The organism is Streptomyces sp. NPDC048566 (assembly GCF_043199735.1).
Lineage (GTDB): Bacteria > Actinomycetota > Actinomycetes > Streptomycetales > Streptomycetaceae > Streptomyces.
On the sequence record NZ_JBICWL010000029.1, the window covers coordinates 35,420 to 78,066 of the forward strand.

The 42,647-nt window shown below is 74.2% G+C and carries 34 protein-coding genes and 1 pseudogene; 16 read left to right on the plus strand and 19 right to left on the minus strand.

Features of this window, described 5'->3' with window-relative positions; all coding sequences use genetic code 11:
* A partial coding sequence (locus ACGFS9_RS28835; protein WP_393257154.1) for an AAA family ATPase occupies positions 1 to 2,431 on the plus strand: 2,431 nt, incomplete at its 5' end.
* 120 nt (positions 2,432 to 2,551) lie between these two features.
* On the opposite strand, the gene ACGFS9_RS28840 is transcribed toward ACGFS9_RS28835, so the two are convergent.
* Entirely contained in the window at positions 2,552 to 3,547 is a 996-nt protein-coding gene (locus ACGFS9_RS28840; protein WP_393257155.1) for a DUF3048 domain-containing protein, read from the minus strand.
* 169 nt (positions 3,548 to 3,716) lie between these two features.
* Positions 3,717 to 4,787, minus strand: coding sequence for an ATP-dependent DNA ligase (locus ACGFS9_RS28845; protein ID WP_393257156.1), 1,071 nt, complete (start codon positions 4,785 to 4,787; stop codon positions 3,717 to 3,719).
* Positions 4,788 to 4,861: 74 nt separating this feature from the next.
* On the opposite strand from ACGFS9_RS28845, the gene ligD reads away from it, so the two are divergent.
* On the plus strand, positions 4,862 to 5,878 hold the full coding sequence (gene ligD / locus ACGFS9_RS28850) for a non-homologous end-joining DNA ligase (protein WP_393257157.1): 1,017 nt from the start codon (positions 4,862 to 4,864) through the stop codon (positions 5,876 to 5,878).
* A gap of 189 nt (positions 5,879 to 6,067) precedes the next feature.
* Positions 6,068 to 7,105 carry a LacI family DNA-binding transcriptional regulator gene (locus ACGFS9_RS28855; RefSeq protein ID WP_393257158.1) on the plus strand — a complete coding sequence of 346 codons (1,038 nt, stop codon included), beginning with the start codon at positions 6,068 to 6,070 and terminating at the stop codon, positions 7,103 to 7,105.
* A 204-nt stretch (positions 7,106 to 7,309) separates the two neighbouring features.
* Here the strand turns inward: ACGFS9_RS28855 and ACGFS9_RS28860 are convergent, their stop codons facing one another.
* Positions 7,310 to 8,104: a VOC family protein gene (locus tag ACGFS9_RS28860; RefSeq protein WP_393257159.1), complete on the minus strand. Its 795-nt coding sequence runs from the start codon at positions 8,102 to 8,104 to the stop codon at positions 7,310 to 7,312.
* 260 nt (positions 8,105 to 8,364) lie between these two features.
* On the opposite strand from ACGFS9_RS28860, the gene ACGFS9_RS28865 reads away from it, so the two are divergent.
* On the plus strand, positions 8,365 to 8,610 hold the full coding sequence (locus ACGFS9_RS28865) for a WhiB family transcriptional regulator (RefSeq protein ID WP_393257160.1): 246 nt from the start codon (positions 8,365 to 8,367) through the stop codon (positions 8,608 to 8,610).
* Positions 8,611 to 9,049: 439 nt separating this feature from the next.
* On the opposite strand, the gene ACGFS9_RS28870 is transcribed toward ACGFS9_RS28865, so the two are convergent.
* The 3 genes from ACGFS9_RS28870 to ACGFS9_RS28880 all read right to left on the minus strand — a co-directional run bounded on the left by ACGFS9_RS28870 (position 9,050) and on the right by ACGFS9_RS28880 (position 12,794).
* Positions 9,050 to 10,027, minus strand: coding sequence for an acyl-ACP desaturase (locus ACGFS9_RS28870; RefSeq protein ID WP_393257161.1), 978 nt, complete (start codon positions 10,025 to 10,027; stop codon positions 9,050 to 9,052).
* Between the two features lie 229 nt (positions 10,028 to 10,256).
* Positions 10,257 to 11,033 (minus strand): dimethylargininase, encoded by a 777-nt coding sequence (ddaH, locus tag ACGFS9_RS28875; protein ID WP_393257162.1) that lies wholly within the window; start codon positions 11,031 to 11,033, stop codon positions 10,257 to 10,259.
* A gap of 126 nt (positions 11,034 to 11,159) precedes the next feature.
* Positions 11,160 to 12,794, minus strand: a complete 1,635-nt coding sequence (locus ACGFS9_RS28880) for an ABC-F family ATP-binding cassette domain-containing protein (protein ID WP_393257163.1) — start codon at positions 12,792 to 12,794, stop codon at positions 11,160 to 11,162.
* Positions 12,795 to 13,097: 303 nt separating this feature from the next.
* Here ACGFS9_RS28880 and ACGFS9_RS28885 point away from each other — a divergent pair, with 303 nt between their 5' ends.
* Positions 13,098 to 13,778: a GPP34 family phosphoprotein gene (locus ACGFS9_RS28885; RefSeq protein ID WP_393257164.1), complete on the plus strand. Its 681-nt coding sequence runs from the start codon at positions 13,098 to 13,100 to the stop codon at positions 13,776 to 13,778.
* An 88-nt stretch (positions 13,779 to 13,866) separates the two neighbouring features.
* On the opposite strand, the gene ACGFS9_RS28890 is transcribed toward ACGFS9_RS28885, so the two are convergent.
* Together ACGFS9_RS28890 and ACGFS9_RS28895 are read right to left on the minus strand one after the other, a co-directional pair.
* Positions 13,867 to 14,283: an SsgA family sporulation/cell division regulator gene (locus ACGFS9_RS28890; RefSeq protein WP_393257165.1), complete on the minus strand. Its 417-nt coding sequence runs from the start codon at positions 14,281 to 14,283 to the stop codon at positions 13,867 to 13,869.
* Positions 14,284 to 14,682: 399 nt separating this feature from the next.
* Complete coding sequence (locus ACGFS9_RS28895; protein WP_393257166.1) at positions 14,683 to 14,979, minus strand: YciI family protein; 297 nt, start codon at positions 14,977 to 14,979, stop codon at positions 14,683 to 14,685.
* A gap of 109 nt (positions 14,980 to 15,088) precedes the next feature.
* On the opposite strand from ACGFS9_RS28895, the pseudogene ACGFS9_RS28900 reads away from it, so the two are divergent.
* Positions 15,089 to 15,777 (plus strand): annotated as a pseudogene (locus ACGFS9_RS28900) (endonuclease V).
* A gap of 132 nt (positions 15,778 to 15,909) precedes the next feature.
* On the opposite strand, the gene ACGFS9_RS28905 reads toward ACGFS9_RS28900, so the two are convergent.
* Positions 15,910 to 17,106: a saccharopine dehydrogenase family protein gene (locus tag ACGFS9_RS28905; RefSeq protein ID WP_393257167.1), complete on the minus strand. Its 1,197-nt coding sequence runs from the start codon at positions 17,104 to 17,106 to the stop codon at positions 15,910 to 15,912.
* Positions 17,107 to 17,510: 404 nt separating this feature from the next.
* Here ACGFS9_RS28905 and ACGFS9_RS28910 point away from each other — a divergent pair, with 404 nt between their 5' ends.
* The 4 genes from ACGFS9_RS28910 (at position 17,511) to ACGFS9_RS28925 (ending at position 23,468) form a co-directional block, all read left to right on the plus strand.
* Positions 17,511 to 18,647 (plus strand): CaiB/BaiF CoA transferase family protein, encoded by a 1,137-nt coding sequence (locus ACGFS9_RS28910; protein WP_393257168.1) that lies wholly within the window; start codon positions 17,511 to 17,513, stop codon positions 18,645 to 18,647.
* 211 nt (positions 18,648 to 18,858) lie between these two features.
* On the plus strand, positions 18,859 to 20,001 hold the full coding sequence (locus ACGFS9_RS28915; RefSeq protein WP_393257169.1) for an acyl-CoA dehydrogenase family protein: 1,143 nt from the start codon (positions 18,859 to 18,861) through the stop codon (positions 19,999 to 20,001).
* A gap of 21 nt (positions 20,002 to 20,022) precedes the next feature.
* Positions 20,023 to 21,237, plus strand: coding sequence for an acetyl-CoA C-acetyltransferase (locus ACGFS9_RS28920; protein ID WP_393257170.1), 1,215 nt, complete (start codon positions 20,023 to 20,025; stop codon positions 21,235 to 21,237).
* A gap of 38 nt (positions 21,238 to 21,275) precedes the next feature.
* Positions 21,276 to 23,468 (plus strand): 3-hydroxyacyl-CoA dehydrogenase NAD-binding domain-containing protein, encoded by a 2,193-nt coding sequence (locus tag ACGFS9_RS28925; RefSeq protein ID WP_393257171.1) that lies wholly within the window; start codon positions 21,276 to 21,278, stop codon positions 23,466 to 23,468.
* Positions 23,469 to 23,630: 162 nt separating this feature from the next.
* Here ACGFS9_RS28925 and ACGFS9_RS28930 read toward each other — a convergent pair whose 3' ends face one another.
* A complete protein-coding gene (locus tag ACGFS9_RS28930) occupies positions 23,631 to 24,320 on the minus strand; it encodes a MerR family transcriptional regulator (RefSeq protein ID WP_393257172.1) in 690 nt (229 codons plus the stop codon).
* A 472-nt stretch (positions 24,321 to 24,792) separates the two neighbouring features.
* Here ACGFS9_RS28930 and ACGFS9_RS28935 point away from each other — a divergent pair, with 472 nt between their 5' ends.
* The gene (locus tag ACGFS9_RS28935; RefSeq protein WP_393257173.1) at positions 24,793 to 26,259 is read left to right on the plus strand and encodes an amino acid permease; all 1,467 of its coding nucleotides are present in this window, start codon (positions 24,793 to 24,795) and stop codon (positions 26,257 to 26,259) included.
* 155 nt (positions 26,260 to 26,414) lie between these two features.
* Positions 26,415 to 27,335 (plus strand): PfkB family carbohydrate kinase, encoded by a 921-nt coding sequence (locus ACGFS9_RS28940; RefSeq protein WP_393257174.1) that lies wholly within the window; start codon positions 26,415 to 26,417, stop codon positions 27,333 to 27,335.
* A 37-nt stretch (positions 27,336 to 27,372) separates the two neighbouring features.
* Here the strand turns inward: ACGFS9_RS28940 and ACGFS9_RS28945 are convergent, their stop codons facing one another.
* Positions 27,373 to 28,890 carry a M1 family metallopeptidase gene (locus tag ACGFS9_RS28945; protein WP_393257175.1) on the minus strand — a complete coding sequence of 506 codons (1,518 nt, stop codon included), beginning with the start codon at positions 28,888 to 28,890 and terminating at the stop codon, positions 27,373 to 27,375.
* Positions 28,891 to 29,102: 212 nt separating this feature from the next.
* Positions 29,103 to 30,065, minus strand: a complete 963-nt coding sequence (locus tag ACGFS9_RS28950) for an FAD-dependent oxidoreductase (protein WP_393257176.1) — start codon at positions 30,063 to 30,065, stop codon at positions 29,103 to 29,105.
* A 148-nt stretch (positions 30,066 to 30,213) separates the two neighbouring features.
* On the opposite strand from ACGFS9_RS28950, the gene ACGFS9_RS28955 reads away from it, so the two are divergent.
* On the plus strand, positions 30,214 to 31,854 hold the full coding sequence (locus tag ACGFS9_RS28955) for an ABC-F family ATP-binding cassette domain-containing protein (protein ID WP_393257177.1): 1,641 nt from the start codon (positions 30,214 to 30,216) through the stop codon (positions 31,852 to 31,854).
* A gap of 81 nt (positions 31,855 to 31,935) precedes the next feature.
* On the opposite strand, the gene ACGFS9_RS28960 is transcribed toward ACGFS9_RS28955, so the two are convergent.
* The 4 genes from ACGFS9_RS28960 to ACGFS9_RS28975 all read right to left on the minus strand — a co-directional run bounded on the left by ACGFS9_RS28960 (position 31,936) and on the right by ACGFS9_RS28975 (position 36,296).
* Positions 31,936 to 34,305, minus strand: a complete 2,370-nt coding sequence (locus ACGFS9_RS28960; protein WP_393257178.1) for a Tex family protein — start codon at positions 34,303 to 34,305, stop codon at positions 31,936 to 31,938.
* Between the two features lie 126 nt (positions 34,306 to 34,431).
* Positions 34,432 to 34,563 (minus strand): LPFR motif small protein, encoded by a 132-nt coding sequence (locus ACGFS9_RS28965; protein WP_393257179.1) that lies wholly within the window; start codon positions 34,561 to 34,563, stop codon positions 34,432 to 34,434.
* 53 nt (positions 34,564 to 34,616) lie between these two features.
* Positions 34,617 to 35,483: a hypothetical protein gene (locus tag ACGFS9_RS28970; protein WP_393257180.1), complete on the minus strand. Its 867-nt coding sequence runs from the start codon at positions 35,481 to 35,483 to the stop codon at positions 34,617 to 34,619.
* A 69-nt stretch (positions 35,484 to 35,552) separates the two neighbouring features.
* Positions 35,553 to 36,296, minus strand: a complete 744-nt coding sequence (locus ACGFS9_RS28975) for an enoyl-CoA hydratase/isomerase family protein (protein ID WP_393257181.1) — start codon at positions 36,294 to 36,296, stop codon at positions 35,553 to 35,555.
* 377 nt (positions 36,297 to 36,673) lie between these two features.
* Here ACGFS9_RS28975 and ACGFS9_RS28980 point away from each other — a divergent pair, with 377 nt between their 5' ends.
* Positions 36,674 to 37,177, plus strand: coding sequence for an ATP-binding protein (locus ACGFS9_RS28980; RefSeq protein ID WP_393257187.1), 504 nt, complete (start codon positions 36,674 to 36,676; stop codon positions 37,175 to 37,177).
* A 9-nt stretch (positions 37,178 to 37,186) separates the two neighbouring features.
* On the opposite strand, the gene idi is transcribed toward ACGFS9_RS28980, so the two are convergent.
* From idi to galE, 3 genes are all read right to left on the minus strand, one after another.
* The gene (gene idi / locus ACGFS9_RS28985; RefSeq protein WP_393257182.1) at positions 37,187 to 37,780 is read right to left on the minus strand and encodes an isopentenyl-diphosphate Delta-isomerase; all 594 of its coding nucleotides are present in this window, start codon (positions 37,778 to 37,780) and stop codon (positions 37,187 to 37,189) included.
* 153 nt (positions 37,781 to 37,933) lie between these two features.
* Positions 37,934 to 38,872 (minus strand): cation diffusion facilitator family transporter, encoded by a 939-nt coding sequence (locus ACGFS9_RS28990; RefSeq protein WP_393257183.1) that lies wholly within the window; start codon positions 38,870 to 38,872, stop codon positions 37,934 to 37,936.
* A gap of 170 nt (positions 38,873 to 39,042) precedes the next feature.
* Positions 39,043 to 40,023, minus strand: a complete 981-nt coding sequence (gene galE / locus ACGFS9_RS28995) for a UDP-glucose 4-epimerase GalE (RefSeq protein WP_393257184.1) — start codon at positions 40,021 to 40,023, stop codon at positions 39,043 to 39,045.
* A 319-nt stretch (positions 40,024 to 40,342) separates the two neighbouring features.
* Between galE and ACGFS9_RS29000 the strand changes: the two genes are divergently transcribed.
* Both ACGFS9_RS29000 and ACGFS9_RS29005 read left to right on the plus strand, forming a co-directional pair.
* Positions 40,343 to 42,139, plus strand: coding sequence for a DUF5941 domain-containing protein (locus ACGFS9_RS29000; RefSeq protein ID WP_393257188.1), 1,797 nt, complete (start codon positions 40,343 to 40,345; stop codon positions 42,137 to 42,139).
* A partial coding sequence (locus tag ACGFS9_RS29005; RefSeq protein WP_393257185.1) for a sugar phosphate nucleotidyltransferase occupies positions 42,136 to 42,647 on the plus strand: 512 nt, incomplete at its 3' end. The genes ACGFS9_RS29000 and ACGFS9_RS29005, both read left to right, overlap by 4 nt.

Here is a 42,647-nt window from a genome sequence, read left to right on the forward strand (position 1 = left end):
CACGTCCGTCCCCTTCAACGTCGTACGCCAGTTGCTGCAGCCGGCTCTTGTCTCGCTGCTGCCCGAGGAGGCGCGCGAGTACCTCGGCGACTGGTACGACATCGCGGGCCCCGCCCTCGGCATAGCCGAACCGGGCGACCGGCAGCCCGACCCGCAGGGCGTCTGCGACGGCCTGGTGGCCGCCGTGCGGCGGCTCGCCAAGCGCGACTGGCCGCTCGTGCTGCTCGTCGACGACGCGCACTGGGCCGACCAGGAGACCCTGCGCTGGCTCGCCGCGTTCGTCGAGCGGCTGGACGACCTGTCCGTCCTCCTCGTGGTCGCCCGCCGCCCCGGCGGACTCACCGGCGAGAGCGCGCGCCTGCTCGACGCCGTCACCGCCGCCGCCGTCCCGATCCCCACGCTGAGCGCGCTCACGCCGGGCGCCACCGAGGGCCTGACCCGCGCGACACTCGGCGAGCACGCCGACGCGCCCTTCTGCCGCGAGGTCTGGGCCGTCACCGGCGGCAACCCGTACGAGACGGTCGAACTGCTCGCCAAGGTCCAGGACAGCGACCTCGAACCGGGGGAGGGGTCGGCCGCCGAACTGCGCGACCTGAACCGCTCGGCGCGCGGCCGCGGCCTGGTGGCCCGGCTGGAGGGCCTCGGTATCGACGCCACCCGCTTCGCCTGGGCCGCCGCGATCCTCGGCACCGGCATCTCCCTCGACCTCACCGCCCAACTCGCCGGAATGCCCGACGAGGACGCCCGGCGCTGTGCCGAACTTCTGCACGCCGCACGTATTCTGACGCCCACTCAGGCGATCAACGGCCACCGCCCCGACGGTGAGCTGGAGTTCGTGCACCCGCTGATCGCCACCGCCGTCTACCGCTCGATCCCGGACGCCCTGCGCACCGCGATGCACGGCCAGGCGGCCTGGGCGGTCACCGAGTCGGGACGCGGCGCCGCGGCGGCCTCCCGGCACCTGCTCGAAGTACATCCGGACGACGACCCCGAACTCGTCGAGCAGATGCGCGAGGCGGCCCGCGAGCACCTCGCCGTCGGCGCCCCGGACGCCGCGCGCCGCTGTCTGGAACGGGCCCTGCGGGAACCGCCGCTGCCCGAGGTGCACGCCCTCGTGCTCTACGAACTGGGCTGCGCCACGCTGCTGACCGCCCCCTCCACCACCATCGCGCACCTGCGCGCGGCGCTGGAGCGGCCCGGTCTGGAGGACGCCGTCCGGGTCGACGCGGTCTTCCGGCTCTCCCAGGCCCTGCTGCACAACAACCAGCTCGACGAGGCCGTCCGCACGGTCGACGCCGAGGTGGACCGGCTCGCGGCCGGCCCCGCCCGGATGCGCCTCCAGGCCGTGCACTACATGTGGGAGGGCATCCACGCCGGCGAGGAGCGCTCCGGGCACTCCCGCGGCCTCGCCGAACTCGCCGCCACCTGCACCGGTCGCGACAACTCCGAGCGCGCCGTGCTGATACTGCGCGGGTTCGACGCGATGACGCGCGGGGAGAACGCCGAGGAGGTCGTGGAACTGTGCGACCGGGCCCTGGTCAACGGCCGCCTCGCTCCCGGACTCGGCTGGACCGACACCGAGTGGGGCGTCGAACTGCTGCTCATGCTGGGCAGCGCGTACGCCTACGCCGACCGGCTCGACCGCGCCGAGAGCCTGTTCAGCGAGGCCCTGCGCGCCTACGTGAAGGCGGGCTGGAGCGGCGGCCACCTGTCCCTGGCCAACGCCTACCTCGGTCTCGCCCACCGCCGCCGGGGCCGCCTCGCCGACGCCGAGCAGTACCAGCGCGAGTCGCTGCGCCTGGCCGAGCGCGTCGGGCGCGGTCTGCCGCTGTACTGGTCCGCGACCTGCGGGCTCATCGACACCCTGCTGGCCCGGGGCCACGTCCAGCAGGCCGCGGAGATCGCCGAGCGCCACGGCTTCGCCCCTCCCTACCCCTCCACGATCGTGCTCCCCGACACCCGCTCCGTCCGCGGCCGGCTGCTGATCGCCCTCGGCCGCACCAAGGAGGGCGTCAACGAGCTGGAGGCGGCGGAGAAGGCGGCCACCGGGCGCGGCCATCACAACACCGTGCTGGCACCCTGGGCGGTCGACCTCGCCGCCGCGCTCGCCGCGGAGGACCCGGCGAGGGCCGCGGCCCTCGCCACCGAGGCGCGCCGCCAGGCCGAGCGGTTCGGCACCGACACGGCGATCGGCGAGGCGCTCCGCTGCGCGGCGGGGCTGGAGACCGGCCAGCGTGCCGTCCGGCTGGCCGCGCAGGCGGTCACCTACCTGGAGTCCTCGCCGTGCCAGTACGAGCACGCGGCGGCCCGCATCGAGTACGGCATCGCCTCCCGTTCCATGCCGGAGCTGAACAGGGGCCTGACCCTCGCCCGCACCTGTGGAGCCGACGGGCTGGTGGCGAAGGCGGAACGGGCACTGGCCGGCCTGTAGCCCGCCGGCTCCCCGCCCCTGCGGCGGGCAGCCGCCCCGCCCGCCCGGCGGGGCGGAGGTGCGGGCGGCGGGGCCGCGCGCCCCACCCCGCCCGCCGCCCGAGCGGCCCGCCGGCGGTGCTCAGGAGCCGGTGAGGACGACCCACACCTGCCCGCGGGCGAAGTTCATCGGCGCGCCGTCCGGTGTGGTGAACCGCGTGCCGCCCGCGGCCCCGGACCGCGACCAGTCGGCGTCGAAGGCGCGGCCGTCGCGCAGGACCGTCGCCGTGCCCCGGCCCACCGACTCCGTGTACGGCGAGTTGTTGCCGAGGACGTCGTGGTACTTCGAGGCGCGCACGGTGACGTGCTGGACGACGACCGTCGCCGGCGCCAGCGGCCGTCCCTCCGCGGTGACGGCGGGCGTGCCGTCCATGTCCACCGTCCAGCGCGATCGTTCGGCGGACCAGGTGAAGGTGAAGCGGGCGGAGGGGAAGCGCACGGTGCGGGAGGTCTCCGCGGTGCCGCCGGCGGGCGCCGCGCCGAACCGGAATCCGGTGCTCAACGCCGCCCGGCCCGGCGCGTCCCCGACGAGCCGCGCCGGACGCAGGTAGAGGTTGTGCGGCGCGGCCTTGTCGCCGCCCCGGTACCAGGCGTCCGGCACCTTCCCCGGGGACTGCGCGTGCAGCGGGGCCTTGTCGATCAGCGGCAGCAGCCTGTGCTGGGCGCCGGAGAACGCCAGCGTCGGTTCGTCGAACTGCCCCAGCAGCTCCAGATCCGACTCGCGGGCGCTGCGGACGGGACCGACGGCCTTCGGGAAGGAGGTCGCGAACACCGCCATCAGCCGGCTCAGACCGCCCTCGACCTGCTCCGCGTACACCACGTCGGCCGCGTCGAGGCCGGTCTGCGGGCGGGCCGCGGCCACGTTGTCGATCTTCACGGCGAGTACCGAGCCCTCGCCCGGCTCCGCGCTCGCGGTGTCGCTGCGCGACGTGCCCGGCACCCGGGCCCGGCCGTCGTCGGCCGGCCGGCCGCCGGTGCCGCCACCCGCCGTGCAGCCCGTCGTCACGGAGCCCGCCACCACGGCGGCCAGCAGCGCCGCCGTCCACGCGCCGCGCCGCGTGCGCACTCTCTCCCGCATGCCCACCGTGCCACCTGTCCCGTGCCATCGATTGTGCGTTCATCGGTTCATCGGTCGCCCTACCCGATCCTTTCCGGTCCCGCGCGTCGACTGGGCCGATCGGCTCAGCGAGAGGTCGGGGAAGGGTGAACCCGGGCCGCGGAAGCCGCCGTTCCACCCCCGCGGGGCGTCACCCCCGCGGCCCGAGGATCTCCGCCAGGTCGTAGCTCACCGGCTCCTCCAGTTGCCCGTACGTGCAACCGGGCGCCGTCCGGTCCGGGCGCCACCGGCGGAACCGGGCGGTGTGCCGGAAGCGCGTCCCGTTCTCCATGTGGTCGTACGCCACCTCCGCCACCCGTTCGGGCCTGACGGGCACCCAGGACAGGTCCTTCTTCGCCGACCACCGGCTCGGTGCTCCCGGCAGCCGGGCCGAGGCGTGCGCGGACTCCTGTGCCCAGGCCGCCCACGGATGCTCCGAGGCGTCCTCCAGACGCAGCGGCTCCAGCTCCTCCACCAGTTCGGCGCGCCGCTTCATGGTGAACGCGGCACTCACCCCCACGTGCTGGAGCGTGCCCCGGTCGTCGTACAGCCCGAGCAGCAGCGACCCGACGACCGGCCCGCTCTTGTGGAAGCGGTAGCCGGCCACCACGACGTCGGCCGTCCGCTCGTGCTTGATCTTGAACATCGCCCGCTCGTCCCGCAGGTAGGGCAGCGTGAGCGGTTTGGCGACCACGCCGTCGAGCCCCGCGCCCTCGTAGGCCTCGAACCAGCGCTCGGCCACCGCGCGGTCCGTCGTCGCCGGCGCCAGGTGCACCGGCGCGCTCACCCCCGACAGGGCCACCTCCAGCCGTGCGCGCCGCTCGCTCAGCGGTACGTCGAGAAGCGAGGCGTCGCCGAGCGCCAGCAGGTCGAAGGCGACGAAGGAGGCCGGGGTGCGCTCGGCGAGGGTGCGCACCCGCGAGTCGGCCGGATGGATGCGCTCGGTGAGCGCGTCGAAGTCCAGCCGGCCGTCCCGGGCGATCACGATCTCGCCGTCCAGCACGCAGCGTTCCGGCACGCGTTCCACGAGGGCCGCGACCAGCTCGGGGAAGTACCTGGTCAGCGGCTTTCCGGTGCGGCTGCCCAGCTCCAGTTCGGCGCCGTCCCGGAACACCAGGGCCCGGAACCCGTCCCACTTGGCCTCGTAGTGCATGCCCGGCGGGATCTTCGCCACGGACTTGGCGAGCATCGGCTTCACGGGCGGCATCACCGGCAGGTCCATGCTCCGATTCTCCTCGCGACCGGGGGCATCCGCCCGGTGTGCGGGGCCCGGGCACTGCGCCTACCGTGGCTCGCATGGGCGACGCGGTGGAACTCGAGGCAGCCGGCAGGACCGTACGCCTGTCCAGCCCCGGCAAGGTGTTCTTCCCGGAGCGCGGCTTCACCAAGCTGGATCTGGCCCGCTACTACCTGGCGGTCGGCGACGGCATCCTGCGCGCCCTGCGCGACCGCCCCACCACCCTGGAGCGCTACCCCGACGGCGTGGCCGGCGAGTCCTTCTTCCAGAAGCGCGCGCCCAAGAACATGCCCGACTGGATTCCCACCGCGCACATCACCTTCCCCAGCGGCCGCAGCGCCGACGAGATGTGCCCCACCGAGCCCGCCGCGGTGCTGTGGGCGGCGCAGTTCGGCACGCTCACCTTCCACCCGTGGCCGGTGCGCCGCGGCGACGTGGACCGGCCGGACGAACTGCGCATCGACCTCGACCCGCAGCCCGGCACCGACTACACCGACGCCGTGCGCGCCGCCCACGAACTGCGCGAGGTGCTGCACGAGTACGGCGGCCTGCGCGGCTGGCCCAAGACCTCCGGGGGGCGCGGCCTGCACGTCTTCGTGCCGATCCGCCCGAGCTGGACCTTCACCCAGGTGCGCCGCGCCGCCATCGCCGTCGGACGCGAACTCGAACGCCGGATGCCCGACCGCGTCACCACCGCCTGGTGGAAGGAGGAGCGCGGCGAGAAGATCTTCGTGGACTACAACCAGACCGCGCGGGACCGCACCATCGCCTCCGCCTACTCCGTCCGCCCCCGGCCGCACGCGCCCGTCTCGGCGCCGCTGCGCTGGGAGGAGGTGGACGACGCCCGGCCGCGGGACTTCGACCTCGCGACGATGCCGGCCCGCTTCGCCGAACTCGGCGACGTGCACGCCGACATGGACGACCACGCCTTCTCGCTGGAGGCCCTGCTGGAGCTGGCCAGCCGCGACGAGCACGACCACGGCCTCGGCGACCTCCCGTACCCGCCCGAGTACCCGAAGATGCCGGGCGAGCCCAAGCGGGTCCAGCCGAGCCGGGCCCGGCACGAGGACGCCTGACGGCGAGCGACCCGCCTCCGGCGCCGCACGTCCGCGCACCCGCCCGCCGGGCACCGGCCTCCGCGCGGCCGGCCCCCGCCCGCCGCGCCGCAGCGTGCCCGCTCGCGTCGGCGCCGACGATGATCGTAACGGCACGCCCCCCGCGACGGCGCGGCTATCCTGACCGCATCCGCCGAGGAGGTGCCCCGCATGACCGAGACCGTGTCACGCCCCACGCTGGAGGCCGTGGCCGCGCGGGCCGGGGTCTCCCGGGCCACCGTGTCCCGGGTCGTGAACGGCGGGGACGGGGTGCGCGAGCCGCTCGCGGAGCGGGTCCGCCGAGCCGTCGAGGAACTCGGCTACGTGCCGAACCAGGCCGCGCGCAGCCTGGTCACCCGGCGCCACGACGCGGTCGCCGTGGTGATCGCCGAGCCGGAGACCCGGGTCTTCGCCGACCCCTTCTTCGCCCACCAACTGCGGGGCATCAGCAAGGAGCTGACGGCCCACGACTCGCAGCTCGTGCTGCTGCTCACCGAGGGGCGCGACGACCACGCGCGCGTGGCCCGCTACCTCGCCGGGGGACACGTCGACGGGGCGCTCGTCTTCTCGCTGCACCTCGACGACCCGCTGCCCGGGCTGATCCGGGGCGCCGGCGTGCCCACCGTGTTCGGCGGGCGCCCCGGCTGGGGCGAGGACGTCCGCGAGTCGGTGTTCGTCGACAGCGACAACCGGGGCGGCGCCCGCAAGGCCGTGCGCCATCTGCTCGGTCTCGGACGCACCCGCGTCGCGCACATCACCGGCGCTCTCGACCAGACCTCGGCCGTCGACCGCCTCGACGGCTTCCGGGACGTCGTGGGCGAGGTCGACCCGGACCTCGTGGCGCAGGGGGACTTCACCCCCGCGGGCGGTGAACGGGCGATGCGCGAACTGCTGGAGCGACGGCCGGACGTGGACGCCGTTTTCGCGGCGAACGACCTGTCCGCCCTCGGCGTGCTGCGCGTCCTGCGCGAGGCGGGACGCCGGGTCCCCGAGGACGTCGCCGTGATCGGCTTCGACGACATGCTGCCGATCGCCGAGCAGACCGACCCGCCGCTCACGACGATCCGTCAGGACATAGAGGAGATGGGCCGGTTGATGGCCCGGCTGCTGATCCGCGGCCTGGAGGGAGGCACGGTGACGGCCCCGACCGGCACCGAACGCTCCGGCGTCGTCCTGCCGACCACCGTGGTGGTACGCGGCTCGGCCTAGGCGTGTCGCCCTGTGCGGGCCGGGCTGGCGCCGACCGCTCGGGCGTTGCCCGGGTCCGATCCGGCCGACCGGCCCGGAAGCCCCCGAGCCGCTCTCCGGTGTCACTCCCCGGCGTCTTTCGCGTCCGGTCCCGACCGTCCCCAGCCCGCGGGACGCGCGCCCCCGGCCCCGTCCGGCCCTCCGCCGGGGCGACGCCGAACGCGGTCAGCCCTGACCCTGCGCGCTCCTGATCACCGCGAAGCGGGCCCCGTACGGATCGGTGAGCCTGGCCGCGCGGCCGACGCCCTCGATGTCCGTCGCGGGCATCCGGACCGTCCCGCCGAGTTCCTCGGCCTTCGCCACCACCGCGTCCGTGTCGGCCACCTCGATGTACGGCAGCCAGCGCGCACCGGAGGCGGCCTCGACGGGATCGTCGGCGAGCGGGACCAGCCCGCCGAACATCGCCTCCGCCTCCGTACCCGCGGGGTTGACGCACGTGTACGTGCCGCCGGGGAAGGAGACCGCGGAGGTCTCCCAGCCGAAAACGGCGTCGTAGAAGGCGGCGGCCGCCGCGATGTCCGGGGTGTACAGCTCGACCCAGCACAGCGAGCCGGGGTCCGAGGCGAGGCCGAGGCCCCGGGTCCGGCCCGGCTGCCAGACGCCGAAGGGCACGCCCGCCCGGTCCGCGAGCATCGCCATGCGGCCCTCGCCCATCACGTCCACGGGCGGTACCAGCACGGCGCCCCGGTTCCGCTCGGCCGCCTCGGCGGTGGACTGCGCGTCCGCGCTCTGGAAGTACACGTTCCAGGACGGGGGGCCGCCCTGGCCCGGCGTGGTCTGCAGGGCGCCGGCGACGGTCTTGCCGTCGATCTGGAAGAAGCCGTAACCGCCGGCGTCGGGCCCGGCCGACCGGAAGTGCCAGCCGAACAGGCCCTGGTAGAAGGACACGGCGCCGTCGAGGTCGGACGTGCCGACGTCCAGCCAGTTCGGCGAGCCCTGGACGAAACGGGTGGTGAGCATGATGGCCCTCCTTCGAGGGGTCCCGTTGCCTGTGCCGCCGAGTCTTCCACCGCCCGCCGGCAACCGCCGCCGGGACGCGCGGGGGCGGTCCGCTTCCCGCGGGCGCGACACGGCCGCGCGGTTTCGGCGCCTCCCCGCGCGCGCCGCCGTGCGCCGGACGCCCGCGCGGGGCCATCATCGAGGCCGCGGCGGACGCTTGGAGACGCCGCGTTGATCGCGCGTTGATCGAACGTTTTTCGCGGCGCGGCACGATCCTGGGCATGCCCTTGGAAACGATCACTCCGTCCGACATCGCCTGGCAGCAGCAGGCGCTGTGCGCGCAGACGGGGGCGGACTTCTTCTTTCCCGAGCCCGGCAGTTCGGTGCGCGAGGCGAAGCGCATCTGCGGGATGTGCGACATGCGGTCCGCGTGCCTCGACTACGCGCTGAGCAACGACGAACGCTTCGGCGTCTGGGGAGGGCTCTCCGAGAAGGAGCGCCTCGGTCTGCGGCGGGCCCGCGAATGAGCGGCGCCGGGCCGCCCCCCGCGTCCCGGACGCTTCCGGCCGCACGGGCCGAGCGGCGCGGCGGCCGTCGGGTCGCCGGGCGGGCCCGGTGCCGCCGTCGCCGGGTCCCGGCGGGCGTGCGAACCGTGATGCTGCCGGCGGCCCGGGCCCGAACGGCGGGAACCCCCGCCGCACCGCCCCGGTGAGGGGGGTGGGGGACGGGGGTCCGACTGCATCGCCGGCGGGCCGGTGAGGGTCCCGCTTCCGGGCGGGACGCCCGGGAACCGGGGGCGGGGGCTGGTGCCCTGGCCGGAAGGGTTCACCGGCTCGCGACGACCGCCACGGCACCTCGCCGCGTCGTCGCATCACCCGAGTACATCCCGTACGCGGGAGACGCTCCGCCGTGCGCCGCACCGCACCGGACGCCGCGAGCCGTCCGGCGAACCTTGCCGGTCACCGCCTAGGCGCCCGCGCGGGCCGTCATACGGGCCTTGCGGGCGGCGAGCCGCTCGTCGAACTTCGACGCCTCGGCGTCGAGGCCGCCCATGAAGAGGCCGAGCTCCTCCTGGGCCCGCAGGCCCTCGGGGCCGAGGCCGTCGATGTCGAGCACCTTCAGGTGGCGCAGCACCGGCTGGAGCACGTCGTCGTGGTGGATGCGCATGTTGTAGACCTCGCCGATGGCCATCTGCGCGGCCATGCGCTCGAAGCCCGGCATGCCGTGGCCGGGCATCCGGAAGTTGACGACGACGTCGCGCACGGCCTGCATGGTCAGGTCCGGGGCGAGCTCGAACGCCGCCTTCAGCAGGTTGCGGTAGAAGACCATGTGCAGGTTCTCGTCGGTGGCGATGCGTGCCAGCATCCGGTCGCAGACCGGGTCGCCCGACTGGTGGCCGGTGTTGCGGTGCGAGATCCGGGTCGCGAGCTCCTGGAACGCGACGTACGCCACCGAGTGCAGCATCGAGTGGCGGTTGTCGGACTCGAAGCCCTCGCTCATGTGCTGCATCCGGAACGCTTCGAGCTTGTCCGGGTCCACGGCGCGCGAGGCGAGCAGGTAGTCGCGCATCACGATGCCGTGCCGGCCCTCCTCCGCGGTCCAGCGGTGCACCCAGGTGCCCCAGGCGCCGTCCCGGCCGAAGAGGGACGCGATCTCGTGGTGGTAGCTCGGGAGGTTGTCCTCGGTCAGCAGGTTGACGACCAGCGCGATGCGGCCGATCTCGGTGACCTTGGACTGCTCCTTGTCCCACGCCTCGCCGTCCTCGAAGAAGCCGGGGAAGTTGCGGGCGTCGCCGAAGGGCACGTACTCGTGCGGCATCCAGTCCTTGGCCACCTTCAGGTGGCGGTTGAGCTCCGTCTCGACCACTTCCTCCAGCGCGTACAGCAGGCGCGCATCGGTCCAGGCGGCTGACGGACTGCCGAGGTGGGGGGAGGTGATCGTCACGGGTGCTCCAGAAGGGGGACGGGGACTACAGCGAGCGGAGAAGCCAACCTACGGCATCGTAGGCTACGTATCCGTAGGTTACGTTGCCGTAGGTTAAGGGCTCCGTAAAGACCCCTGATCAGCAGGGATTTCGACCCGACCGCTCACTCTGCGGAGCGCCCCGGGCGCACTCCGGAGGCGGCCCGCAGGCGCAGGTCGCGGGGGCCGGACGGGGGAGGCGGCCACCCGTTCAGGCGTACAGGTCCCGCAGGCGGACCGAGAGGCATGTCACACAGCCCTCCAGCTTCTCGAACTCGCCGATGTCCACCAGGACCGGTTCGTAGCCGAGGTCCGCGAGGAGATCCGCGGTCCTCGGCGCGCTCCGCGCCATCAGCAGCCGTCCGCCGCCCAGCAGGACCACGTGCGCCCCGGACTCCTCGGGAACCGGCAGGAAGCGCGGGAAGAGGGCCGGGGAGCCGACCAGGGGTTCGTGGCCGATCACCGTTCCGTCGGGCAGCGCGGTCACCGCCGACTTCAGGTGCAGCACCGTGTCGATCGGGACCGCCACGACGCGGGCGCCCAGCGGTTCGAAGACGGCGCGCAGCTGCCGGACGCCGGACGCGTCGGTGCGCCCGCCGCGGCCCACGTAGAGCGTGTCGCCGACCTTCAGGACGTCGCCCCCGTCGAGCGTGCCGGGTTCCCGGACGCGGTTGACCGAGCAGCCGAGCGCCGTCACGGCGGCCTCCACCCCGGCGCTCTCGGCGCGGCGGGAGGAGGCGCCGGAACGGGTGATCAGGGCGACGTTGCGGAAGACCACGACCGCGTCCTCGACGAACACCGCGTCGGGGCAGTCGTCGGCCGGGGCGACCTCCACGGTGTCCCAGGCGTGCGCGCGCAGGGTCGCGACGTACGCCTCCCACTGCTCGGCCGCCCGCTCGGCGTCGACCGGCGCACGCTCGATGTGGGTGACCAGCCCCTCGGCGACGCGCGGGCCGGGACGGCGTACGAGGGCGATGCGGCTGGGCACGGGCGGATCTCCGATTCTGCGGGGGCGTCGGCCTGCGGCGTCCGGCCCGGCCGGGGCGCGCCGAGACCCCCGCCTCGGGCGTCGGGTGGCGCCTTCTGTGACGCTAGGCCGCCCGCGCCCCGCGCACTAGAAGGGATACCCGACAGTTTCCGGGGCGATTTCTTTCACTTCTCCTCCTTCCAGCAGCAGCCGCCGCGTGATGCCGACCGACTCCAGGAACGGCAGGTCGTGGCAGGCGACGATCAGGGCCCCCTCGTAGGACTCCAGGGCGGTGGTGAGGTGGCGGACGCTCGCCAGGTCCAGGTTGTTGGTCGGTTCGTCGAGCAGCAGCAGCTGCGGGGCCGGCTCGGCGAGCAGCAGGGCCGCCAGGGCCGCCCGGAAGCGCTCGCCGCCGGAGAGCGTCGCCGCGCACCGGTCCGCGGCGGCCCCCTTGAACAGGAAGCGGGCGAGCCGCGCCCGGACCTGGTTGTCGGTGGCCGCCGGCGCGTACCGGGCGACGTTCTCGGCGACGGTCAGGCCGTCGTCGAGGATGTCCAGGCGTTGCGGCAGGAACCGCAGGGGCACGGGGGCGTCGGCGTGACCGGACACCGGTGCCAGCTCCCCCGCGATCGTGCGCAGCAGGGTCGTCTTGCCCGCCCCGTTGCGCCCGACCAGCGCGATCCGCTCGGGTCCGCGCAGGTCGAGGATGCCGTTCAGCCGCGGGCCGTGGAGCGGTTCCAGCCGGTCGAGGGTGAGGACGGTGCGCCCGGCCGGTACCGCCGTGCGGGGCAGGTCGACGCGGATCTCGTCGTCGTCCCGTACGGCCTCGACCGCCGCGTCCAGACGCTCCTTCGCCTCGCCGAGCCGCTCCTCGTGCAGGATGCGGTGCCGGCCCGCGGACTCCTGCGCCGAGCGCTTGCGCGCCCCCATGACGATCTTCGGTTCGCGCTTCTGGTCGTTCATCCGCTGCCCGTACCGCTGCCGCCGGGCCAACTTGACCCGGGCGTCGATCAGTTCGCGCTTCTGCCGCTTCACGTCGGACTCCGCGGCCCGCACCATGCGCTCGGCGGCCTCCTGCTCGCACGCCAGGGCCTCCTGGTACGCCGAGAAGTTGCCGCCGTACCAGGTGACCTCGCCCGCGTGCAGATCGGCGATCCGGTCGACCCGGTCGAGCAGTTCACGGTCGTGGCTGACCACGATCAGCACGCCGGACCACGCCTCCACCGCCGCGTACAGCCGCCGCCGGGCGTACACGTCGAGGTTGTTGGTGGGCTCGTCGAGCAGGAGCACGTCGGGGCGGCGCAGCAGCAGGGCCGCGAGCCGCAGCAGCACCGACTCGCCTCCGGACAACTCGCCGATGGTGCGGTCCAGGCCGATGTGTCCGAGACCGAGTTCACCGAGGGTCGCCCGGGCCCGCTCCTCGACGTCCCAGTCGTCGCCGACGGCGTCGAAGTGCTCCTCGGCGGCGTCGCCGCTCTCGATCGCGTGCAGCGCCGCCCGCCGGGCGGCGATCCCGAGCGCCTCGTCGACCCGCAGGGACGTGTCGAGGGTGACGTTCTGCGGCAGACGGCCGATCTCGCCCGCGACCCGGACGGTGCCGCGCGCGGGGGTCAGCTCGCCGGCGATCAGCTTCAACAGGGTCGACTTGCCGGACCCGTTGACGCCGACCAGCCCGGTCCTGCCGGGCCCGAAGGCGATGCCGAGGCCGTCGAAGACGCCGGTGCCGTCGGGCCACGCGAACGACAGGGAGGTACAGGAGACGGAGGTGGGGAAGGTTGACATGAGAGCCTCGCGGTTGCCGGAAACGGTCGGGGGTACGCGTTCGGGGCACCGCGAGGCGACGGCGATCAGGTTCGCAGGAGGGCGGGAGGAAGGCCCTGTGCCGAAGGACGGCTCGAACGCCGAGGTCGCACGCTGCGCACGCGCCCGCCGGACGAGACCGGCTGCACGTGACGCGGTGTCCCAGACCTCAGACGAGCAACGTCCTTCTCCATTCGACGGCGGCAGAAGCGCTGCCCACCGTAGGAACGGCCCCGGGGGCTGTCAAAGGAATTAGGCGGCCCCCACGACACCCAAGGAGATCCCGTGCCGCACGGCCCGCTCTCGCTGCCCGCCCGGCTCTACCTCCTGGCCTGGGACACCTCGAAACCCAAGGTCACCGGGGCGACCCACCTGCACCACCTGGTACGCGCCGGTGCGCTCACCGAACTCGCCCAGCGCGGGCTGCTCGTCGACGACGACGGCATCGTCACCCCGGTGGACCCCGACTCCCGGACCGGGGACCTGGTCCTCGACGGGCTGCTCGAACTCGTCACGGAGTCCCGCCCCCGCACCTGGAAGGCGTGGGTCACCCTGCGCGCCCGCGTCACCCTGGACGCCCTGTGCGCCCAGCTCGCCGCCGAGGGGTATCTGCGGGCGGAGAAGCGGCGGGTCCTCGGCCTCTTCCCCTCCGTGGACTACACGCTGGACCGGCTGCCGGTCGTGGACGCGCTGCGCGCCGAGGCGCGGGCGGTGCTGGAGGGTCCCGTGCCGGTCGCCGAGGTCGGCGACCGCGAGGCGGCGCTCGTCGCCCTGGCCACGGCGGCCGAGCTGCGCACCCTCGCCTCCGCCCGGGAGCGCAGGCTGCACCGCGACCGCATCGACGGACTCGCCGAGCGCGGCGGCGCGGCGGCCCCCGCACTGAAGAAGGTCATCCAGGAGGTCCGGACGGCCGTCGTCGCCGCGACCACCACCGCCGCCACGACGGCGGCCACCACCGGAAGCTGAGCTGAGCTGAGCTGAGCGGCGCGGCGCGGCGCTGCCGTGCCGCGACCGCGTGCCGCCCGGGAGCCGGCGGCCGCGGTCGTCCGGCGGATCAGCGGGTGCGGCGCAGGAGTTCCGCGAGATCGCCGTCCAGGTCCACCTGGAGGTGCTCCAGACCGACCGGGACCAGCTCGGTCGTCCGGCCCAGGAAGTCCCGTACCTCCCCGGACCGCACATGCACCACGGCGGTGCCCTCGGGGGCGCGGAACTCCAGCACGGTGCGGTCGTAGCCGTAGGGCCGCACCCGCACGTCGCCGGACCCGACCGCGTCGTCGAGGCCGTCCACCAGCAGGTCGCGGGCGAAGGTCCAGCAGACCTCCACGCCTTCGAGGGTGGCCGGCGCGGGGAAGGTCATGCGGACGGCGAACGGGTCGGCCCGGTCGTAGCGGAGGGTCGCGGGAATGCTCGGCATCCGCGGCGCGGCGGCGACGAGGCGTGCCTCGACGGGATGCTCGATGACGGTGGACAACGCCTGTGCTCCCTTGTGACGACGGGACGGACTCCGGGGTGGATGACGTCGGTCATCGAAAGAGACGGAGAAACGGCACGGCGCGTGCACCCGTGAACCGAGTGACCTCGGTCACCGGGGTCCCGCGCCGGGGAGATCCACTCTCCCCGACCGCGCCCGTATCCGTCCCTCCGTGTCCGCGGGACACCCCGGAGGACACCCGGACGGGCCCCCGGGGTTCCCGGCGGGGGCCGGGGAAGCGGATCGAGGCGATGGACCCCCTCCACCCGCGATGAGGGCGATGAGGGCCGTGCGGGTCGTGGGAGGAGGAGGCGCACGGTCCGTTCGGTCACGCGGGGGCCGGCCCCCCGACCGCGGACGGGCCCGGCGGACGGCGAGCTCCGTGCGCGGGCGGGCGGTTCAGCCGAGCGGCTCGCGGTAGCGCTCCAGGCCGGGCGCCGTCTTCGTCGCCGCGAACTCCGTCACCCGGTACGCGCACACGCCCGCCTCGACGAACGGGTCGCGCGCGGTGATCTCCTCGATCCCCGCCCGGCTCCCGGCGACGGCCAGGATCACTCCGCCGTCGCGGGGGGTCTTGCGGCCCGAGGCGAGGAAGGTGCCGGCCGCGTACTGCTCGTCCAGCCAGGCGACATGGGCCGGGAGGACGGCGTCGACGTCGGCGAGCGGGGCGGTGTAGGTCAGTTCCAGAACGAACATGAGCGCGAGCCTACCGGCCGCCCCGGGAGCGTCCCCGGGGCGGCTGCCGATCTGCCGTGCGGGCCGGGGAGCCCGGCGGTCGCGCGGGTGTTCTAGGCTCCCACCCATCATGAGGAGCGTGCGGATCGCGGCGGCCCCGCCCGTCACCGAGGACCGGGCCCGTGCCGAACAGGAGGCGCTGCGGGGCCGGGTCGTGCTCGACGAGCCCGGCCCGCCGCCCGGCACCGGCCGGGTCACGGGCGTCGACGTCGCCTACGACGACGAGCGGAACGTCGTCGCCGCGGCGGCCGTGGTGCTCGACGCCACCACCTCGACGTCGTGGCCGAGGCCGTGGCGACCGGACCGGTCTCCTTCCCCTACGTGCCCGGACTCCTCGCGTTCCGCGAGGTCCCGGCCGTCCTCGCCGCCCTGGAGGCGCTGCCCTGCCCGCCCGGCCTGGTGGTCTGCGACGGCTACGGCCGCGCCCACCCGCGCCGCTTCGGCCTGGCCTGCCACCTGGGCGTCCTCACCGGGCTCCCGACCATCGGCGTCGCGAAGAACCCGTTCGGCTTCGCGTACGAGGAACCGGGCCGGAGCCGGGGCAGTGCCGCGCCGCTCCTCGCCGGCGAGGAGGAGGTGGGCCGCGCCCTGCGCACCCGGGACGGCGTGAAGCCGGTGTTCGTCTCCGTCGGCCACCGGGTGGACCTCGACCACGCCTGCGCCCACACGCTGGCGCTCACCCCGGCCTACCGCCTGCCGGAGTCCACCCGGCGGGCGGACGCGCTGTGCCGCCGGGCCCTGAAGGAGACGACGGCCTGACCCGCCGGGCCCGGCAGCCCGGGACACCGGGCGCGCGCCGGCCGGACCGACCGGCGGGCGCCGAGCGTGCCCTCCCGAGCGTCCGGGTGACGACGTCTCGCCGTCACCCGGACGTCCCGGGCGCCGTTCTTCCTACCGGGACCCCGACGACGGTGCCGGGCGGACCGCCGCGACCCGGAAGGTGATGCCCGCCGCGCGCAGCCGCCCGATCAGCGCGTCGCCCATCGCCGCCGCGGGCGTGACCTGGCCGGAGGTCTCCGGCAGATCGTCCAGCGCCAGCGCCAGAGCCCCCTCGGCGAGCATCTTGGCCGTCTCGTCGTAGCCGGGGTCGCCGCCCGCGACCTCGGTGAACACCCGCCGGCCGCCGCCCTCGCCCACGAAGCGCACGGAGAACCAGCTCTTCGCGCGCCGCTCGGCGCTCGGCCCCTCGCCGGGCCGGATGCGGTCCGACAGCCAGCGGCGCGCGGGCGGCAGTTGGGCCGCGGCGAAGAGGGCGGTCACCCCGGCGACCCCGCCGAGGGCCACGGGCAGCCGCCGCACCGCCGCGTAGTGGCGGTACCGGAAGTCCGGCCCGTAGCGCTCCAGGGCCCGGGCCGAGCGCTGTACCACCTGGGCGTCGATGGTGGGCAGCGGCAGCGCCCAGGCGCCGACCTCGCCGGCGAACCGCGGCGCGCCCAGCGGCGCCGCGGCCCGGCGCCCCATCAGCCGCGGCTCGTGGTGCCGCCGGTCCCGGGCCGCCGCGAGCATCTGCGGGCCCCGGGCGAACTGGTTGAGCGCGGAGCCGAAGGTGCCGCCGGAGAACATGGCCCGCGAGCGGACGTAGCCGTCGACCCGCAGCGGCACCCCCTCCGGAAGCTCTCCCACGGTGAAGTAGGCGCCCAGGTCGTGCGGGACCGAGTCGAAGCCGCAGGCGTGCACGAGCCGGGCGCCCGTCTCCCGTGCGCGGGCGTCGTGCCGCACGTACATCAGGTCCACGAACTCCGGCTCGCCGGTGAGGTCCAGATAGTCGGTTCCGGCGTCCGCGCAGGCGGCGACCAGTCCCTCCCCGTAGGTCACGTAGGGGCCCACGGTGGTGGCCACCACCCGTGCGCTCCGGGCGAGTTCGCGGACCGAGTCCGGGTCCGTCACGTCGGCCAGGAGCACGCCGGGCGCGCCGCCGAGCCGTTCGCGCAGCCGCTCCAGTCTCTGCGCGTCGCGTCCGGCGATCGCCCATCGCAGCCCGTCGGGCGCGTGGGCGGCGAGGTATTCCGCGGTCAGCTCCCCGACGAAGCCGGTCGCTCCGAAGAGCACGACGTCGTACGCGCGGTCCGTCCCGTTCAGCCTGCTCATGACACCTTCCCCAGTGTGGGCTGCGCCCGGCCGTGCGGTTGCCCCACGGCGTGCGCGAAGCGCCGTTGCCGGTGGCCGAGGCTAGCGTGAGGGGGCAGGTGCCGGACGACGAGGTCGCACGAACGGGCCGGAGGCAGCCGTGACCGTGCCGGGAAACACGCCGAAAGGGTGGCACAAGGTGCGTCCGCGCGGGCGCACCCGGGCCGGAACGCGACCCGGCCGGCGGCCGGCCGGCCCGGACGGCGGCGCCCGCCGGTGCCGGCGGACGCCCGGCGGCGGCGACGGACGTCCGCCGGCCGCCGGACATTCGGCTAAGCGCTTGCTCGCCAGGGGCTTGCCCGGAGTGGAACACGTTCTTAACATCACTGATGTCACATCAGTGGTGTCACAGTGCTGGGGGCTCGATGGCAGGAGCAGGAACGCCGGGACACGGCCCGCTCGCCGGGGTGCGTGTCGTGGAGCTCGCGGGCATCGGCCCCGGCCCGTTCGCCGCCATGCTCCTGGCCGACCTGGGCGCCGACGTCGTCCGGGTGGACCGCCCCGGCGGCCCCGGGCTCGCGATCGACCCCGCCCACGACGTCACCAACCGCAACAAGCGGTCCGTGATCGTCGACCTCAAGGCGCAGGACGGCCCCTCGCGCGTCCTCGACCTGGCCGAACGGGCCGACATCCTGATCGAGGGCTACCGCCCCGGCGTCGCCGAGCGCCTCGGCGTCGGCCCCGGCGCCTGCCACGCCCGCAACCCCGCGCTCGTCTACGGCCGGATGACCGGCTGGGGCCAGGACGGTCCGCTCGCCGACCGCGCCGGGCACGACATCGCCTACATCGCCCTCACCGGCGCCCTCGGCATGACCGGCCGGCCCGGCGAGCCGCCCGCCGCGCCCGCCAACCTCCTCGGCGACTACGCGGGCGGCTCGCTCTACCTCGTCGTCGGCGTCCTCGCCGCCCTCCACCACGCGCGGGGGACCGGCACCGGCCAGGTGGTGGACGCGGCCATCGTCGACGGCACCGCCCACCTGTCCGCGATGATCCACGGCATGATGGCCGCCGGCGGATGGCAGGACCGGCGCGGCGCCAACCTCCTTGACGGCGGCTGCCCGTACTACGGCACCTACGAGACCGCCGACGGCGGGTACATGGCGGTGGGCCCCCTGGAGAGCCGCTTCTACGACACCTTCGTCGACCTCCTCGGCGTCCCCGAACTCCGCCCCGCCCACCGGGACCTCGCCCGCTGGCCGGAGCTGCGCGAGCGGGTCGCCGCACGCTTCAAGGCCCGTACCCGCGACGCGTGGACGGCCGTGTTCGACGGCACCGACGCGTGCGTCGCGCCGGTCCTGTCCCTGCGGGAGGCGCCCGCCCACCCGCACCTCGCCGCCCGCGGCACCTTCGTGGACCACGGCGGCATCACCCAGCCGGCCCCCGCGCCGCGCTTCTCGGCCACCCCCACCTCCGTGCGCGGCGGACCCGCCCTGCCGGGGGCCGGGGCACAGGACGTGGCCCGCGACTGGGACCTGCCCCGGCCGGCCGAGGGCGCGCCCTGATGCCCCCCTCGCCCCCGCCGGTTCGCGCCCGCGGCCCGCGGCCGGCAGGCCCCGACACCGGCGCGCGCCCCGTCCGCGAGCGGGCCGCCGCGCCGCGGCGGCACGGGGCCGGCGGCGCCCGGTGCCACCGGTCTCCCCCCGGACACCCGACCCGTCCCGGCACCCCCTTCGACCGCCGTCCCCGCACGCACCCCAGGAAGGCCCCTCCCGCATGAAGCGGCAGATCTTCACCGCCGAGCACGACGCGTTCCGCGAGACCGTCCGCACCTTCCTCGCCAAGGAGGTGCTGCCCCACTACGCGCAGTGGGAGAAGGACGGGATCGTCTCGCGCGAGGCGTGGCTGGCGGCCGGCCGGCAGGGCCTGCTCGGACTCGCCGTGCCCGAGGAGTACGGCGGCGGCGGGAACACCGACTTCCGCTACAGCGCCGTCCTCGCCGAGGAGTTCACCCGCGCCGGAGCCGCCGGTCTCGCCCTCGGTCTGCACAACGACATCATCGGCCCCTACCTGACCGGCCTCGCCACCGAGGAGCAGAAGCGGCGCTGGCTGCCCGGCTTCTGCGACGGCTCCCTCGTCACGGCGATCGCCATGACCGAGCCGGGCGCCGGGTCCGACCTCCAGGGCATCACCACCCACGCCGAGGACCGCGGCGACCACTTCCTGCTCAACGGCTCGAAGACCTTCATCTCCAACGGCATCCTCGCCGACCTGGTGGTCGTCGTCGCGCGGACGACGCCCGAGGGCGGGGCGCACGGCCTGTCGCTGCTCGTCGTGGAGCGCGGCGCCGAGGGCTTCGAGCGCGGCCGGAACCTCGACAAGATCGGCCAGAAGTCCCAGGACACCGCCGAGTTGTTCTTCCACGACGTCCGGGTGCCGAAGGAGAACCTCCTCGGCGAGCGCGACGGCGCCTTCGTCCACCTGATGACGAACCTCGCCCAGGAGCGCATGGGCATCGCCGTCGCCGCCATCGCGGGCGCCGAGCACCTGCTGGAGATCACGACGCGGTACGTGAAGGAGCGCGAGGCGTTCGGCAGGCCGCTCGCGGGGCTCCAGCACGTTCGCTTCGAGATCGCCGAGATGGCCACCGAGTGCGCCGTCACCCGCACCTTCCTCGACCGCTGCATCGTCGACCACTCCGACGGCGCACTCGACGCGGTGCACGCCTCGATGGCCAAGTGGTGGGCCACCGAACTGCAGAAGCGGGTCGCCGACCGCTGCCTGCAACTGCACGGCGGCTACGGCTACATGACGGAGTACCCGGTCGCCCGCGCCTTCACCGACGGACGCATCCAGACCATCTACGGCGGGACGACCGAGATCATGAAGGAGATCATCGGCCGTTCCCTGCTCGGCTAACCCTCCCCGAAAGGCTTACCAGTGAGCACCGAAGCGTACCTGTACGACGCGATCCGCACCCCGCGCGGCCGCGGCAAGCAGAACGGCGCCCTGCACGGCACCAAGCCCGTCGACCTGGTCGTCGGGCTCATCCACGAGGTGCAGCGGCGCTTCCCGGGCCTGGACCCGGCCGCCATCGACGACATCGTGCTCGGCGTCGTCGGCCCGGTCGGCGACCAGGGCTCCGACATCGCCCGCATCGCCGCGATCGCCGCCGGGCTGCCCGACACGGTCGCCGGCGTCCAGGAGAACCGCTTCTGCGCCTCGGGCCTGGAGGCCGTCAACCTGGCCGCGATGAAGGTCCGCTCCGGCTGGGAGGACCTGGTCCTCGCGGGCGGCGTGGAGTCGATGTCCCGGGTGCCGATGGCCTCGGACGGCGGCGCCTGGTTCGCCGACCCGATGACCAACCTGGACACCAACTTCGTCCCGCAGGGCATCGGCGCCGACCTCATCGCCACCATCGAGGGCTTCTCCCGCCGCGACGTGGACGAGTACGCCGCCCTCTCCCAGGAACGTGCCGCCGCGGCCGTCAAGGACGGCCGCTTCGAGCGCTCGGTCGTCCCCGTCCTGGACCGCAGCGGACTCACCGTCCTCGACCACGACGAGTTCCCGCGCCCGGGGACCACCGCCGACTCCCTCGCCCGGCTGAAGCCGTCGTTCGCCGACATCGGCGAACTGGGCGGCTTCGACGCCGTGGCGCTCCAGAAGTACCACTGGGTCGAGGCCATCGACCACGTCCACCACGCCGGGAACTCCTCCGGCATCGTCGACGGCGCCTCCCTCGTCGCCATCGGCTCCCGCGAGGCCGGCGAGCGGGGCGGCCTCACCCCGCGGGCCCGGATCGTCTCCGCCGCCGTCTCCGGCTCCGAGCCGACCATCATGCTCACGGGGCCCGCGCCCGCCACCCGCAAGGCGCTCGCCAAGGCGGGCCTGACCATCGACGACATCGACCTCGTCGAGATCAACGAGGCGTTCGCCGCCGTCGTCCTGCGCTTCGTGAAGGACATGGGCCTGTCCCTGGACAAGGTCAACGTCAACGGCGGCGCCATCGCGCTCGGCCACCCGCTCGGCGCCACCGGCGCGATGATCCTCGGCACCCTCGTCGACGAGCTGGAGCGCCAGGACAAGCGGTACGGCCTCGCCACCCTGTGCGTGGGCGGCGGCATGGGCATCGCCACCGTCGTCGAGCGCGTCTGACCTTCCCAACGGATCACGGATCTACGGAGCATCCCCTGATGAGCACTGAGCCCACCACCATCCGCTGGGAACAGGACGAGACCGGCGTCGTCACCCTCGTCCTCGACGACCCCGACCAGTCCGCCAACACCATGAACCGGGCCTTCAAGGACTCGATCGCGGCGGTCGCCGAACGCGCCGAGGCCGAGAAGGACTCCATCCGCGGCATCATCTACACCTCCGCCAAGAAGACCTTCTTCGCCGGCGGCGACCTCAGGGACCTCGTCCAGGCCGGCCCCGGGGACGCGCGCGAGGTCTTCGAGGGCGGCGCCGCCGTCAAGTCCGCGCTGCGCCGCATCGAGACGCTCGGCAAGCCCGTCGTGGCGGCCCTCAACGGAGCGGCCCTCGGCGGCGGTTACGAGATCGCCCTGGCCTCCCACCACCGGATCGCCCTCGACGCCCCCGGTTCCAGGATCGGTCTGCCCGAGGTCACCCTCGGGCTGCTGCCCGGAGGCGGCGGCGTCACCCGCACCGTCCGCCTCATGGGCATCGCCGACGCCCTGCTGAAGGTGCTGCTCCAGGGCACCCGGTACACGCCGCGGCGCGCCCTGGAGAACGGCCTCGTCCACGAAGTGGCCGCCACCCGCGAGGAGATGCTCGCCCGCGCGCACGCCTTCATCGACGCCCACCCCGAGTCGCGGCAGCCCTGGGACGAGCCGGGCCACCGCATCCCCGGCGGCACCCCCGCCAACCCGAAGTTCGCCGCGAACCTGCCGGCCTTCCCGGCGAACCTGCGCAAGCAGCTCGGCGGAGCGCCCTACCCGGCCCCGCGCAACATCCTCGCCGCGGCCGTCGAGGGCTCCCAGGTGGACTTCGAGACGGCCCAGGTCATCGAGGGCCGCTACTTCACCGAACTGGTCACCGGCCAGACCTCGAAGAACATGATCCAGGCGTTCTTCTTCGACCTCCAGGCCGTCAACTCCGGCGCCAACCGGCCCCGGGGCGTCGAACCGCGACCGGTCCGCAAGGCCGCGGTGCTCGGCGCCGGGATGATGGGCGCGGGCATCGCCTACGCGTGCGCCCGCGCGGGCATCGACGTCGTCCTGAAGGACGTGACGATCGAGGCGGCGGCCAAGGGCCGGGCGTACTCGGAGAAGCTGTGCGACAAGGCCGTCTCCCGGGGCCGCACCACCCGGGAGAAGGCCGACGCGCTGCTCGCCCGGATCACCCCCACCGCCGACCCGCACGACCTCGCGGGCTGCGACGCGGTGATCGAGGCCGTCTTCGAGGACACCTCGCTCAAGCACAAGGTGTTCCAGGAGATCCAGGGCATCGTCGAACCGGACGCCCTGCTCTGCTCCAACACCTCCACCCTGCCGATCACCGCGCTCGCCGAGGGCGTCGAGCGGCAGGAGGACTTCATCGGGCTGCACTTCTTCTCGCCCGTCGACAAGATGCCCCTCGTCGAGATCATCAGGGGGGAGCGCACCGGCGACGCGGCGCTGGCCCGCGCCTTCGACCTCGTCCGGCAGATCGACAAGACGCCGATCGTGGTCAACGACGCGCGCGGCTTCTTCACCTCCCGCGTCATCGGGCAGTTCATCAACGAGGGCGTCGCGATGGTCGGCGAGGGCATCGAGCCCGCCTCGGTCGAGCAGGCCGCCGCCCAGGCCGGCTACCCCGCGAAGGTGCTCTCCCTGATGGACGAGCTGACGCTGACCCTGCCGCGCAAGATCCGCAAGGAGTCGCAGCGGGCCGTCGAGGAGGCGGGCGGCACCTGGCAGGCCCACCCTGCGGAGGCCGTCGTCGACCGCATGGTCGAGGAGTTCGGGCGCACCGGGCGCAGCGGCGGCGCCGGCTTCTACGAGTACGGGCAGGACGGCGCCCGCGGCAGGCTGTGGCCGGGGCTGCGCGAGCACTTCACGACGGCGGGACACACCATCCCGTTCGAGGACATGAAGGAGCGGATGCTCTTCGCCGAGGCGCTGGACACCGTCCGGCTGCTGGAGGAGGGCGTCCTGACGTCGGTCGCCGACGCCAACATCGGCTCCCTCCTCGGCATCGGCTTCCCCGGCTGGACCGGCGGGGTGCTCCAGTACGTCAACGGCTACGAGGGCGCCGCGGGCACCGGCCCGGCCGGCTTCGTGGCCCGCGCGCGGGAACTGGCCGAGCGCTACGGCGACCGGTTCACCCCGCCCGCGCTGCTCGTCGAGAAGGCGGAGAAGGGCGAGCGGTTCACCGACGCGGCCTGATCCCGCGCGGGCTCACCGGGTGGGGCGTGGCCCGCGTCGCGGGCCACGCCCCACCCCGGGCCGCGGGGGAGACGCCCGGGGCGGGGTCCGTACCGGCCACCCGCCCCGGGTGTGCGCCGGGTCCGCGGGAGCCCTCGGCGCGGGCCGCGGCCGGACCGGCGGTCAGGGCTCCTTGAGCCACTCGCGCAGTTCCTCCTTCAGCGACCGCTGGAAGGTGGTGAGCAGGGCCTGCACCACCAGCGGCTGCATGTGCGCCGACAGCGACTTCACGGCCGCCACGGACTCGCGCTCGCCGACCGCCTCCCTCAGCAAGGCGGACAACTCGTGCGCCGCCGCCCGCGAATGCTCCAGCAGGACGGTCCGCGCGGCGAGGATCGTCTCGTGCGCGAGCGGCACGTCCAGGAGTTCCACGCCGAGCCGCAGCAGCCCCGGGTCCAGCCGCAGCCGCCCGTCCGCCCGCTCGACGACGCCCAGGGCGGCGAGCCGGTCCAGGTCCTCCTCGCCCAGGGCGCGCCCGGCCCGCCGCTCCAGTTCCTCGCGGCCGACCTCCTCCGTGGCGGCGGGCGCCCAGGAGGCCACCACGGCGCGGTGGATGGCCAGATCGTGCGCGCTGAGACCGGGCGGCAGCTGCGTGAGGTGCCGCTCGATCGCGGCCAGCGTCATGCCGCGCCGCTGCAACTCCTCGATGAGCGCGAGCCGCGCGAGGTGCTCCCTGCTGTACCGTCCGACCCGCCGGGGCCCGATCTCCGGGGGCGGGAGCAGCCCCCGGGCGCTGTAGAAGCGGACCGTGACGCCCGCCCGCGCGGCCAGTTCGTCGACCGTGAGCGCCGGCTCCCCGGTGTCCGTCGTCATCGCAGGTCCTCGCCTCTCGCCTGGTGCCGCGCGCCGGCGGACCGGTGATCGCGCGGTGCAACAGTATTGCTGTCCCACCGGTGGGGTGAAAGCGCCCGCCCCGCCCCGCCGACGGGGCGCGGCCCGCGCGGAGCCGGGGAGACCGCGTCCGCGGTCGCCCTCCGCAGGCCGCGGGGCCGGCGCCGATCCGGGAAGGCACCCGCGCGAGCGAGCGGGTGACACCGGGCCGGTCCGCGCCCTCGCCGGCCGCCACCGGCCGGCGCGGACGCCCGCACACCGCGCACGTCGTGCGCACGGTGTGGGCGTTCGGTGAGAGATGCCTGGTGTGACACGTGACACCGCATAAGAGGTGATCGTCCCGGGAAGGCGGCGACGTGGTCCGCACGTCCCTCCGGGGCGGGCGCGGGCCGGGCACATCCGGAAAACCCGCGCACCCCGTGCGCCGGGCGCACCAGAAGGTAGATCCACACCCGTGAGCAAGGACGCCGTAGACACGGCCGGGGCCGCCTCCCGCACCGAAGCGGCCCCGTCGCCCGCCGACGCGGGCGACGCCGGTTACAGCAAGGGCCTCAAGGCCCGCCACGTCAACATGATCGCCATCGGCGGCGCGATCGGCACGGGGCTCTTCCTCGGCGCCGGAGGCCGCCTGCGCGACGCGGGCCCCGCGCTCGCCCTCGCCTACCTGGTCTGCGGCGCCTTCGCGTTCCTCGTGGTCCGCGCCCTCGGCGAACTCGTCCTCTACCGGCCCTCCTCCGGGTCGTTCGTCTCCTACGCGCGGGAGTTCCTCGGCGAGAAGGGCGCCTACGTCGCCGGCTGGATGTACTTCCTGAACTGGTCGACGACCGGCATCGCCGACATCACCGCGATCGCGCTCTACACCCATTACTGGAGCCTGTTCACCGACATCCCGCAGTGGGTGCTGGCCCTGGCGGCGCTCGCCGTGGTGCTCGCCGTGAACCTGATCTCGGTGAAGATCTTCGGCGAGATGGAGTTCTGGTTCTCCGTCGTCAAGGTCGCCACCCTCGTCGGCTTCATGCTGATCGGCGTGTTCCTGCTCGCCACCCGGCACGAGGTCGGCGGCCACGTCCCCGGCCCGGGACTCGTCACGGACCACGGAGGGCTCCTGCCGCACGGGGTGATGCCGGTGGTCCTCGTGATGCAGGGCGTGATCTTCGCGTACGCCGCGCTCGAACTGGTCGGTGTCGCCGCCGGCGAGACCGAGGAGCCGGAGAAGGTCGTCCCGCGCGCGGTGAACTCGATCATGTGGCGCGTGGGCCTCTTCTACGTCGGCTCCGTGGTGCTGCTGGCACTGCTGCTGCCCGGCTCGGTGTACTCGGCCGACCAGAGCCCCTTCGTCACCGTCCTGTCGAAGATCGGCCTGCCCGCGGCCGGTGACGTCATGAACCTCGTCGTCCTCACCGCCGCCATGTCGTCGCTGAACTCCGGCCTCTACTCCACCGGCCGCATCCTGCGCTCGATGGCCATGGCGGGATCGGCGCCCCGGTTCACCGCCCGGATGAACCGCAGCCAGGTCCCCTACGGCGGCATCCTGCTCACCTGCGCGGTGTGCGTGCTCGGAGTCGTCCTGAACTACCTGGTGCCGAGCCGGGCCTTCGAGATCGTCCTGAACGTGGCGTCCCTCGGCATCATCAGCACCTGGGTGATCATCATGGTCTGTCATCTGGTGTTCGTCCGCCGCGCGAAGGAGGGCCTGGTGACCCGCCCGTCGTTCCGGCTGCGCGGCAGCCCGGTGACCGAGATCGTCACCATCGCCTTCCTGCTGGCCGTCCTCGGCCTGATGGGCAACGACCCCGACGTGGGCCGCAAGACCCTCCTGCTCGTTCCGCTGATCGCCGTGCTGCTCGTCGCGGGCTGGTTCGGGGTCCGCCGCCGGGTCGCCAAGGCCCGCGACGAGGAGCTGACCGACCTCACCCGCTAGACCGCGGTTCGGGGCCGCCCGGTGCGGACCGGGCGGCCCCGGCGACCGGCTCCTCCACCGAAGCCCCCCGCAAGGAGTTGCTGCGCCTTGCGCAACTCCTTGCGGCGGCGGCGCGGGCCTGCTTGACTCGCTGCCCGCATCCGACCGGGAGGGTCATGAGCCGCGACATCGACGTCCTCGTCCTCGGCGGGGCGGGCGTGGACACCATCGTGTACGTGCCCGAACTGCCCCTTCGGCACGCCGACAGCCTGATGGTGCGCCCCGGGATCGAGACGCGGGCCGGACAGACCGGCGACTTCGTCGCCCTCGGCCTGCACGCGCTGGGCCTGCGCACCCACCACCTCGACCTGGTCGGCGACGACCCGGAGGGCGATCTCGTCCGGGCCCTGCACCGCGACCGGGGCATCCCGCTCACGGCGGTCCCGCAGCCCGCCGGCACCAAGCGCGCCGTCAACCTCGTCGGCCCCGACGGGCGCCGCCTGTCCCTCTACGACGACACCCGCTCCCGGGACGCCGACCGGCTCCCGGACGAGACCGTCCGCGAGCTGGCCGGGCGGAGCCGGCACGCCCACGTCTCCATCACCCACCCCTGCGCCCACGCCCTGCCGGCCCTCCGGGACGCCGGGGTCACCGTGTCGACCGACCTGCACGACTGGGACGGCGAGAACCCCTACCACGAGCCGTTCGCGTACGCCGCGGACATCGTCTTCGTCTCCACCGCGGCCCTCGCCGATCCCGAGCGGACCATGCGGCACGTCAGGGAGCGGGGCCGGGCCGAGGCGGTCGTCGCCACGGCCGGAGCCGAGGGCGCGTACCTGCTGGCCGGGGACGAGCTGGTGCACGTGCCCGCGGCGGTGCCCCCGGCGCCCGTCGTCGACTCCAACGGGGCCGGGGACGCGTTCGCCGCCGCGTTCCTCTACGGCCGGCTGTCCGGAGAGCCCCTCCACCGCTGCGCCCGCTACGGCACGGTGGCCGGCGCCCACGCGTGCACGGTGCCGTCGACCCGTGTCGAGCCGGTCGGCCCGGACCGGCTGCGCTCCGTGACCGCCGAGCCGGAGCACCGGGCGGGGGCGTGAGAGCCCCGCCCCGTGCCCGGGCCCGGCCGGGGCGCCCTCAGCGGGAGCGAGCCGTGCCCGCGTGGACCGAGTCGGTCGCCGCGATCCGCCCCCACGACGCGGGCCGTCGCACCGAAGCCTCGCCCGCCCCGGCGGACCGGGCGAGGCCGGCGCTCCGCGCCGCCGGCGCCGCGGGCTTCGACGGCTGGAAGAGCCAGGTGTCGAACAGCGCGCCGAGGGACCGTCCGGACACCCGCTCGGCGAACGTCCGGAAGTCGCCGACCGAGGCGTTCTCGTACGCGTGCTCCTTCGGCCACCCCTTCAGCACGGCGAAGAAGGCGTCGTCGCCGATCGCGTTGCGCAGCGCCTGCACCGCCAGCGCGCCCCGGTCGTACACGGCCGCGTCGAACTGGTTCTCCGGCCCGGGGTCGCCCGGCGCCACCGTCCAGAACGCGTCGCCCGCCGGATGGGAGGCGTACGTGTAGTCCGCCAGCTCCTGCGCGGTGCCCTCCCCTTCGTGCTCCGACCAGAGCCACTGCGCGTACCGCGCGAAGCCCTCGTTGATCCAGATGTCCTTCCAGCCCTTGAGGGACACGTCGTCGCCGTACCACTGGTGCGCCAGCTCGTGCACCACCACGGAGGTGTTGGAGCCGTTGGCGAACTGCCGCGGGCTGTAGTACACCCGCGTCTGCGTCTCCAGCGCGTACCCCGTCGTGGTGGCGGGGACGTAGCCGCCCGCGGAGGCGAACGGATACGGCCCGAAGTAGCCGCTCAGCCAGTCGACCAGCTCGCCGGTGCGCTCCACACCGGCGCGGGCCGCCCCGGCGTTGTCGCCGAGGTCCTTGCTGTAGGCGTTGAGGACCGGCACGCCGCCCTCGGACGTGCCGGTCGTGATGTCGAACCTGCCGACCGCGAGCGTGGTGAGGTAGGTGGCCTGCGGCTTGTTCGACCGCCAGGTGTAGCGGGTCCAGCCCAGCCGTGAACTCGTCGACTGGAGCGTGCCGTTGGAGATGGCCTGGGTGCCGTCCGGGACGGCGACCGACACGTCGAACGTCGCCTTGTCGAGCGGGTGGTCGTTGCTCGGGAACCACCACCACGCCGACTCCGGCTCGTCCGCCGCGACGGCGCCGTCCGGCGTCCGGTGCCAGGTGGAGAAGCCGTACGCCGACTTCGTGGACGGCACGCCGCTGTAGCGGACGACGACCGTCATCGGCGTGCCCTCGGCGAGCGGCCGGGCCGGGGTGATCTCCAGTTCGTGCTCGCCGGAGGTGGCGAAGGACGCCTTCGCGCCGTTGACCCGTACCTCGCTCACGTCGAGCAGGAAGTCCAGATCGAACCGGGACAGGTCCTGCGTGGTCGTCGCCAGGAGGGTCGCCGTGCCCGCGAGTTCGTCCGTGCGCGGCTGGTAGGTGAGCCGCAGGTCGTAGTGGGAGACGTCGTATCCGCCGTTGCCGTACGCCGGGTAGTAGGGGTCGCCGATGCCCGGTGCTCCCGGGACGTGGTCCGCCGCCGACGCCGGGATCGCCAGCAGCAGGGAGGCGGCCAGGGCGCCCGGGACGATGAGTCTGCGGTGCACGTGAGCTCCAAGTCGTGGGGGGCGGTGAGGTCGGTCCGGAGCCCATTGAGTCCCCGCGCTCCCCGTCGTGTCCACGGCCACCCCCGTCACACGATCGCCATTCGGCCGTCTCGCGACCTCCGCCCCACCCGCCGCCGGAATCCGCCTTCGCCGCCCGGTCGCAGCCGAGCGCACCCGGCGCCGGGGGAGCGCGGCTGGCCCGCGCCTCCTCCTCAGCGGGCGGCGGTCGGGTCCGCGAGCCGCGCGGCCTCCCGCGCGCAGCCCCAGGCCACCGTGACCCCGCCGCCCCCGTGGCCGTAGTTGTGCACCAGCACGCTCCCGTCGGGCCGCTCCGTGCGCTCCAGCCGGACCCGGTCCCGCACCGGCCGCAGCCCCACCCGGTGGCCGAGCACCCGCGCCCCGGCCAGTTCGGGCCGCAGCGCCGCGCACCGGCCGACGATCGCCGCCGCCGCGTCCGGGTCGGGAGCGAGCGACCAGTCGTCCTCGTCGGTGGTGCCGCCGAGGACCAGCCGGCCCGGCTGCGGGAAGACGTACGCCGTGGTCCCCGCGACCGGGTCGGTGGCGACGATCCAGTCCCGGACGCCGGGGTTCTCCACGAGGACGAGCTGCCCGCGGACCGGCCTGACGGAGGCGTCCGGGACGAGAGAACGGGCGCCCAGCCCGGTGCAGTTGACGACCACCGGGGCCCGCACGCCGGCCAGGTCCGTCACCGTCCGCTCCTCGATCGCGCCGCCCGCCCGCAGCAGCCGGTCCTGAAGCAGCCGCAGATGCACGGGCATGTCGATCAGCGGCAGCCGCGCGCGCAGCGCGGTCCCCGGGTACTCGTCCGCCGTCGCCGCGCGCAGCCCCGGCACCCGGGCCGCCCAGTCGCCCAGCTCGTCGAGGGAGGTCCCGCCCAGCACCCCGTCGACCAGGCGCACCCCCGTCTCCTCGGGCCGCTCCGCCAGCTCCTCGTAGACGGCGAGGGAGGTCAGCGCCCACGTCCGGGCGAGCGCCCGCGGGGCGATCCGGTACGGCCACCACAGCGCTCCGGCGACCGCCGAGGTGGTGCGCCCCGCGGGCTCCCGCGTCCACACCCGGACCCGGCGTCCCGCCTCGGCCAGCACCACGGCCGTCGTCAGGCCGACGACCCCGCCGCCGACCACGATCACCTCGTCGTTCCCGGCCTGCTCCATACGGCGACGCTAGCGGACGAGGGGACACCGGGGGCACCCCGTCCCCGGCCCGGTCCGCGGGCGGCCGGGGACGCCGGCCCCACCCGTCGCGGGGGCGTCCGGACCGGCGGCGCCGGCGGCGGCGCGGGGCCGTTAAAATCGCCCCCTGATGACAGCCACCCTCGTCGCCAAGAACCTCACCGCCGGACACGGCGACCGCTCCCTCTTCGCCGGACTCGACCTCGTCGTCGCGCCCGGGGACGTGATCGGGCTCGTCGGCGCCAACGGCGCCGGGAAGTCCACCCTGCTGCGCCTCCTCGCCGGCCTCCTCGCCCCGGACTCCGGCGAACTGCGGCTCTCCCCGCCGACCGCGACCGTCGGGCACCTGCCGCAGGAACCGGACCGCCGGGCGGGCGAGACCGTGGGGGAGTTCCTGGCCCGCCGCACCGGCGTCGACGAGGCCCAGCGGGCGATGGACGCGGCGACGCAGGCCCTGGTGGACGGCGCGCCCGGCGCCGACGACGCCTACGCGCTGAGCCTGGAGCGCTGGCTCGGCCTCGGCGGAGCCGATCTGGAGGAGCGCGCCGCGGAGGTCACCGACTCCCTCGGCCTCGGCGTCGGCCTGGACCAGCCCATGACGTCCCTGTCCGGTGGCCAGGCGGCCCGCGCCCAGCTCGCCTCCCTGCTGCTGTCCCGCTACGACGTCTTCCTGCTGGACGAGCCGACCAACGACCTGGACCTGGACGGGCTGGAGCGCCTGGAGCGCTTCGTCTCCGGGCTGCGCGCGGGCACGGTCGTGGTCAGCCACGACCGCGAGTTCCTCACCCGCACCGTCACCAAGGTCCTCGAACTCGACCTGGCGCAGCAGCGGATCACGCTGTACGGCGGCGGCTACGCCGCCTATCTGGAGGAGCGCGACACCGCCCGCCGGCACGCCCGCGAGGACTACGAGGAGTACGCCGACAAGCGGGCCGCCCTGGAGGGCCGGGCCCAGATGCAGCGCTCCTGGATGGACAAGGGCGTCAAGAACGCGCGGCGCAAGGCGGGCGGCGACAACGACAAGATCGGCCGCAAGTTCCGCAGCGAGGCCAGCGAGAAGCAGGCCGCCAAGGCCCGGCAGACCCAGCGCATGATCGAGCGTCTCGACGTCGTCGAGGAGCCGCGCAAGGAGTGGGAGCTGCGCATGGAGATCGCGGCGGCCCCCCGGTCCGGCGCGGTGGTGGCCACGCTGCGCGACGCCGAGGTGCGGCGCGGCGCGTTCACCTTCGGCCCGGCGACCGTCCAGATCGACTGGGCGGACCGGGTCGCCGTCACCGGCGCCAACGGAGCGGGCAAGTCGACCCTGCTGGGCGCCCTGCTCGGCCGGGTCCCGCTCGACGGCGGGCACGCCGTCCTCGGCTCCGGCGTGGTCGTCGGCGAGGTGGACCAGGCCCGCAAGCTCTTCCACGGCCCGGAGTCGCTGATGGCCGCCTTCGGCGAAGCCGTGCCGGACGCCGAACCCGCCGACGTGCGCACCCTGCTCGCCAAGTTCGGGCTCAAGGCGGACCACGTGCTGCGCCCGGCGGCCACCCTCTCCCCGGGCGAGCGCACCCGCGCCGCCCTCGCCCTCCTCCAGGGCCGGGGCGTCAACCTGCTGGTCCTGGACGAGCCGACCAACCACCTCGACCTGCCCGCCATCGAGCAGCTGGAGTCGGCCCTGGACTCCTACGCGGGCACGCTGCTGCTGGTCACCCACGACCGCCGCATGCTGGACGCCGTGCGCACCACCCGCCGCCTGGAGGTCGCCGACGGCAAGGTGACCGAGCGCTGATCCGAGCCGGCCGGCACCCGGGGGAACCGGACCGGCCGGCCGGCGGGCCAGTCCCCGCCGGCCGGCCGCCGAGGCCCGGTCTCAGCCCCGCCGGCCGCCCTGGGCGCCGCCCAGTCCGGCACGCCGCAGGGCGTCCGCCATCGCGCTGTTGGCGGGCGCGGGCGCCTGCCGGGTGCCGGCGCCCGAGCGACCGCCGCCCTGGCGCTGCTGCCGCGGCGGACGCCCGCCGCCCTTCCGGGGCCGCTCCGAGCCCTCGGCCGCCGGGGCGGCCGCCTCGTCGTCCAGCCGCAGCGTCAGCGAGATCCGCTTGCGCGGGACGTCGACGTCGAGGACCTTCACCTTGACGATGTCGCCCGGCTTGACCACGTCCCGCGGGTCCTTGACGAACGTCCGGGACATCGCGGAGACGTGCACGAGCCCGTCCTGGTGGACCCCGACGTCCACGAAGGCGCCGAACGCGGCCACGTTGGTGACGACTCCCTCCAGCACCATCCCGGACTCCAGGTCGGAGATCTTCTCGACGCCGTCCTTGAAGGTGGCCGTCCTGAACGCCGGCCGCGGGTCGCGCCCCGGCTTCTCCAGCTCCCGGATGATGTCCGTGACGGTCGGAAGACCGAACGTCTCGTCGACGTACTCGGCGGGCTTCAGCGAACGCAGCACCCCCGTGTTGCCGATGAGCGAGGCGACCTCGCCGCCCGCCGCCTTCACCATCCGCCGCACCACGGGGTAGGCCTCGGGGTGCACGCTGGAGGCGTCCAGCGGGTCGTCGCCGCCCCGGATGCGCAGGAACCCGGCGCACTGCTCGTACGCCTTCGGGCCGAGCCGGGGGACGTTCTTGAGCGCCTTGCGCGAGGTGAAGGGGCCGTTCGCGTCGCGGTGCGCCACGATGTTCTCCGCCAGGCCGGAGGTGACGCCGGAGACCCGCGCCAGCAGCGGGGCCGACGCGGTGTTCACGTCCACCCCGACGCCGTTCACACAGTCCTCGACCACCGCGTCCAGCGACCGGGACAGCTTCACCTCGGACAGGTCGTGCTGGTACTGGCCGACACCGATGGACTTCGGGTCGATCTTCACGAGTTCGGCCAGCGGGTCCTGCAGGCGCCGGGCGATGGAGACGGCACCGCGCAACGACACGTCCATGTCGGGCAGTTCCTGCGAGGCGAACGCCGACGCGGAGTACACCGACGCCCCCGCCTCGGACACCATCACCTTCGTGAGCTTCAGCTCGGGGTGCCGGGCGATCAGCTCCCCGGCGAGCTTGTCGGTCTCGCGGGACGCCGTGCCGTTGCCGATCGCGACCAGGTCGACCGCGTGCTCGGCGGCGAGCCGGGCGAGCTTGGCGAGGGCCTCGTCCCAGCGGTTGGCCGGCACGTGCGGGTGGATCACGTCCGTGGCGACGACCTTGCCGGTCGCGTCCACGACGGCGACCTTCACCCCCGTGCGGAAGCCGGGGTCCAGGCCCAGCGTCGCCCGCGTGCCCGCCGGAGCGGCGAGCAGCAGGTCCCGCAGGTTGGCCGCGAAGACGTTCACCGCCTCGTCCTCCGCGGCGGTGCGCAGCCGCAGCCGCACGTCGATCCCGAGGTGCACGAGGATGCGGGTGCGCCAGGCCCAGCGCGCGGTGTCCGTCAGCCACTTGTCGCCGGGACGGCCGCGGTCGGCGATCCCGAAGCGGTGGGCGACGATCCCCTCGTACGACGAGGGGCCGTCCGTCGCCTCCTCGGGCTCCAGGACGAGGTCGAGCACCTCCTCCTTCTCCCCGCGCAGCATCGCGAGGACCCGGTGCGAGGGCAGCTCCTTGAAGGGCTCAGCGAAGTCGAAGTAGTCGGCGAACTTGGCGCCCGACTCCTCCTTGCCGGGCCGCACCGTCGCGGCCAGCCGGCCGCGCACCCACATCCGCTCGCGCAGCTCGCCGATGAGGTCCGCGTCCTCCGAGAACCGCTCGGTGAGGATGGCCCGGGCGCCGTCGAGCGCCGCCTGCGGGTCGGCGACTCCCTTGTCGGCGTCGACGAAGGCGGAGGCCGCCGCGAGCGGCTCCACCGACGGGTCGCCGAGCAGTCCGTCGGCCAGCGGCTGCAGACCGGCCTCGCGGGCGATCTGCGCCTTGGTGCGCCGCTTGGGCTTGAACGGGAGGTAGATGTCCTCCAGGCGCGCCTTGGTCTCGGCGCCCCTGATCCGCGCCTCCACCTCGTCGCTGAGCTTGCCCTGCTCGCGCACCGAGTCGAGGATCGCGGCGCGCCGCTCCTCCAGCTCCCGCAGATAGCGCAGCCGCTCCTCGAGCGTGCGCAGCTGCGCGTCGTCGAGCATCTCGGTCGCTTCCTTGCGGTAGCGGGCGATGAAGGGAACGGTCGAGCCGCCGTCGAGCAAGTCGACGGCGGCTCTGACCTGCCGCTCCCGTACGCCGAGTTCCTCGGCGATCCTGCCTTCGATGGACCCTACGAGGGGTGTCGTCACGATCCCGTACCGCCTTCTCCACTGGGGTTGCGCGGCAATTGTGGCAGGTGACGCCGACAACGGGGGATCAGGGCGGCCTCGGGGCGCTCGCGCGCCGCGGACCGGAGCCGGCCGCGGCGCCCCGCGTCACGCCTTGCCGGTCCGTGCGGAGCCGGACGCCCCGCCGAACAGCCGGGCCAGGGCCCGGAAGGGCAGGGTCACGACCGTGGCGATCGCCCCGCCGATCTGACGCAGGACGTCCGCTATGGCTCGCAGCATGTCTCGTTCCCCTTTCGTCGCCCGGCACCGATCACCGGGGACATCCGGGTACCTCAGTTCTTGCCGATCATGTCTGCGGGAAAGGCTCCGTTGGCGAACGCCGTCGTCAGCAGGCCCTTCACGATCCCGGTCAGCCGCTCCACCCCGGCCGCGCCGAGGTGCTCGTAGGGGGCGAGGTCCAGGCGGTCCGTGCGGGCCTCGACGTCCTGCCGCAGCGCCGCGCCCGCCGGTGTCAACTCGCCCGCTTCGTCCAGCAGTCCGCGCTCGCGCAGCCGGCCGGAGGCCGCCTCCCAGTCCTGCCGCGACCAGCCGCGGGTGCCCAGCGCCCACTTCGGTGCCATGCCCCTGCCGGTCGCGGTGTGGCTCACCAGGGCCTCCACCGGGTCCAGCCCGGCGTCGAGCAGGGCGGCGAGGTGGCCGTCCCCGCGGTGCTCGCGCAGCAGGGTCGCCGCGTGCCACAGGGCCAGGTGCGGTGCCTTCGGCACCGGGAGGTCGGCGTGTGCCGCGTACAGGGCGCGGGCCGACGGGTCGCAGGCCTCCGCCGCGCGCAGGGCGAGCCGCGCGGCCTCGGCCACCTCCTCAGAGGCGACGAGGTCCTCGCCGAGCAGCCGCCTCAGCGTCGCGTCCACGGCCCGCAGGCGGGCCGCGAGGACGGTCTCCGGCGCGGCCTTCTCCCATACGGCGGGCACGTGCTCGGCCACCAGCGTGTGCCGGAAGTTGTAGAACGTCGCCGTCACCGTGCCGGCGCCCACGGCGCCCATCGCGGCGGCCCGCGCGGCGAAGTACGCGCCCCGCTCGTCCGCGATGCCCACGGCGGCCATCTCGCGTCCCAGGTCGGGCGAGAAGTAGTGCGTCGAGTGCAGCGGGTTGAGGACGTTGTGGCAGCGGCGCCCGGCGCGCTCCGGCAGTGGAGTGGTCATACCCGGCACCTTACCGACTGGTCGGTACGCCGTGAACCGGGTCGGCCGGGTCGGCCGGGGCGAGCGGGCTCAGGGGGTCCAGGTGAACCGCGGCCGCCTGCGCTCCAGGAAGGCGGCGACGCCCTCGGCGGTGTCGCCGCCGCCGAGCGCCTGGGCCGCCCAGTGCGCGTCCCGGTCGGTGCGCCCGTCCGCGAACTCCTTCGCGGCGGCCTGCGTGAGCAGGGAGCGCGTGGCCAGCGTGCGTGTGAAGTCCCGGACGCGCTCGTCGAGTTCGCCCTCCGGCAGCACCTCGTCCACCAGGCCGGTGCGCAGGGCCCGCCGCGTGTCGATCAACTCGCCGGAGAAGAGCAGGTACTTGGCGGTGGACGGGCCGACCAGGGAGGTCAGCCGGCGGGTGGAGGAGGCCGGGTAGACGATGCCGAGCTTCGCCGGGGTCACGCCGAACAGTGCGCCCTCCTGGGCGAACCGCAGGTCGCAGGCCGCCGCCAACTGGGCGCCTCCGCCCACGCAGTGGCCGCGGACCGCGGCGAGCGTCGGCTTCGGGAACGCGGCGAGCGCCTCCTCGGCGAGCACGGCGAGCGACTGGGCCTCCTGCGGCGACCGGCGCAGCGTGGAGATGTCGGCCCCCGCGCAGAACGTGTCGCCGGCACCGGTGAGCACCAGCGCGTGCACGTCCCGGCGGCCGTTCAGCGCGTCCAGCAGGGGCGGCAGGGCCCGCCACATGGCGGTCGTCATGGCGTTCCGCTTGGCGGGGTGGTGGATCACGACGGTGGCGACGCCGTCGTCGACCCGGTGGGACAGCTGGGGCTCCATGGGCCGGATGGTATCCGCCGCCCGCCGGGCGCCCCGAGGCGGCCGGGAGGGGTGCCGGGGTGTGCGGACGGCACCGGTCCGGACGGCGTGGACCGGCAGCCGGGGGAAGGGGGGCGCGGCGCGGCACGGGGCCCGTAGGAGGCGGCGTGCGGGGGAGGGCGTCATTCAGGTCACCTCCCGGACATACCCGTACAAGCCGAAGAGTTCGGAAGGAGACGTGAAAGGAGCGGAAGGCGTCGTGGAAGCGACAGCATCGAGCACAGGCGGTCGGAAGGCGTCGATAGGAGCTGACTTCTGTTCAGTTCTTCGGCACGGACCAGCGCGTTACCAACACTCGACGTGTGGTGACAATCGAGCGCAAGGGTGGCGACCGGACGATGGAGAACGCCGGGCGGGGGGCCGGCCCGACCCCCGAGGGCGGAGGCGGAACTCCCGGCGTCACAACGCCGGCCCCGCTGCCGTACGAGGGAGTGTGGCGGTTCACCGCGCCCGCGGTCGACGCCTCGGTGCCGCAGGCCCGGCACGCCGTCCGCGACCTGCTCCTGCGCCAGGGGGTTCCGGTCGCGGACGACGTCGTCCAGGGACTGCTGCTGATCATTTCCGAACTGGTCACGAACGCGGTCCGGCACGCGGCGCTGCTGTCGCCGATGCTCGCGGTCGAGGTGGCCGTCGGAGCCGAGTGGGTCCGGGTGTCCGTCGAGGACAACCATCCCTACCGTCCGACCGCCCTGGAGGCCGACCACGGCCAGACCGGCGGCCGGGGACTGCTGCTGGTGCGCGAGGTCACCCGGGAGGCTGGCGGCGTGTGTGACGTCGAGCACACCGCGAGCGGCGGCAAGGTGATCTGGGCCGCCCTGCCGCTCGCCCCCGGAGTCGTGTAGCGCTCCGGTCTACCAGCCGGCGGACGGGCCCGTCAGCTCCCGGACCGCCGGACGGGCCGCGTCCAGCACGGTCGTGAACCACGCCGAGAACGGGTCCGCGGCGTGCCGCTCGGCCAGCTCGGCGGCGGTCACGAAGGCCGTCGAGGCGACCTCCTCGGGGTCGGGCCGCGGTACGGACTGCACCATGCCGACGAAGAGGTGGTTGTACTCCTGCTCCACCAGGCCCGAGTCCGGGTCCGGGTGGTTGTAGCGGACCGTTCCCGCCTCCGCGAGCAGCGTCGGCGACACGCCCAGCTCCTCGAACGTGCGCCGGGCCGCCGCGGCGAACGGCGCCTCGCCCGGAGAGGGGTGGCCGCAGCAGGTGTTGGACCAGACGCCGGGGGAGTGGTACTTGCCGTGGGCGCGCTGCTGGAGGAGCAGGCGGCCCTGCTCGTCGAAGAGGAACACCGAGAACGCCCGGTGCAACTGCCCGGGCGCCTGGTGGGCGGCCAGCTTCTCCGCCGTACCGATCGTGGTGCCGTCCTCGTCGACCAGTTCCAGCAAGATCGGTTCAACGGTGCCGTTCGACGAGGTGTGCGTCGCGGTGGCAGGTGTGATCGGCATACCCATCCTTAGCATCGGTCTTCGGGTCCCAAGTCTGCCGTACGAAACCGGCACTCCCGGCACTTCGCGGCTTCCGCATGTCCCGCCCCGCGCTCCGCGGCGGGGTGGCGCGGAGCGCGGGGCGTCGAGGGACGACGGAGGAGGGCGGAGCGCTCAGTGGCAGAGCTTCGCCTCGTGCTCCGCGTGACCGCCCGGCTCCAGCTGGAAGGTGCAGTGCTCCACGTCGAAGTGGACGCCCAGGCAGCCCTGGAGTTCGTGGAGCACCTTCTCGTGCCCCGTCGCGTTCAGCACGTCGGAGCTGACGACCACGTGCGCGGAGAGCACCGGCATGCCCGAGGTGATGGTCCAGGCGTGCAGGTCGTGCACGTCCTCGACGCCGTCGAGCGCCAGGATGTGGGCGCGCACCTCCGCCATGTCGACGCCCTTGGGAGCCGCCTCCAGCAGCACCTCCAGCGTCTCGTGCAGCAGCTTCCAGGTGCGCGGGACGATCATCAGGGCGATCGCGAGCGAGGCGATGGGGTCCGCGGCCTGCCAGCCCGTGGTCATGATGACCACGGCCGCGACGATGACCGCCACCGAGCCCAGCGCGTCGGCCGCGACCTCCAGGAAGGCTCCGCGCACGTTCAGGCTCTCCTTCTGCCCGCGCATCAGCAGCACCAGCGACACCGAGTTGGCGACCAGGCCGATCGCGCCGAACACGATGGCGAGGCCGCCTTGGGTGTCGGCGGGCGTCACGAACCGCTGGATCGCCTCGACGAGCACGTAGCCGCCGACGACGAGCAGCAGCAGGCAGTTGGCGAGCGCCGCCAGGATCTCGGCGCGCGCCAGGCCGAACGTGCGGTTGCGGCTGGCCGGACGCCCGGCGAAGTGGATCGCCAGCAGGGCCATCCCGAGCCCCAGCGCGTCCGTCGCCATGTGCGCCGCGTCCGCGACCAGCGCCAGCGAGTCGGCGAGCAGGCCGCCGAGGATCTCGACGACCATGACGGTGAGCGTGATGCCCAGGGCGACGCGCAGCCTCCCGCGGTACGCGGCCGTCGCCGTGCCCGTCGGGGGAGCGCCGTGCGCGTGCCCGTGGTCGTGCCCAGCCCCCATGGAAAGCCGCCTCCCGCGTCGCCTTGCGAAACCGTCGAAAACGTGGCGGAACACCGGTTCCGCCGTCACAGTCAACTACGGGCACCGGGCACCGGGCAACGCGGCACTGAACACCGTTGTCATATGCTCTGACCTGCGAAAACGATACGCAGGTCAGAGCCTTGGCGCGATCAGCCGACGCCGGTTGCCCGATGGTGGTGCCGCCAGCCCCGCCACGCCGACTCGACCATCTCGGCGACCTCCCGCCGGGCGCTCCAGCCGAGTTCCTCGCCCGCCAGGGCCGCCGAGGCCACCGCGCGCGGCGCGTCCCCGGGCCGGCGCGGCTCGACCACCGGCTGCCGGGTGTCGCCGGTCACCTCGGCGACGAGGGCCATCAGCTCCCGCACCGAGACGCCCCGGCCGCTGCCGATGTTCACCGTCAGGTCGCCGCTCGCGCCGCCGGTCAGCCGGCGGGCCGCGGCGAGGTGCGCCTCGGCGAGGTCGCAGACGTGGAGGTAGTCGCGGACGGCGGTGCCGTCCGGGGTCGGGTAGTCGTCGCCGAAGATCCGCGGGGCCTCGCCCCGGGTGAGCCGGTCGAACACCATCGGGATGATGTTGAACACGCCGGTGTCGGCCAGCTCGGGGGAGGCGGCGCCCGCCACGTTGAAGTAGCGCAGGCACACGGTCGCGATGCCGTGCGCGCGTCCCGCCGCCCGCACCAGCCACTCGCCGGCGAGCTTCGTCTCGCCGTAGGGGCTCATCGGGGCGCAGGCGGTGTCCTCCGTGATCGGATCCGCGTCGGGGTTGCCGTAGACGGCGGCCGACGAGGAGAACACGAAGCGCCGTACGCCCGCCCCGGCGACCGCCTCCAGCAGCGTGGCGAGGCCGCCCACGTTCTCCTGGTAGTAGCGCGTCGGCTCGGCCACCGACTCGCCGACCTGCTTGCGCGCCGCCAGGTGCACCACACCCGTGACCGCGTGCTCGGCGAGGACCCGCTTGAGCAGGTCCCCGTCCAGCGACGACCCCTGCACGAGCGGGATGCCCGGCGGGAGCCGGTCCGCGACGCCGGAGGAGAGGTCGTCCAGGGCGACGACGCGCTCCCCGGCCTCCGCCATCGCCCGCGCCACATGGGCCCCGATGTATCCGGCTCCGCCGGTGATCAGCCATGTCATGGACGCCCACCCTATGCCGGTCGCGGACGGTGTCCGCCCTGCCCCGCTCCGGGGGCTGCGCGGGGTCTCGGGCGGCATGCCGGGAATGCTCCGGTCTGCGGTCGCGGGTTTGTGGCCGGGGACCGCGATCCCCGATGATGATCGCTGCACGGCGGGCCCGGCGGCGGCCGAGCGCTCCGTGAACGGGCGGTGAACACCGGCTTCCGTTCATCCGATAGCCTCTGCCGACACGCCGCCCGGGCCGCCTCGCAGGCCGGGGGCCTTCCCACCACGCACATGCCCGGCGCCAGGCCGCGCCGGTACCCAGGGAGTGAGTTCGCTGTCGACCGCCATCCTCACCGGCCAGCCGGTCCCCGGATCGTCGCTCGAAGGCGATCTGCGGTCGCTCGGCTTCGACGTGCGGCTCGCCTCCGACGCGGGTGAGACCGAGACCCTGCTCGCCGCGGTGCCGGCCGGTGAGCGGGTCGCCGTCGTCGACACCCGGTTCGTGGGACACCGGCACGCCCTGCGCCTGGGCCTCACCGATCCCCGCTTCGCCGCCTCCGCGCTCCCCGGCGCGGTGTCCGTGCAGCCCGAGGCGCGCCGAGCGCTGACCCGGGCCCTGGCCCGGGAGAGCTCCGCGAGCGGCGGCCTCGCCGTCACCACCGAGAACCTCGCCCACCGGCTCGCCGCGGCCCTCGACGCCGACGACGTCGCCGTGCACCGCCCGGACCTCGGCACCCTGGTCGCCGTCGTCCCGGCCGACCCGCAGGAGCGCAACGAGGCCCGCCAGGCCGTCTCCGCCGTGGACGACGAGGCGGTCCGGCTGCGCAGCGCGGTCAAGGCCCGCGACGGCTTCTTCACCACCTACTGCATCAGCCCCTACTCCCGCTACCTCGCGCGCTGGTGCGCCCGCCGCGGCCTGACCCCGAACCAGGTCACCACCGCGTCGCTCGTCACCGCGCTGATCGCCGCGGGCTGCGCCGCCACCGGCACGCGCCCCGGGTACGTGGCCGCCGGACTGCTCCTCCTCTTCTCCTTCGTCCTGGACTGCACGGACGGGCAGCTCGCCCGCTACTCCCTGCAGTACTCCACGCTCGGCGCCTGGCTGGACGCGACCTTCGACCGCGCCAAGGAGTACGCCTACTACGCGGGCCTCGCGCTCGGCGCGGCCCGCGGCGGCGACGACGTGTGGGCCCTCGCCCTCGGCGCGATGGTCCTCCAGACCTGCCGGCACGTCGTGGACTTCTCCTTCAACGAGGCGAACCACGACGCCACCGCCAACACCAGCCCCACCGCCGCCCTCTCCGGCAGGCTCGACAGCGTCGGCTGGACGGTCTGGGTGCGCCGGATGATCGTGCTGCCCATCGGCGAGCGCTGGGCGATGATCGCCGTGCTCACGGCGTTCACGACCCCCCGCATCACCTTCTACGCGCTGCTGGCGGGCTGCGCCTTCGCCGCCGCCTACACCACCGCCGGCCGGGTGCTGCGCTCGCTGACCCGCAGGGCCCGCCGCACCGACCGCGCCGCGCGCGCCCTGGCCGACCTCACCGACTCCGGACCGCTCGCGGAGCTGCTGACCCGCGCCGCCCGCCAGATCCCCGGCCGGGCGCCCGCCGCCGTGGCCCTGGCCGCCGGGGCGATCGTCGTGATCTGCGCCGCACTCGCCCCCTACGGAGACTGGTGGCCGGTCCTCGGTGCCGCGGTGTACGTCCTGCTGTCCCCGGCCGCCTTGCTCAGGCCCCTGAAAGGCGCCCTGGACTGGCTGGTTCCGCCGATCTACCGCGCGGCGGAGTACCTCACCGTCCTCTTCCTCGCGGCCCGCGCGGACGTGAACGGAGCCCTTCCGGCGGCTTTCGGACTGGTGGCCGCGGTCGCCTACCATCACTACGACACGGTGTACCGCATCCGCGGAAACGCCGGTGCCCCGCCGCGATGGCTGGTGCGGGCGACCGGCGGGCACGAGGGCAGGACGCTGCTCGTCACCGTCCTGGCCGCGCTGCTCGGCGCCGCACAGTTCAAGGTCGCGCTCACGGTCCTCGCCGTGGCCGTGGCGCTGCTGGTGCTCATCGAGAGCATCCGTTTCTGGGTGTCCTCCGGGGCACCCGCCGTACACGATGAAGGAGAACCCGCATGATCGGCCTCGTGCTGGCGGCCGGCGCCGGACGGCGTCTGCGTCCCTACACCGACACGCTGCCCAAGGCGCTGGTGCCGGTGGGTCCGGAGGGGGCGGAGGACTCGATCACGGTCCTGGACCTGACGCTGGGGAACTTCGCGGAGATCGGCCTGAAGGAGGTCGGCGTGATCGTCGGCTACCGCAAGGAGGCCGTGTACGACCGGAAGGCGGCGCTGGAGGAGAAGTACGGTCTGTCGATCACGCTGATCGACAACGACAAGGCCGAGGAGTGGAACAACGCCTACTCGCTGTGGTGCGGCCGGGAGGCGTTGAAGGACGGCGTGATCCTGGCGAACGGTGACACGGTGCACCCGGTCTCCGTGGAGCGGACGCTGCTGGCGGCGCGGGGCGAGGGCAGGAGGATCATTCTTGCTCTGGACACGGTGAAGGACCTCGCCGACGAGGAGATGAAGGTCGTCGTGGACCCGGAGACGGGTGTCCGCAGGATCACGAAGCTGATGGATCCGGC

Bases quoted from the DNA above. Each gene is read 5' to 3' on its own strand.
- ACGFS9_RS28840 (WP_393257155.1), bottom strand. From the start codon at position 3,547: ATGCGGGAGAGAGTGCGCACGCGGCGCGGCGCGTGGACGGCGGCGCTG.
- ACGFS9_RS28845 (WP_393257156.1), bottom strand. From the start codon at position 4,787: ATGGACCTGCCGGTGATGCCGCCCGTGAAGCCGATGCTCGCCAAGTCC.
- ligD (WP_393257157.1), top strand. From the start codon at position 4,862: ATGGGCGACGCGGTGGAACTCGAGGCAGCCGGCAGGACCGTACGCCTG.
- ACGFS9_RS28855 (WP_393257158.1), top strand. From the start codon at position 6,068: ATGACCGAGACCGTGTCACGCCCCACGCTGGAGGCCGTGGCCGCGCGG.
- ACGFS9_RS28860 (WP_393257159.1), bottom strand. From the start codon at position 8,104: ATGCTCACCACCCGTTTCGTCCAGGGCTCGCCGAACTGGCTGGACGTC.
- ACGFS9_RS28865 (WP_393257160.1), top strand. From the start codon at position 8,365: ATGCCCTTGGAAACGATCACTCCGTCCGACATCGCCTGGCAGCAGCAG.
- ACGFS9_RS28880 (WP_393257163.1), bottom strand. From the start codon at position 12,794: ATGTCAACCTTCCCCACCTCCGTCTCCTGTACCTCCCTGTCGTTCGCG.
- ACGFS9_RS28895 (WP_393257166.1), bottom strand. From the start codon at position 14,979: ATGTTCGTTCTGGAACTGACCTACACCGCCCCGCTCGCCGACGTCGAC.
- ACGFS9_RS28905 (WP_393257167.1), bottom strand. From the start codon at position 17,106: ATGAGCAGGCTGAACGGGACGGACCGCGCGTACGACGTCGTGCTCTTC.
- ACGFS9_RS28910 (WP_393257168.1), top strand. From the start codon at position 17,511: ATGGCAGGAGCAGGAACGCCGGGACACGGCCCGCTCGCCGGGGTGCGT.
- ACGFS9_RS28915 (WP_393257169.1), top strand. From the start codon at position 18,859: ATGAAGCGGCAGATCTTCACCGCCGAGCACGACGCGTTCCGCGAGACC.
- ACGFS9_RS28925 (WP_393257171.1), top strand. From the start codon at position 21,276: ATGAGCACTGAGCCCACCACCATCCGCTGGGAACAGGACGAGACCGGC.
- ACGFS9_RS28930 (WP_393257172.1), bottom strand. From the start codon at position 24,320: ATGACGACGGACACCGGGGAGCCGGCGCTCACGGTCGACGAACTGGCC.
- ACGFS9_RS28940 (WP_393257174.1), top strand. From the start codon at position 26,415: ATGAGCCGCGACATCGACGTCCTCGTCCTCGGCGGGGCGGGCGTGGAC.
- ACGFS9_RS28950 (WP_393257176.1), bottom strand. From the start codon at position 30,065: ATGGAGCAGGCCGGGAACGACGAGGTGATCGTGGTCGGCGGCGGGGTC.
- ACGFS9_RS28955 (WP_393257177.1), top strand. From the start codon at position 30,214: ATGACAGCCACCCTCGTCGCCAAGAACCTCACCGCCGGACACGGCGAC.
- ACGFS9_RS28965 (WP_393257179.1), bottom strand. From the start codon at position 34,563: ATGCTGCGAGCCATAGCGGACGTCCTGCGTCAGATCGGCGGGGCGATC.
- ACGFS9_RS28970 (WP_393257180.1), bottom strand. From the start codon at position 35,483: ATGACCACTCCACTGCCGGAGCGCGCCGGGCGCCGCTGCCACAACGTC.
- ACGFS9_RS28975 (WP_393257181.1), bottom strand. From the start codon at position 36,296: ATGGAGCCCCAGCTGTCCCACCGGGTCGACGACGGCGTCGCCACCGTC.
- ACGFS9_RS28980 (WP_393257187.1), top strand. From the start codon at position 36,674: ATGGAGAACGCCGGGCGGGGGGCCGGCCCGACCCCCGAGGGCGGAGGC.
- idi (WP_393257182.1), bottom strand. From the start codon at position 37,780: ATGCCGATCACACCTGCCACCGCGACGCACACCTCGTCGAACGGCACC.
- ACGFS9_RS28990 (WP_393257183.1), bottom strand. From the start codon at position 38,872: ATGGGGGCTGGGCACGACCACGGGCACGCGCACGGCGCTCCCCCGACG.
- galE (WP_393257184.1), bottom strand. From the start codon at position 40,023: ATGACATGGCTGATCACCGGCGGAGCCGGATACATCGGGGCCCATGTG.